The following is a 57671-nucleotide window of genomic DNA, read 5'->3' as shown; positions in this document are numbered from 1 at the left end:
AATGGGCGAGACACATCTTAGCAAGGCGGTACATTTTTCCGGGATAGTCAATCAATACATACAGGAATATAAGAGCAGCCGAAATCCTTTAAAAACAGTTCACGATGAGGTGAGCAATATTGGCATTGAGCTGCAACGGCTTGTTGATCTAAAGAATTCCGGCGCTCTTACTGAAGAGGAATATGAGAGATTGAAAAAAAAACTCATGGATTCTCCATTATAACATTTGCGACAGTGATCGCAGCGACATCCTTTTTCAAGGAAAAAGATACAGCGGAGAGCACGGGTGTCGTCCTGACAAAACATGGCCACAATAAATAACTCTCAATAATTACATCAACACTTAAGGACAAATCTGAAGCATCTGAAAAACTTAAGGAATACTCAAAAGATGTATCATCGATATCTTGAGTCTTAATTCCGCAATCTTCTGGGAAAAACCAATTACTTTCTATTAATTTGCTGGTTTAATTTTTGACGACTTATTACTATAATACAGCAAGACATAGAATGGACAACACAACTTATGAATTTTTTATCCGCAGGTGCTGGGACTGCGACCGGTTCAAACATGGTGCCAATACGGATACCTGGGAAGATTTACTGGTAAAGCACTACAATTTTAAACATGCCAATGTCGGCAATTTCATACTTACAAAAAAGGAATTTGAAAAGAAACTTGAACAGGTCAAAGCTTATCTGGACAAGGCTTACAATAAGCTAATCACAACGGCAACTAAAAAGAAAGTGAATCCGAAGACAATTGAGCAGTTAACAGAATCGCGGACCGCGGTGGCGGCATCGTCAGAGCCAAAGGAAATCTTTAATAGTCTCAAGGCCTCTTTTACACTGATGAATTCCAATGATCTTTAATAATTTTGTACTCACACTATAAAGTATCTGGTTTGTATAATTGTCTTACAATGCACTGTCATCCTTTTTCAATTCTTCAATAAAATATTTCGGCGTTATTTCGGTACAGCTAACAAAGGCCTTGACAAACCTTCGGGTACTGCTGAAGCCTGCTTCTTCGGCAAGGGCATCGTGGGTATAGTTCTGAAGCACTTTTTCATTTCTAATCCTCTGGGCAATATTATCTACCTTAAGACAATTGATGTATCCATTGAATTTTTTATTCTTGTGACGAAAAATAATCAGTGATAAGTACTTGGTGTTAGTATTGCAGTAAACTGCCAGTTTGGTTAGATTCAAATCCTTTTCAAGGTACTTTTTACTTTTTTCAAATTTCTTCAAGCTGTGTAAAACGGCCTCTTCGGCATCCTTGCTTATTGAAAAATCGGACTCATCTCCTTTGTAAACTTTAGCCTTATCAGCCACTTCAATTTTTTGCACTAATTCTTCATATTTTTTCCTTGCTTCCTTTTTATTCTTAAAATACTTTATTATCCCGTAGACAATAACGATGCACATGATACTGATTATGGACAAAAATATCTGATCATTATGTTTTCGAACATCAAGGGAACTCCTAAGATCCTTTTGCTCTTCCACAAGCTGTTGCGTATCATATTCTTTACGAATTTTTCCCTGAAGATAGGTATAGGTAAGGTGCAGCTTTTTATCTATCTCAAGTAATTTCTCAACATAGTAAAGCTGTGTTTTGATCATTTTTTTGTCTTTGTAATAGGTAATCAAAAACTCATACGCTACCCTGAGATCTGGACGCATGTAATCTCTTTTTAGATACATTGCGTCCACTTTTTTAAAGTATGCCACTGCCTTTTCCTTATCATTCAGACCCCAGTAAGCCTTTCCTAAATAGAAGTATCCAACCATTTCATTAGAGAAATCCTTATTGGCGCGAATAGCGGGCAGTGAAGATTGTATTTTTTCTACGCCTAGCGTGTAGTTATGGATCATGCATTGATTTACTCCTTCACAAAATATGAAGTTTGGTTCCATATCAATGTTTCCAGTCCTGATTCCTTCTTCTATTCCTGTCCGATTAATCGTTGTGCACAGGCCGTGATTGCCTACCATCTTATAGCAGGAGCCCAATGCGTGCAGCGAGTTTAAGTATGCCCTGACGTTGGTGTGCTTAAAGTAACCGATACACTCCTTAAAAAGTGCGGTTGCTTCCTTGTAATATCCCAGATAAAATTTTATCTGCCCAATTTGATATTTGGTTTTGTGGATGAGGTATGGATCATTTGTTTTTTTAACATAATGGTCAGCGACCAAATAAATATCCATTGCCTCTTTAAGGCGTTTCTGTCTATAATACGAGATGCCTTTGGACAGGTATGCTGATCCTATAACTTCATCGATGTTTGATTTTTTGGCTGCCCAAACCATACTATCGGCGTAGACCAGCTTAAGCTGGTCCGGGGCATAATGGACATAATTCTTATAAGCATTGGAAAGTTCTTCCCAATTTTCCTCCGTCCTGGCCTTTATCAGAAATGAGATCAGGTATACTGAACGAGAACCATCACTTATACGATCATCTTCGATACGGTCAAAGAGATAATCAAAATCCTTACCATTTAACGAATCAGGAATTTGAATCATATGCTTTTGTGCATGTATACAATGACTAAAGCATAAAGATATTGTAAGGAAATATCTTTTAATCATAGGTTAAGTTTAAGCTATTTCCATTGGTAGAAACTCCCATTTTATACCATAAGTATCATAGCGAGAGTTGGGGCAGATGAAATAGAGATGAATATATCAAATATAATATAAAAACAGGAAAAACCTACAAAGCGTACGCAAAAAAAGCTGTGTCGATTTTCAGAAAAATGCTAGTAAAAATGCTGTAAATGTCCAGACAACCATTTGTCAGTCGCGCATTTAGCACATAGTTTTGCTCTGAATTCAAAAGCAAAGCCTGGCTTAAACCAGCATCGTTCTGCTTTCCCTCGAGGTGAAAAATGAACTGACGAAAAAAAGTAATCAGTAACATTTAACACTAGTACACATGAAAAATTTAAAAATATTGCTGGCAATCCTGCCACTATTCACTATTGCCTGTTCAAATGATTATACAGGTGAAACTTCTGAAACTGCGCATCTAACTGAAAGCGCAAAAAAATCAGGCATCGGGCCTGTGAATCCAGCGAATCCAGCGAATCCATTCGACATCGCCGGAAGTATGCATAATGAAATCCTGGAGATTATCGACGAAACCGACTATAATTCACAGTCTATTGAAGAGATCGCTAGTTTAGTTGATTCGGTTTCAGCTGCCCACCCCGAGGTGATGCCTTTATCCAGCCATTATAATTTGTCCGGAAGACTGCCGGAGATCACATTGCTAGCAAACAACGAAAATGCTATTACTGATGTGTTGACAGCATGTACAATGGGGGCAAGTGCCAAGGCAAATTTCATAATATTTGTAAACAACCTTCCTTTAGTTGCCGCTGGTTCCTATGAAGATATCCAGTCGGCTATTGTTTCTTATGAGGCGAGTGTTCTCGCCAATACTGGATTCTCTGCTGAGGATAAACGTATAATCCTAACTGCTACTTCAGTTGCCCGATATGCAGCCTATGAGAAGAAAAGAAAGGATAAAGACTGGGAAACCAACGTTACCAGTATTGCAGCGACGGTTTGTGGTGCAGAGCAAAATCTGGTTCTGGGGTTAAAAATGGCAATAACCGTCGAACTATTTCAAGGCAACAACCCCACGCAGTGAACTGGATAAATATTCTGCTGGAACGTTATGAGAGAGCTTTTGCTATAACTGCAAGTTTTCTGCTCATAACAGTGAATGTAGGTAGCCTTTATTTCATCATAGATCTTCTGAACTATGATGAAATGGTGGGTTATCTCGCTGACGGGGGGCTTAAGAGCTCCGATCCACACGACTTTGTTTATGTTTTACTAATTCCTGTGCTATTCAATATCCTATTTGTCTTTACAGCCCTATGCTCCTGCTATACAAAAAATAGCTGACCAAGCACAGACGCTTTCAGTGCATTTTATTAATAAAAAATAATAACATTTTGGACACCTTAAAAAATGGACGCTGGCAAAAGGAATTAAAAGTCCTGCATCTTGCCGGTTTTAAATCTGTGAAGGCCTGCAGAACCCGGCTGAATCCAGACTGGTTTTCTTTGATTATAGTACTCTCCGGCACTATATACTTTATGGACGGAACTTCAACTGTTTCACTTTACCGAGGAGATATGTATGCAGTTCCCAGAACGGCTGAGGTCATTAAGCTGACATCTTCCGTGAGGGTCTGCTTTATGTCCTGTAAAAGGGATTTTGCCATCACCAACAGGTTTTCACGATCCGGTATCGGATATATAGAAGTTCTAGCCGGCTATCTGCCTTCTGTAATATCACTTACGCAGACTGAAATGAGCTACCTGATACAGGTCTTTGGATTTCTTAAGAAAAAGATTTCCAGTAGGGACAGCATTTTTCAGGAAGAAATGGTGCTGCTCTATGTCAACCTTATACTCTATGAATTTAGCGCGTTATGCTATAAGCACAGCGAAAATATAACTGCAGTCCACTACCGCAGGGAAAAAATCGTTATGGGCTTCATGACACTGGTCCGGCAGCACTGCAGAGTACACCATGAGGTAAGTTTTTATGCTAATTCTTTATATATCAGCAGGGGCTACCTGGGCAAGGCTGTCCGTCAAATAATCGGCATGCCTCTCAAACAATATATTGAGATGGCTATCGTATCAGAAGCATATGTATTGCTTGAAGACAAAACTCTAGCCATTAATAAGATCGGCGAGCATTTGAATTTTAGAAATCCTCAATCTTTCAGCAATTTTTTTAAAAAACACACCAAATTAACCCCAACCCAATATCGCCATAACCTAAAATTTTAATCCGTTCTTACAATACAACTGTAAATCTACTGAACCGTAATATCATTTCATAATTGATTTGCTTGTGAATAGCCCCATCTTAATCGTATAGCATGTATTTGTCAGTAAGCACAGTAATGTTTATATAGTCCATAAGTTTTTTTGAAAGGTATTACATTAAAACCATATGAGCTATGAAATCACTGAATGCAATTATTTCCGAAATCCGTATTAAAGAAGATCAAGTTTCGCGGGAAACTTCCCATCTCATCGATGAGGCTTACCAAATGACACTCTATCTCAAAGAACTGCTCAATACCACCCGGGACTACATTCTAAAGGAAGGATTTAAAACCCCAGCAGAGGAAATAGAATTTTTCCGCGATATCAAGCCTCAGATTTTAGGACAATTGATTTATTATAACAAAATATTTCGAATCGAGACAGTCTGCCCTGTAAAGGACGGCAAGATGTACCAGAAATTTTTCGCTAGCCAGCTTGGGCAGCTCAAGCAGGAATTTAAAGAACATATCTGCGGATCTCATTTTTATCGCTATTATAGGTCGGGAAGAAGCGACCGTGATGAGGAATATTTCACGAGGGGAAAGATTAATTACAGGGACGGGCTCAACAGTTATGTTTTTGAGATAGACAACCAGTTTTCTACCTATTATGATTCTAAAGTTGCCAGGATTATGGCCAATGAATTAATTTATACTTATCTGCTAACGAAAATAAACCCGGAAGAGCATTCAGGCTCTTTATTAAATAACCCTGAGTCCACAAAGGATATTTTCTGGACAGATTCTAAAAATGCGCTTATCGAACTCATATATGCGCTCTACGCTTCGGGAGTGATATCGAATGGAAAAATTGGTATCCGCAAAATTACGCTTGTCTTTCAAATACTTTTTCGCGTACCGCTCGGCGATGTGCATCATTCCTTTCACCGGATGAAAGACAGGGCTGGGACAAGAACATCATTTCTTGATCATCTTAAGTTGTCATTGGAACAATATATGGATAAAGAACTGTAGGTTTGACAATAGATCGCTTTACTTAAAGCAGTGCCAAAGGCACTGCTTTTTTATTGCCCATATCTGCCAATTGGCAGAAGCTAAAATCCCTTGTCTAGTGTCCAATTAATCTACTCTAAAATTTGTTTTCCAGCACAAATAGTGCTTTTGTTGGTTAAAAAATCGTCTCTGCCAATGGGCAGGACTTGGCAGAAAATACTTTTTTCATGTCTCAATTTTGTGGTGTTAAATCAAAAAAAGGGACTATGAATATAGATAGAATTGAATTCACGGCGTGGATGGACCGGATCATGGAGCGGTTCGACATCCTTATGGAAGCTGTAAGCAGAAGTAAGAATCAGCATACTGCTGTTGATGGAGAAGAGTTTCTGGACAATCAGGATGTTCTTCAAATGCTCAAGATAAGTTTACGATCACTGCAAAGATACCGCTCGAAAGGCCGGCTGCCCTATTATACAATCAGCGGGAAAATTTACTATAAGCTCTCAGATATTCACGAGTTCGTCAGGGAAAGTTTTACCGCTCCTGTGCCCAAAGCAAAAGCCAGCAAGTGACAAATAATGCCAGCGTAAGCCATTTAACACTAGAAAGATAATTCCTATTCTAATTTCGACAGTAAACTTTAAATTTTTAGATTATGAGCGAAGAAAAAACAAATAAACCGGAAATGCCCGAACAGCTATCGGACATATTATTAGTACTGGACAAGGAAAAAATGAAAATTATGGCTGTAAAGGGCATTGACGAAAATGGAAAACTGGAAACTGTTGAACCTACAAAAAAAAACCAGAACCAGTTCATGCGGGTGGATAAGCAAGGGGATTTATTTTCCAACTTCTTTTCCAATTTTTTCAGCCAGCTGAAGAACCCTACCAATTTTTCCTTCTTCAAAATTCCCGCACCATTGACTATTAATCTTGCAAAAGAAATGCAAAAACAGGTAGATCACCCAACGCCTGAGGGGGATAAGCTATTGAAGCAGCACGAAGTGAAGACAGAAGTAAAAGAGAATCATAAACAAGAAAATAAAAATACTATGGAAACAACGCAGACCACCCCGGACAAAAATGAATATAAATACAAACCGGAACAGATTGATTGGGAAACCATGAACAACTTGGGATTAAGTAAAGAAAAACTTGAAAAAATGAACCTGCTCGACCCGCTGCTTAAAGGTTACAAGACAAATGAGCTTGTACCTGTAAGCCTAAATTTGGGAACCGCGGTTACAAGAATGGATGCCCGATTATCCCTGCAGTCGAATGACGACGGACAGGTAGTCGTTGCCATTCACGGAATCCGCAAAGAGCCCAACCTGAACTTTGAGTTTTTCGGGCATAGCTTCAGCCAGGCAGACAAGAACAACCTGCTCGAAACAGGCAATATGGGGCGTGTGGTCAATCTGGCCAATTCCAAAAATCCAGGAGAGACCATTCCCTCTATTATCAGTGTGGACAGGCTCACCAATGAGCTGGTGGCATTACGAACTGAGTTCATCAAAATCCCTGACGAGCTCAAAGGTGTAAAACTTAATAATGAGCAGAAGCAAACCTTAATGGAGGGCAAGCCGCTTTATTTAGAAGGAATGATTTCCAAGAAAGGAACTCAGTTCGATGCAACCGTACAATTTAATGCAGACAAACGCTTTGTAGAGTTCCAGTTCGACAGGAACAACCCCAACAAACAGTCGCAGGACAACCAGCAAAACCAATCGCACGAAGTTCCGAAAATCTTCAGGGACAAAGAGCTGGACAAGGAGCAATACCAAAAGTTCAAAGATGGCCAGACGGTTTATGTAAGCGGATTGGTTGATAAGAACGGAAAGGAATACAATGGCTATATCACTTTCAACAAGCAAACCAATAAAACGGATTTTTCTTTCCAAAATCCGGACAAGATTAAGGAACAGGCCAAACCTACAGAAGCACATAAAACGCAGACTGCCGTCAATTCAGAAGGCAAAACCAATGAGGCAACCAAGAATATCAAAGAGCCCCTGGAATCTGGCCAAACAAATGCCAACAACAGAAAGCAACAGGAACAACAGGAGGCATCCGACGCACCTGCCAAATCCAGAGGACGTAAAATGTAAGATGTATGAAAACAATAATTGCAGAAAAACCAAGCGTAGCAAGGGAAATAGCCGGACTTTTGGGAGCATCCGATAAAAAGGACGGCTACCTTACAGGTAACGGCTATTTTGTTACCTGGGCATTCGGTCATCTTATAGGATTGGGAATGCCAGAAGATTACGGAATATCAGGATTTGACAAAGCATCACTGCCGATACTTCCAAACCCATTTATATTGACTGTTCGTAAGGTAAAAAAGGATAAAACTTATACAGCTGATAGCGGAGCATTGAAACAACTCAAAGTAATCAAAGAGCTATTTAATAAAAGTGACAGCATTATCGTAGCTACCGATGCAGGACGAGAAGGGGAACTCATTTTTAGGTACATTTATGAATACCTCAGATGCAGCAAACCCTTTGAACGGCTTTGGATAAGCTCCCTTACCGAAAAAGCCATTAAACAAGGTTTTGATAATCTCAAAGACGGGAAAGAATTTGACGGATTGTATCAGGCGGCACAAGGCAGAAGCCGTGCCGATTGGCTGGTGGGCATCAATGCTACACAGGCGCTCTCCATTGCCGCAGGCAACGGAGTTTACTCGCTTGGCAGGGTACAAACGCCAACACTCGCCCTAATATGCAAACGATATTTAGAAAACAAAAATTTCCCGGTAAAAAACTATTGGCAGATCCAATTATTGCATAGCAAAGCAGGAACAGCTTTTAAAAGCCTTTCCAAAACCAAATGGGACGACCAAAAACTTGCCGGTGATACGCTGAAAGCCATTCAGCGAGGCGATATGGCAACGGTTATATTTGTAGAAACAAAAAGCATTACAGAGCCGCCGCCTTTATTGTTCGACCTCACAGGACTGCAAAAAGAAGCCAACAAAAAGCTGAATTTGTCCGCCGAAGAAACGCTCAATCTTGCCCAAAGCCTCTATGAAAAGAAATTTATTACCTATCCACGTACAGGAAGCAAATATATTCCTGAAGATATGTGGGCCGAAATTCCCAGCCTCGTAAGGACTTTACAAAATAAGGAAAACATTAAACAAACCTTATCCCAAGTGAAATGGGGCCGTTTTAATAAACGTATCGTGAACGATTTACGTGTAACTGACCATCATGGATTATTGATTACAGATAAAATCCCGTCAATGCTGAATGCTAAGGAAAATGCGGTGTATGACATGATTGCCTTTCGATTGCTCGAAGCCCTTTCACAATCCTGTATTAAGGAGATAACTGATGTTGCTTTACAGGCATTGCATTACGATTTTACCATAAAAGGCTGTAAGATAATTGAACCTGGTTGGCGTTCTATCAAAGGGAGCTTCTCCGATGAAGAAGTCGAACTTATGGAAGAACTGCCCGAACTGAAAAAGGGCGACGAACTCAAAATAAGGGAAGCCTCTGTTTTGGAAAAGAAAACCAAACCGCCTGTGCTTTATACCGAAGCAGGATTATTGTCTGCTATGGAAAGTGCCGGAAAGGAAATCGAAAATAAAGAAGAACGCAAAGCCTTGCAAAATATCGGTATCGGAACTCCGGCTACAAGGGCGGCGATTATTGAAACCCTGTTTGCCCGCACTTATATCCAACGAGAAAAAAAATCGTTAATCCCGACCGAAAAAGGTTTGCTGGTATATGAGCTGGTCAAAAACAGGAAAATTGCAGATGTGGCAATGACCGCCGAATGGGAACTTGCCTTGCAGAAAATAGAAAACAATGAAGGTGATGCCGGTGCATTTCAAAAGGAAATGGAAAACTATGCTTCATCTATTACTAATGAACTGCTGCAGACTTCCATTGCCATCGACAACCTGCCTAAACTCACTTGCCCCAAATGTAAAAGCCACGGGCTAATTATCCGTGATAAAATAGTGAAGTGTCCCGATGAAGTTTGCAGCTGGGTCCAGTTCCGGAATGTATGTGGCGTACAAATCGGCATAGCCGATATTGAAAGCCTAGTAAATAGAAGGAAAACCTCACTTATCAAAGGAATGGAAAGCAGGGCAGGAAAGAAATTCGATGCTTATATCGTGTTGAATGACGATTACAAAACATCTTTTGAGTTTGCCAAAAATAAAATCAATAAAAAGTAATGGAAAATAAGCCTACCATTAGCACAATGGAAATCAAAAGTCTGATTTATTCCGTACGTGCCAAACAAGTGATGCTGGACAGCCATCTGGCTTCCTTATACCAGGTGGAAACAAAGAACCTCAACAAGGCTGTAAAAAGAAACTTTGAAAGGTTTCCTGCTTCTTTTTGTTTTCAACTGACCGAAGAGGAAGCCGATAACTTGAGGTTCCAAATTGGAACCTCAAGTTTAAGTTACGGCGGAAGACGTTATTTGCCCTATGTGTTTACAGAACAAGGAATTGCAATGGCTTCTGCCATACTCCGTTCGGATATTGCCGTTAAAATAAGTGTTGAGATTATGGAAGCCTTTGTAGAAATGCGCAGGATGCTTATCAGCAATGCCACTCTATTTCATCGTCTGGATAGGATTGAACTGAAACAATTGGAAACCGATCGAAAATTTGAGGAGGTTTTTAAGGCTTTGGAAAGCGATAAGCTCCACAACGAAAAAGGTGTTTTCTACAATGGGCAGGTTTTCGATGCCCACACTTTTGTATCGGATATTATCCGAAGTGCTGGAAGTTCCATTATCCTCCTGGATAATTATGTGGATGACACAGTATTGACCTTAATGAACAAACGGAATAATAATGTTACTGCAAAAATCTATACCAAAAATATCAGCAATCAATTACGATTAGATTTGCAGCGTTACAACAGCCAATATCCTCCTATTGAGATTGAGATTTTATCAGATTCGCACGACCGCTTTTTAATTATTGACGATACCGAACTTTATCATATCGGAGCATCACTGAAAGACCTGGGCAAAAAATGGTTTGCCTTTTCGAGAATGGATATTGAGGTCGGCAGGATGCTTCAAATCTTAAATCACCCATAAACAGACCCTCTGATAATTCATAGGGTTTTGTTTTTTCTTCGGGATTTATAGAGGCATCTTTAGCGCCAAATCCTGCCGCACAAAGCCAAATCATTCAACTTCGTCAAAGGCTCTTATCTACTTCTATAATTTTAAGTTTCAGGTAAAATTATAAACAAAATTATAGTATGGATACACAGCAAAAAGACCTATCGTATTTTAGATTACGACTGCAAGAATTACTTAACAACAGCTTTCCCGAAAAGGCAAACGACCAAAAGTTTATTGAGCAACGTTCCTCGTGGGCTGCCAATGCTTATCAGGGCGCATTTAGTTCGGGAAACATTATTGAGCAATGCACTGAAATAGCAAATTATATCCTTTTTGAAGGCTTGTACTTCTCCAAATTCGATACGGTTTTTGAGGTGGTCTGCAATGAATTTGATACGATAATGGCAGACGAAGAACTACTACCATTCGCCTTGAAAATGTTCCCTGTTTGTGAGCCTGTTTTCTCCAGATATAAGCTAACTGATGACTTCGCATACGGTTATGAGTTTGACTTACTCTATACCGAAGTGACCGGGACCATCGCAATATGGATACAGGAAAATGAGCTTCAATAAAAAGCAGCATCTCCAACAGAACATTGATGCTCTGCGAATTGCTTTTAAACTGGAAAAGGAGGCACGACAAGCCACCGCAGGCGAAAGACTGCTAATGATGCAATACAGCGGATTTGGCGGTCTTAAATTCGTTCTGAACCCCATAGCAAATGAAATTGATATCAATAATTGGAGAAAGACCGAACATGACCTTTTTCCTATTACCCGCGAACTACACCAGCTGCTCAAGGAAAATTCGCAAGACGATAAGCAATACCACAGGTATGTGGATAGTATGAAAAGTTCAGTACTGACGGCTTTTTATACACCACCACAGGTCATAGATGCGATTTCCAAAACCTTTCGTGAGAATGGTCTGGACATCGATAAATTCCTTGAACCGTCCGCAGGTATCGGCTCATTTATACAATCCTTTTCAGAAAATCAAAAATTCAATATTACTGCGTATGAAAAGGATCTGCTGACGGGCAGGATTTTAAGACAGCTGTATCCCCAAAACGATATCCGAATCAGTGGTTTTGAGGAGATCCTCGAAAAGGAACAAAACAGCTATGATATAATCGCCAGCAACATCCCTTTCGGCGATACTTCCGTATTCGATCTTTCCTATTCCCGAAGCAAAGACACAGCAAAAATGCAGGCTGCACGAAGCATACATAATTATTTCTTTTTAAAAGGAGCTGATATGCTCCGTGAGGGCGGCTTGCTGGCTTATATTACCTCGCAGGGTATTCTCAACAGCCCAAAAAACGAACTAATACGCAGGGCTTTGATGCAGGATAACAATCTGGTTTCAGCTGTTCGGCTCCCCAATAACCTGTTTACCGAATATGCGGGTACGGAAGTTGGCAGCGACCTGATCATCCTGCAAAAGAATACGGCAAAACAAAGCCTGAGCGAAACAGAAGAGCTGTTTTGCCAAAGCAGGCAAACGGAAAACAACACTCCGGGCAATGCCTTGTTTCAGGACAGTACAAGGATTGTGCATACCGACCGTAAATTAGCTACTGACCCATATGGACAGCCAGCTTTAATTTACATCCACAAAGACGGCGTTAACGGAATTGCTAAAGATCTTAAACAAATGCTTTCCGAAGATTTTGTCAAGCACCTGAATTTGAATTTATACAATGGCAAGCGCAACGATGAGCCTGTTATCCAAATTCCCATAACGCCTCGGGTAATCGAACCTGTCAGCATCCATCGGGAAAATCCGCAGGAATTAAAGCAGTTGAGCATTTTTGACCTGTTTGAAAATATAAACGAGCCCGCAGCGGTTCTTCCTGAACCCAAAAGGGCTGCAACAACTAAAAAACAGAGCACTAATAAAATCAAGCGTGCGACAGGCCGCCAGCCTGACCTGTTTAGTAGTGCGATGCATCAATCCTACACACCTCCAGTTACCAATACGGCTTTCATTAGTCAAAAACAAGAAGCCGTAGGCGATTTGTTTTCGTTTTCTGGCGGGAATGACCAAGCTGCTCAGCCAGCCATTTACGAACCTGCTCCTTATAGTGGCGGACTGCAACCGTTCCATCGAAACGACTGCCTTGTGGCGGACAATGGCTGGGTGGGTCATCTGCAAGATGTCGATACTTTAGGCGGTACGGCTGTATTCCATCCGCTACAATTACCAATCTCTCAGAAAGCAAGAGCCGAAGCGTACATTGCTGTACGAGATAATTATCAGGAGCTTTATACCAAAGAGGCGAAGTTTCAGAGAGAGCACAAAGAAGGAAGGGAAAATCTTAACCGCCTATATGATGCCTTCACCAAAAGGTACGGCAATCTCAACAGTGCCGATAATATTAAGCTTATAAAGACAGACAGTGCGGGTAAGGAAATCCCTTATTTGGAACGTGTTGTTGGCGGCGTGGTACACAAGGCCGATATATTCAACCGTCCTGTAAGTTTCTCTACCCCAGCCATAGCAGCCGACAATCCTGAAGAAGCCTTAGCGGCATCCCTGAACAAATACGGAATCGTGGATCTAGGCTTTATGTCCGAAATCAGCGGAATGACTGACGATGCTTTGAAAGAAGCCCTGCACGGACGCATTTTCTACAATCCATTGCGAAAGGAATATGAAATAGCCGAACGCTGGATTGCAGGCAACGTAGTGGAGAAAGCCCAGGACGCAAGGACCTACATCGAAAACAATCCCGATGATGCCCAGGCCAAAGCAAGTCTTGCGGTACTAGAAGAAGCCCGTCCAAGACGAATTGAGTTTGAAGAACTGGATTTTAATCTTGGTGAACGATGGATACCTACAGGTATTTATGCCCGGTTTGCTTCGCACCTGTTCGATACGGATGTGAACATTAATTATTCTGAAAGTTCCGATGATTTTTCGGTAACCTGCAATCAGCAGAATGTACATATATGGGACAAATACGCTGTCAAGGCAGAAAGCCGGACCTTTGACGGAGTTGCCCTGCTCAAACATGCCCTTGTCAATACCACGCCGGATATTACCAAGAAAATTATGGTTGACGGCAATGAGGTCAAGGTGCGGGATATGGAAGCCGTGCAGATGGCGAATACCAAGATTGACGAAATCCGCACTGCCTTTACCGACTGGCTTCACGCCCAAAACGATGCGTTTAAAAACAGGCTTACTGACCAATATAATGATACTTTTAACTGCTTTGTGCGCCCGAACTATGAGGGAACGCATCAGGACTTTCCGGGATTAGACCGTAAGGCATTGGGCATTAAAGACCTATATTCAAGCCAAAAGGACACGGTTTGGATGATAAAGCTGAACAACGGTGCTATCTGCGACCACGAGGTAGGTGCAGGAAAAACGTTGGTAATGTGTACCGCAGCACAGGAGATGAAGCGTTTGGGATTGGCACACAAACCGATGATTATCGGGCTAAAAAGCAATGTTCATGAAATTGCCGAAGCTTATCGTACCGCTTACCCACACGCCAAAATCCTGTTTCCGGGCAAAGAAGATTTTACACCGCAAAAACGCCTGCGGATTTTCGGGGATATTAAAAATAACGATTGGGATTGTGTAATTCTCACCCACGACCAATTCGGAATGATACCGCAATCGCCTGAAATGCAAAAGGAAATCCTCAAAATAGAACTGGACAGCGTGGAGCGAAACCTCGATGCCCTTCAATCGCAAGGGAAAGAAGTGACCAGAGGGATGCTTGCCGGAGTAATAAAGCGGAAAGAAAATCTCGAAGTCAAGCTCAAAACCCTGCAACACGATATTGAAAACCGTAAAGATGATGTGGTAGACTTCAAGATGATGGGCATTGACCATTTGTTTGTGGATGAAAGCCACCAATTCAAAAACCTGATGTTCAATACAAGGCACTCGCGGGTTGCAGGATTGGGCAATGTAGACGGAAGCCAGAAAGCAATGAACCTGCTCTTTGCGATCCGTACCATTCAGGAACGCACCAATGCAGATATGGGAGCAACTTTTCTTTCGGGAACAACCATCAGCAACTCGTTAACGGAACTTTACCTGCTCTTCAAATACCTGCGCCCCAAGGCAATGGAAAAACAGGGCATCCATTCTTTTGATGCGTGGGCAGCAATCTATGCAAGGAAAACGACCGATTATGAATTTTCGGTGGCTAACAATATCGTGGCAAAAGAACGTTTCCGATACTTTATCAAAGTACCGGAACTTGCCCAGTTCTACTCCGAAATCACGGATTATAGAACCGCAAAAGATATAGGCATTGACCGTCCGGAAAAGAACGAGGTGCTATACAATATTCCGCCTACCCCAGACCAGCAGATGTTTATCCAGAAATTGATGGACTTTGCCAAAACAGGCAATGCGACTTTACTCGGCAGAGCGCCTCTATCTCAAAGCGAAGAAAAAGCAAAGATGCTCATCGCTACGGATTACGCCCGTAAAATGTCGCTCGATATGCGTATGATAAGTGGTGGGTACGATGATCACCCCGACAGCAAGGCTTCGCATTGTGCAGCAAATATTGCCAAGTATCATAACCAATATAATGCACAGAAAGGAACGCAGTTCGTTTTCTCCGATTTGGGAACCTACAAGCCCAATGAATGGAATGTCTATTCTGAAATCAAACGCAAACTTGTGGAAGACCACGGCATAGCATCACATGAAGTCCGCTTTATACAGGAAGCCAAAACCGACAACCAACGTAAAGAGCTTATCAAGGGAATGAATGAAGGGAAAATCCGTGTGCTGTTCGGCTCTACAGGTATGCTGGGTACAGGCGTAAACGCACAGAAAAGAGCTGTTGCCGTCCATCATCTGGATACACCTTGGCGACCAAGTGATCTTGCCCAGCGGGATGGCCGGGCAGTCCGAAAAGGAAATGATATTGCCAAGCACTTTGCCGATAATAAGGTAGATGTGATTATCTATGCGGTAGAAAAATCACTGGATAGCTATAAATTCAACCTGCTGTACAATAAGCAGCTTTTCATTGACCAGTTAAAAAATAACAGTCTCGGCAAGCGTACCATTGATGAGGGAAGTATGGACGAAAAATCCGGAATGAATTTTTCTGAATACGTAGCTATCCTTTCTGGGAATACCGACCTTTTAGACAAAGCCAAACTGGAAAAGCAGATTGCTGGACTGGAAAGCGAAAAACAGGCTTTCAACCGTTCCAAGTTCAGTGCCAAATACAAGCTGGAGGACTTTACGGAATTGCTGGATAATGCGCAGTCCCGTTTAAATAGGATGAGCCTTGACTGGGAAAATTTACAAGAGCGCATACAAAAGCATTCTGACGGCACCATTGCAAACCCTGTCCTGTTAGATGGTTTATCAACCGATGCCGATATACAACAGATTGGCACAAAACTAGGACAGCTTGCAGACAGAACCCGCACTGGAGGCCAATATGAAGAAATCGGTACATTGTACGGATTTACGCTTTTGGTAAAAACAGAAATGTCTGAAAAAGACGGAGTGGATTTAAGAGTAAACAGATTTTTGATACAAGGTGAAGGCAATATTAAATATACATACAACAACGGTTTAATCGCTAAGGATGAAAAGCTGGCTGCTATGAACTTTCTTAATGCACTGGAAAAATTACCAGGTTATATGGAACAGGAAAAAAAGAAAATTACTGAAATACAAAAAGACCTACCTGTTCTTCAGGAAGTGATAAACGTTACGTGGTCTAAGGAAAACCGACTGAGTGAGCTTAAAACGGAACTTGCTGCTGTTGAGAGGAAGATACAATTATCTATTACTCCCGAAAATACAGAGCAGAAAGAAACAATTGAACTCAATGGTGTTCAGGTGATGGAAAAGCCTGCTGCACGCTTAAAAACTTGATAACTAACAATTATAATCACGTGAAATGCTTAAGGCAATCGCTGATAAGCAATCGCGTCTTTAAAAAAAGCTGATTTGCTTAATGTGGTAGAAATAATAAACCGAGTTTAATATTTAATGCCACATGCAATCACACTTCCCTTTTTCTTTTTAATAGTCTCTAGCTTGTTGCTATTTGCATTTACATAAAACATATCAAGAGCGTATTTTGAAATGCCAAGTTTTTCAATTTCCAATTTCTCCTGGATGAGCCAGCAAAATGAATTTTTTTCGTCTAAATAAGCCAGTTCTATGAAATCCACTTTTTTGTTTTTAAACCGCTTTTTGTTTTCTACCAACTGTAAAGCGCTACATGGCTTTATAAAATTTTCAAAATCTTTATTTTTAGAATAATCAGGAAATTTGTCTTCAGAAATCATATTTCCATCTTTATTGAATTCTAAACCAAAAGCATATCGAAATTTATCTTTTTCATAGGTATAAATAATCCAGTAGGTAACTTCAAAATTAGAAAGTTCATATAAAGATTGATCGTCATAATTCTTTATTTTGTTCGATTCAGGATAATTTACCTCCACTCCATAAAGTTTCAATTTATTATAAAAACTTCTATTGGCGCGCGTCACGATATAATTTTCTGCTTTGGAAAGTATAAAATCTGAATATTTTTTAATTTTATACATATCATTTGGATAGCTGACACTATCATGATAAATACTGTCTTTATGTTTTACTTCGAACGGAATATAATTACTTGTTTTGGACATATATGTTCCACCTAATTTTAGTTTGTCGATATTATGGCATTGAGAGAATCCGCAATTCGATATGAATATTACAATAAATGTCCAATAATGTCTCATAATCTAAACAAATTACGTCTAAAGTTTTACTTGCATATTTCAGTTGCGGAAAAGAAGCTGAATTCTCTGCTAAGATATAACTTTCTTGGTTTGAACAATTGTTCAAGGCACACAAGACCAGCCCTATAATTAGTATCGGTAAGTGGCTAATTTAATTAAAGTATTTAATTTCTCGTTTAGAAATTTCCACGAGTTTTAAATCCTTTTGATTTTTGCCTTCGTAAGTTTCCATATTTATCCAATTACCTTTCTTATCATAATCGTAAACTTTCTTTACTGTTTTGATATATGAACCGTCTGAAGCTATGAATACATCTAAAGTCATATTTTGAAAATTATCATATTGAGTAATTTGTGTTTTATATTTTTCAAATCTGATACTTCTATAATTTCCTGTAATTTCCTGCTCTTTTACTTTGTTACCAAACCTGTCATATTCAGATTTATAATTATAACCTACAAATGGTTCTTTATCGGGGTAAATGTAAATGCCCTTAACTTCAACTTCGTTTCCTTTATCGTCGTAAAAATAATATTCGTCAGTATTATTCGGAGAGAACTTTGCTAATTGATATTTTCTAGCGAGTAGATTCTTAGAATTATACTCATATGCAAACAATGGTTTGATTGTACAATTAGGATCTCCATAGCTTAAACAGTTAGCTTCTTCTATCAAATTGTCATGTTCATCATATTTATATTGAGTCATCTCAACTGTTTTGTTTTCCCAGAATTTATAAGAAAGTTTTAAAACTACTTTGTCACGATTGTTATATTCATATTTCTCAATTCCGCGCAGGTAGTTTGATTTTCCTTCTTGAGTTTTGGGATTATAATCACTGAATCCTCCAAAAAGATATTCTGTTTTTTCAGTCACTCTATTTTTATCATCATACTTGAAAGAAGTTTCTTTAACTAGAATATTTGTATAATATTCTTTTAATAAGGTCAGATTCCAGTTTTCATTATATTCATAAACGTCGCCGTCATTGCCAAAGCTAAGTTTATTCAGCTTTGAAAGTAATTTTCCTTCTTTAAAGGTGTAATGAACTTCTTCATTTACGAGTTTTTTTGCCAAAACTACATCTAAGCCCAAACCATAATAGATAATTTTGTCTGGGATTCCTTTTTCATTAAAAAAATAGGTCAATGAATCAGAGAACTTGCCGACTAAAGTTTCATTTTTTACTTTAGCACTTCTACATTACCATTTAAAGTTATTGTTAATCTATCATCATCGTCTAATTGAAACTTTGTATTTCTTGTTTGGCCCAAACAAGTAAAGTTTATTAAAAATAAAAACAGTATTAAGGTTGTTACGTCTTTCATTGATGGATTTTTATAAATAGCCACTAACGGTTTCGCTCCTGGCGAAGTTGCCAAATATCGCGTGGCTACTAATTTAATTATTGTAACTGTGCTAATCTTTGCTTGGCTTTTAAAAGTATTTCGTCAGTAAATAAAACTCTATATTTATCCTTTTGGATTATACTTTCAATTGTAAGATCGAGTCTGTTAATATGAAACATCTTTATTAATCCTGAATGTAATTTTTCGTTGCCTTCTTGTATTAGACGATTTGCGGCGCCGATGGCTCCATAATCGTAAATCTGATTTAGGATAATTGATCTATTAATTTTTGCACCGGCTTTTATTGATAAATCCACAGAAGCAATTAGTTCTTCATGCAATTCATTCTCTAAAATTAGAAATGAATCTTCTTTTGTTTCTGATAAAAGGGTGTCATGTGTACTTAAAATTAATTTATCGTAGTTAGTAACAATCTCTTTAAGATTTCGGAAACGAATAGAAAATTGATTTAAAAGTTGTAAATCATCGCTTTGAATAACAAATTCATGATTATAATGCTCCGCAGAATATGTCCAATTATAAGAGCCTGCAATTAATTTGGCCCCATCAAAAACAGCAAATTTATCATGTAAAAATTTTCCACTTCGTGTTTGTAAAATAAAAACTTTACCGCCTTTTTTAATAAAATTTTCAAATGACAATCTTGTATTTTCAAAATGATCACTGATTATTATTTCAACTGAGCAGCCACTTTCGAGCTTGTCGCTTAATTGCCCTAAAAGATCTTTGTTAGTAAACCATGCAACAGAAACCACAATTGATTCTTTCGCCGAATAAATATTCGATTCAATGTTTTTTTTGATATTTTTAAAAAGTGCTGTTGTCATAAAGTTGTAGTTAGCGTTTGGCTTAACCGAAGTCGGCGAAGCAAGTGGACTGAATTCTCCGACCAAGACGGAAGTTCTAAGTTTAAATGTAAGTTCCGATCACCAAAAATCAGCGATTTTGGTTAGCGATGTAGGATCGCCTATCGAAATTACATTCCTATTTTTTCAATTACTATAAGTAGCTGCTTAATTTTCTCTTTACAATCATCGAAGAAATAGTCGTCCTTAATAATGTCTTTTTCCCAAACGTCGAGAGTTAGATTTGTAAAGTAAGAATAAAAGGGCCACCAATTACTTTCTTTATAAGACCCAACATTTAAACTTTGTAACTCTTCATGAATTTTCTTTCTAGTTTCATCCGGAATCCTATAAACATTAGGGTTATTACATAGACCGTAGAAGCACCTGTTAGATTCAAAAGTAAATCCTATCCAAAATCTTCCTTGCCAACTCGACTTTGTTATATGAAATTTTATATATGATTCCTCGCTGTATTCAAAGTGGTATTCAAATCCTTTTTGCGATGCAAATTCTTCCATTTTAGGATTAAAATATTTTTCAGAAAGGTAATTGTAAGTTGCAGAGTAATTTTGTGAAATTACTTTAGCAGCACGTAAATTTTCTATTTTAGATAGAACTTCGGTAATCTCAGTTTGGTTTTTTATACTCATATCTTGGTGTGTTAGCTGCTTCAAATGATTTATATATTGAATTATTGTTTCTCTTACGATAGGATAACGCGAAGAAATTGCTACACATTCCTCTAGCCATTTAATTATATGATCTTTATATGAGATTGATAAATAAGATATTCCTTCTCCACTTTGCAAAGAAGCTTGATCCCCGAATAGTGTGAGATACAGTATTTGATAGCCATTTCGATATATCTTAGCATACTTGTCATATCTTTTTAATTGTTCAGGCTGATCTTTTGCATAAATTTTATTTTCTATGATTATCGCATTATACTGATTATCCTCTATTAGAATATCGATGCGTCCATGTCGTGTTGAGTGTTCGGTACGAATTCTTGCGCTTTCAACGTTAAAATTTTTGACTGCAAAAAAATCACCAAGTGATTCAATAAAGCACTTTAATAATTTCGATTTTAATCCATGTGTTCCAACTGGGTTTAAAAACTCAGAAATAATTGCAGAATGAGTATTTTCATAATGATTAACCCCACATATCCGAAACATATTAAATCGACCACCAGTTGCGTCTAAAATTTCTGTATTTTTTTTGTTTATAATCGTGACTTGATTAAGCAAGTTTACTATATCCATAGGATTATCTTTTTCATGTAAAATTTACTGTTGAATATAATACACTATCCAATTGGGCGTCGCCTAACTTGTAAATACTGTTCACAAAATGTCAGTAATTCATATCGGATTTGCTCAGTAAGTTTATATATTATTTTAGTGCTAAATATACCTTTTTATAAATAATTAAAAAAAAGAAATAGTATAAAAAAATTGATATGAAAGCTATCATGGTGTGGAGATATTTGCTTTATTTGTCTCCTTTAGGGCTATCCTTACGTGCCAGATGTTTTAAATTGGGATCATTCTTTATACGTTCCAGTTCGGTTTCTATAACCAGTACAATATCCGTTTTTATTTGCCTGTAATTGTCCTCGATTGCCTGCTTCATATTGTCTTTCCCTTTTTCGTCAATAAAAGATAAGATTTCCGGTATTTTTTGATACCTTTTAGTTTCGGAAGCAACCTTTTCATTATCCACGACAATTTCAGCATGAAAGATTTTCTGCTCGATACGTTCATCAAAATTGTCCGATACAGAACCAACAAAAAAACCTTGTGTCAGGGTGGATATTTTGGAAGCTGGTATAAGACTGTCCAATTGTGTGGATATTGAGGTAGATGTGTCATTGCGGTTGATGCTCATACTCTGCCTTTTCTGTAATACTTTCCCGAAGCGTTCTGAAAGGCTTTTGGCAGTTTCACCAACCACTTGGCCGCTAAAAAGATTACCCACAGTGTTCTGAATTACCTTGCTCTCTTTGTCGCCATAATCCCTTGTCAGCTGAGAATAATCCTGAAAGCCCAAACAAACAGCCACCTTATTGCTTCTAGCCGTTGCAATCAGGTTGTCCAAGCCCCTGAAATAAATTGTAGGCAGCTCATCTATGATAACAGAACTTTTCAATTGCCCTTTCTTATTAATTAGTTTTACAATGCGTGAATTATATAAACCTAATGCGGCAGAATAGATATTCTGACGATCAGGATTATTTCCTACACATAATATCTTAGGTTCGTTAGGATTGTTGATGTCCAATGAAAAATCATCACCTGTCATAACCCAATAGAGTTGTGGCGAAATCATTCTTGACAGTGGAATTTTTGCAGATGCAATCTGTCCCTGTAATTGGTCTTGTGCGCCTCCCTGCCAGGCATCCATAAAAGGCGACAAATAGTTTTCCAAATCGGGATAGGAGGTTAAGATGGTAAATACATCTGAATATTTTTTATTCAAGAGTTCAATAGCGTGTGGGAATGTACAATACTTGCCGTCATCATAAATTTTCAAATACCATATTATGGCTGCTAAAAGGATAATTGGGCTTTCGACAAAGAAATCGCCCTGCTTCTGTATCCAGCTGCGGTTCAGGTTCAGCATAATGGTATATGCAGCTTCGTAAGCATCCGAGATATCTGTCATGAAATCGGGATTAAGAGGGTTGCAACGGTGGCTCTTGCGCGGGTCGTCAAAGTTAATGACGTAGAATTTGGGCTGTACCTTATACTTATCATGGTGCTTCAATAAATGATTGTAAGCTATTGTAGAAAGATCGTCAAATTTGAAATCGTATATATACATTGAGAAACCTTTCTCGATCTGCTGCTTGATGTAATTGTTTACGATTGCATACGATTTACCGGAACCGGGAGTTCCCAAAACAATCGTTGCCCGAAAAGGATTGACGATGTTAATCCAGCCATTATTCCATTTTCCTTTGTAATAAAACTTCGTAGGAAGATTGACAGAATATTCGTTTTCCATCAATTTAGTTTCCTGCATAAAACTTTCATTCTCATTATTGAAAACATCGTCCATAAGATTGTTACGAAGTAAACGGCTCATCCAAACTCCGGCTACCATTAAAGCGATATAACCTAAACCCGTGGTAAGGATATAGAGGATGGTGGCGGTAGTTATTGACAGCTTTAATAATGGTGTGTTCAGAAAAAACAGAATGAACCCAATAGCTAAAGCAATATAAATTTTACTCCAGGTTATCTTCTGATGTTTAACTCCCTTTGAACCCAAACAGCTTAATGCCAATAATACCAAAGCAAATACTTTGGTAAATAAAGTATGTGAAAACAATCCCGCGGTACGCTGAAAATTACCTAATATTTTATTGATTATCTCTAATGTCCAGCCACGATCTATAAAGTAACCGTAGCAAAACCAATAAATGTGCATTAGTAACAAAATGATACTTACTGCCCGCATAAAAGCCATAATCTTGGCAAGCCCTCTTAAATCGTCTTCTCCCTGCATTTTTGTATATTTTTATGTTCGGGCGTGAATTTAATGGCAATAAAGCTCGACTGTATGAATGTGGAATTCAATGGCTGGCCGAGGCAGTGTTTTGCTGATTTCTACTTTTGGCCTCTTTGGCGGTTTCTTCTCCTTTTCATTCTATTTGCAAAATCCTGTTCTTCGTAATCTTCGCCCTTGGCTTCGGGCAATAAACCTCCCAACGCCTCGATCAAACCGTCTTCATGTTTTTCAGCAGTATTCAGGAAGTCGAACAAATGATGTGGCTCTTCCGCAGGAATATCTGTATCATTTGATATGGATACTTTCGGTTGTTTTACGATAGAGTCAATCTCCGGCTTGATGTTATTGTTCCAATAATCATTAAAGACATTGGCAGAAAGCTCCTTGCTTAACCGTGAACCATTCCAGACCGATTTAGAATTATGGTCTATAAAAGTCATTCCGTAAATACGTCCTTCATCATTTCTGCGTACCACTACGTTGATACCCTGCTCTCCCAACTGCTTTCTAAAAGCCTGCTCGTTACTTGTTGATTTCAGTGCACTGGTAAAAGCCGATTGCAATGTTTTTTGGATCGGATTGTCTTTCAGAGCAGTTTTGCATTTCGCAAAATGCAATTCCAACGCCGGAAGCCCCGCGTTTTTTCCGAACAAGGAAGCCTTGAAAGGATGGCCGGTTCTTTCGCCATTTTCATTTAAAGGAATGTATAATAGACCCCGCTGAATTTTTCCCTGCAATTCGACCTCCACTTTTTCGGTGGTAACATTGAACAGGGAAAGGAGGGCATTGTATTCTCCCACAGTTTGGTATTGATAATAGGTGGGCAGGTGGCGGACTACCGACGCGATCTGACTTTTTACATCCCCAGCCCGATAATCCACCGGACGGAAAATCTTGTCATTCTGCTTATGCTCTTTATTCGTTGCTGGTATCAGACCGTGTGTACTTTCGAGTTCACGGCATACATTCATAGACCGCATCTTCTCGAACTTGTCAGAAATCTTTTTGCCCTTTTCGTCCACGCAGACCGATACAATATGGATATGGCTGCGGTCAATATCGGTATGCTTGAATACAACAAAAGGCTGTTCGCCATAACCCATTTCCCGCATATATTCTTCCGCCATTTCCCTAAACTTGTCATCGCTTACCTTATCCTTTGGGTCGGGATTGAGCGAAATATGCAACGTATGCTTTTCCGTATTGCGGTTGGCGATCAGGTAAGGAGCAAAAGATTGGGCCAATTGTGCAATGGAATAATGACCGTTAGCGGTCTCAATTATCTTGTTTGCAAACAAAATCTGTCCGTTTTCATTCTCCACCTTGAGCTGATTGTAGGCCAATGCTCCGTATAAATTTCCGCTTCTGCCGATTTTCGCTATCATTCTAAGGCTGTTTTTTCATATGTTTTACTTTAAAATCTTCGGTGATCTGGATAATATTTTGGCATAGTACCGCCATCTCAGCTGTCTGTTTTTCCAGTTTGTAGAGAAAAGCTGCCGCCTTTTTCTCGGAAAAATGACGGTACAACAGCTTCACGATCTGATTATAATTCACGCCTACGGACCGAAACTGGCTGTGAAAAGAAGTCAGCCGCATATAAAAATCAACCGTTCCTTTGTCTATTTTAATTGATTTCATTTCCCTGTTGAACAGCAATGAAATGATAAACTTTGCTTTATTGGGCATTCCAGATGCTTCAAAAAGCGATAATAGCTTGGCGTTTTCTTCGTCTGTAAGACGAAAAACGTGGCGATGGATACTCGGGTCGTTTTTTGGTGTCCGTCCGCCCTTATTCTGTTTGTTGTTATTGTTCTGGTTCATCACTAATCCATTTTTAATCTACACAAAACCCTGACTTCGGAAGGTGTTTTTCAGCCCCCGGCATGGCAAGTTGTTTTGAGGCACGAACTCGGTTTCGAGTGCCTCAAAACACAACTTGCCATGTTCTTGAGAACATAAAAATCCGCCCTTCGGGACGGATTGAATGTAACAGAAAAAAACGGCTTGATGCCGTTGCTGTTAGGGTCCCTTTTGTCAATCTGATTTTGCATAAACTTGTTAATAAAATTCTATTTACAAAGTAAACCCATGTTTTACAGAGTGTTGCTATTCAATATCCGGACAAACACTGCCTTTGAGTGCCATACACTGCCACCCTTACACAACTGAAAGAATAAGATTGGTTCTTTGTATCAGAATGTTGGCAGGAAGTCTATCAGTCCGTCAATCAGGACCATCAGAATGATAACATCCAGTAGTGCAAACGCTCCTGCTTTCGTGATGTCCGGAATGCAAGAATGCAGGAACGTTTACAAGAGTGAGCACCTGTTGGCAGGCAATCGGAAAGGCTTTCACAACTGAATGTATGCAGGTTTGCAGAAACGCGTGAACGACGGCTATTCTGCCTGATGTCATACAAGAGCGAATGCAGTCCTGCCGTATCACAGAAAGGCAGGCAGACGCAAGTCCCGTCAAACAATACTGCTGGCTGTAATCCAAGAAAGCTTGGATAAAATCAGGAGTGCCTGATTGACCGTTCGCAGGATTGAATGCCTGCAAGAAAGTAGCAACTTTAAATTTTTTAGATATGGAAACAAAAAAGAAACCCCTGTTTATTGCCTTTTCTTCTCAAAAAGGCGGTGTCGGCAAAAGTACATTTACTGCACTTCTTGCAAGTCTGCTCCATTACCGGCTGGGCTACAATGTAGCCGTATTGGATTGTGATTATCCACAATACAGCTTGTTGAAAATGCGTGAAAGGGATTTGAAAGCCGTAATGGAAAACGAGAATTTTAAACGCATCGCCCAAAAGCAATTTATGACCATTAATAAAAAGGCCTATGCGATTGAGCAATGTAAAGTGGAAACAGCTCTAAGGGAAGCCGACGGTTTACTGCAATCCTCAACCATTGGGTTAGATGTGATTTTCTTTGACCTGCCGGGAACGGTCAATTCTGCTGGAATACTCAATACCCTTATGGGAATGGATTATATCTTTTCGCCTATAACGGCTGACAGGGTTGTCGTGGAAAGTACGCTGAGCTTTACGCAGGCACTTACGGATATAATTATGAAAAGCGGGGAAAGCACCATCAAGGGCATCCACCTGTTCTGGAACCAGGTAGACAGGCGTGAAAAATCAGACCTCTATGATTTGTACGGCAGATTCATATCAGATTTGGGTTTCTCCCTGCTGAAGACCTATGTAACGGATAGCAAGCGTTTCAGAAAAGAGAGCGAAGCGATGGAAAAAACGCCGTTCCGTTCTTCTTTGCTACCGCCCGACCAAAGGCTGATGACTGCCTGTCAGTTGGATTTATTTATGCAGGAATTTTTAAGAACCATTGAATTATAACGGTTATGGAAAAAGGAAATAAAAAGAGAAATGCTCCGGAAGTTGACGAAGAATATATAATGTCCTTAATGGCTGCCGGTGTCCGCAAAGAGGGAATGCAAAAGCCTCCTGCCGAAACTCCCAAATCTGCCAAAGAGGAAATTAAAGAAGAAACTATTAACGAAGAAACCAAGGAACAGGTTCAGGAGAAGCCTGTACAGAGGGAACGGACCAGGACAAGGAAAAATTCTGACAGTACCTACGGCGAACGCTTCCTGAACACGCACTCTATGGAAAAGCGTGGCGACAAGAGCATCTATATCCGGCAGGAATACCACGAACGGTTATCCCGTATAGTACAGGTTGTCGGGAAAGATAAGATACCACTGTATGCTTACCTCGACAATATTCTGGAACATCATTTTGAACTGTTCGAGAAAGCGATTACCGATGATTTTAATGAGATGTTTAAACCTATTTTTTAAAGTATTTGATTATGAAAAATTTAAAACAAAAAACAGACAAAGCCTTAAGGACGGCTCAATACAAATCCACATTTCTTACAACAACAGAATTTATGGCTCGGAAAGGAAAAACCGTATATATAAGCAAAGAGTTTCATCAGAAACTTAACCTGCTCGTATTTATGCTTGGTGGCGGTAAGGTAACCCTTGCCGATTATTTGCAGAATTTACTCCAGCATCATTTTGAGGATTTCGGAGCGGAAATGAAAGAGCTTTATGGCAAAACAGATAAACCAAATTTTTAAAAATTGTAATGATGAATAGAAATAGAAAAAATCAGAAATATAAAGAGAGAAAAAATCTTTGTCCCTCTTTATTCCTAATCAACCGCTTTCCGTCTGGCCGAAACGGAAAGGTCGTGTACATACGTCCTGAATATCACGAAAGGCTTTTGCGGATAGTTCAGCTGACCCGGGAAGAAAAGGCCACACTCTATTCTTACATCGACAATATTCTTGAATATCACTTTAGGGAGTTTGGCGATGATATTATTGATTATTTCAACGAACGTTTTAAACCCATTTTATAAGCTATGGAAATTATAATTGTAATATGTCTGCTGATTGTAATCGCCCTGCTTTTGCAGGACAGAATTGTCATTAAGAAAAGAGTGAAACAAGAACAGGCAAAGCAAAAGGTCAATCCGAACCTGCCCGATATTATGGGACAGCCCAAGCCTGTAAGAAGACTTTCAGTGCAAAACACCGCCACTGAACGCCAGATTGAGGAAAAAGAGATAAACCCTGATAATTTAGACGCAGAATACGACGAAAATGAAAACGCAGGTATTCAAATTCCGCAGGAAGAGCTGGACGAAGTTTTCAGCAATATGCCTGATCTGCAAGAAGAGGAAGAAGAATGGAACAGGTATGGAATATCCGGCGGCGGTAACGGTTTAGCCCAAGGAGTTACCTTTGAAGAACTACACTCCGTAGAGGCATTGCTCCAAAAAGAAAAGTTGGAGCCAGCCCAAAAGGAAGCAGCGATAGCTATAGTTCAAAAAATACAGGGAACCGAATTATTTGCCTTGCTGGAAAATTCTATAGAAGGTGCTTCCCGAAAAATTGCAGGGCTTTTAGACAGTACCCTTTCAACTGAAACGGAAGCCGGCCCTTCCACTTTGCGGAAAAATGATTTGGGGGATTTTGACATTGGGGAGTTTGTTTGAAAAGACAGCTTCCCATTGTCTTTTAATATCGAATAATTATGAAAAGAAAAAAGAACGTCGCCAACGAATAGATTTTCAACACTCAAGAATGTAATTCCGCGTTAACATCCACGCTATCGGGTTTCTACAGAAATTTATCAAATGTAAAGAATTTTTTATCTTAGGTGACCAACTAAAAAAATAGAAGTATGCTGATAATGTGTAATAAATTTACTTAATTTACCTTAAATAACTCTAAACAAATTAATTATGAGAAAATCTATTTTAATTTTAACAGTACTAATCACCACATTGTCTTGCAACGATACTAAAAATCCAACTAAGAAAGTTAATGATGAACAGATTTCCGATCAAGTCTTTACAAAATCATTTTCTAAGTTACCTGGTATTTCACTGCGTAAAGGTGAAGCAGTAAAATATAGCGCAATAACCGGACTTGAGTCTACCAATGCTGCAATAACACAACTTACGACTGAAAAGATTTCAAACTGTCCAGCGTTACTTACAGCAATCAGCCAAATGAACAGCGGATCTGGATATGAATATTACAAATTTACGAAAGATAATTCAGCGGAAGCTTCATTTATGGGATTTGGCGGTAGTATAGGAAAAAAAGAAATGCTACTTATACAAGACTATGTTCGTTATCAAGAAGTAATATGTAACGGGGTAACGAAAAGAGTAGGAATTGGTTTAAGGTGTTTTATACATGTAAAAGAGATTAAATCATCCTTTAAAGGGTCATATGCTGATATTGCTGCCAACGCACAACTAAATAATATGACTGCAAATTTTAGTTTAAAGTCTTTAGGATTTGCAATGGATGGAGACCTGATTGCAGATGGCCTTTCAGGTCAAAATGACTATAATGTAGATAATTTTGGCAGGTTAGCAGTAACTTTCACTAATGTACTTAAGACTCTGAAAAATAATAATACGGTATTGCAAATTAGTCCAGTAGAACTACCTATTGCAAAGCAAAATTAGAGTTATTAATTCAGTTAAATAATTATGTAAAAGATAAAACCGCAAAGCGAAGTTGCCGTTTTATTTTAGTCAAAATTTAACTTCGCTAAAATTCAGACATTCAGTTTTAATCACTTATTAGTCAAGAAAGTAAAATCTATATACATAATCAAATGAATCGCTAGTAGGGGGAGATAGAAGTTTTAATGCATCATATCTTGCCTTATTAGAAGCTATAGTTAAATCTTGTAATATCTCCTTTTTACCTTGATACTTAATACCTAAATTAAAGTTTAACAAGTCGTCAGAAAGTCCGCCCTTTCTTATTAGATAGGTTTCGGCTGTGTTAATTACCATTGCTTCTTCCACATCTACCTGAAATGATTGATCTTGTGAATCATTTCTTTTTCCAAATACAAATCCACCTTTCATATCAAAAAATTTAAAATTTGTAACATAGTGGTGAATGAATTCATGAGTAATTGATTCAATTAACCCTTCACGTAGGTAGAGCCAGTAATTTGATAATTCATCCTCTTTTTTATAGATTTCTTTTGGTCGTACGGTTTCATAATTAATCGATGTTAAACAGTTTAGTGTGTTTTCATAATTTTTAGTTCCCCGATAATCAAGCGTCGGTTTTGAAGCTAGTTTGAGATTCCATAAACTTCCTGCTATTTTAGTAGGAGATTTATCAAAGGAAATGATTGGATTCATTTTATTTAAAGGTGGTTTGCCCTGGCTAGAATCGAGTTTATCATATCCAAGTTTTACCTGGTCGGGCTTAAGAAGATATTCATATGCCTCAGGATATTTAAACTTCAAAATTTGGATTGCTCGGGCAGCAAAAAAAACATTGATAATATTTTTAAATTCCTGATTGTCGACAAAAATCCACACACCATCGAACGAGAAGATCTCTAAAGGCTTATTAACGAAAGACATGTCGTGGTCAAAACCAGCTTCAAAGAAAGTAATAATTTCTTTGGGATTTTTTTTACCGTGATACTTGAGTTTGGAATAATTAATCGGTATATCAAAATTACCAATTTTACTATCGGTCATGAACGATTTAATTTTGTCATCAATTTCCTTTTCGCTTAATTTTTTTTGATCAAAATCGTTTAAAGTTTTGATGCTTTTAATGTCGACGATATTTTTATCATTATAAAGATTTTTAAACGTATCAAAATTTTGACTATAGCTGTAGCTTAATACGAAGAATGCAATTAATAAGATAGTTTTTTTCATGATTTCGATGGTTTAAAAATTAACTAATAAAAAACAAACAAAAATGAGTTTACTAAGATAATATATTTATAGCGTATTGCTAATCAAATATTTAAATGTGACTTTATTTTATTTAAATTCCGTACTATCGGGAGTATACATATTATCGCCCAGGAGATAAAATTATCAAGTAAGCAAAGGGGATATTTGTTGACATAAATTGCAAATTTCAGCATTTAAGGATTTCAATATAATAGCAAGAATTACAAATCATAAGTGTTCGAAACCTATTCAGTATTTAAAATTTGATTTATTTTATCAGGATTACCTCCATATCTTTTGCTATATCTTTAATCATCAAAACCTTAACTCTTGATCAAACTTTAATTTCGGGATTTTGTATCCTTTGAGATCATTATGCTTTTTATTAAACAATCAATAAAACAGCTGTGATCAAGGTCATATACATTATAACTTTTACCCCGTTTAAATTACTACTTATTTTGGCTAAAATTCAGGTTCTGCTTGATGAATTTAAAGAATACTTTAATCTCCCATCGTTGCTTGCTTGTAAATATCTGCGATATCTTTTGTCGTAAAGGTTTTGTTATTGGTTAAAAAGTAAAAAGCCTCTCCGCTTTCTCAGTATAAATGATAACAGAGCGCAAAACATTTCCTTGTTTGACGCTTTTTTTTGTACATATCCTCTAGATGAAATGCCACTTTCAGCCAAAGAATTCCACAGAATGCCACTTTATTATACCGCTTCGATTTCCATAACATCTTTGTCATCAAGCCCGCAAAATTGGGGAATGAACAACAATCTAAAGTGTTTAATCATGGAAAAACAAAGAAAAAAAGTCCTGTTGGCAACAGTGGTAATGTTGACAGGTTTAAGTGTCATAGCACAGGGCAACGGCACAGCAGGTATCAACGAGGCTACCCAGATGGTAACCTCTTATTTCGATCCTGCAACACAGCTCATCTACGCCATCGGAGCCGTAGTTGGCCTAATCGGAGGAGTGAAAGTGTACAACAAATTCAGTTCGGGCGATCCTGATACAAGCAAGACTGCGGCAAGCTGGTTCGGTGCGTGTATCTTCTTAATCGTAGCAGCTACTGTCCTGCGTTCCTTCTTCCTCTAATCTTCTGCATTATGAATACTTACAACATCAACAAGGGCATTGGCAGGACCGTAGAGTTCAAGGGACTCAAAGCACAGTATCTTTTCATTTTTGCCGGCGGACTGCTGGGCACCCTTATCTTGGTCATGATACTTTACATGGCTGGAGTTAATTCTTTCATCTGCCTTTTCCTCGGGGCCGGCGGTGCTTCCCTTATCATATGGCAGACATTTTCCCTGAACAGAAAGTACGGCGAACACGGACTGATGAAGGTGGGTGCAAAAAAAAGGCATCCCCGCTACATTATCTGCCGCAAGTCTGTCCGCCGCTATTTGAAATTCACCACTAAACAGAATGCCGTATGAGAAATGCATCAAAGACCACCACGCTGGAAAACAAGTTTCCACTCCTGGCAGTAGAGAACAACTGCATTCTTTCCAAAGATGCGGATATTACCGCCTGCTTTGCGGTGCATCTGCCGGAACTCTTTACAGTAGCTTCTGCTGAATATGAAGCCATCCATTCCGCCTGGCATAAGGCGATAAAGACATTGCCGGATTTTACGGTCGTCCACAAGCAGGATTGGTACATCAAGGAAAATTATGCTCCCGATCTGGCAGAGGAAGACCAGAGTTTTTTGGCAAAATCCTACCAGCGCCACTTTAACGAACGCCCATTCCTGAACCATTACTGCTATCTGTTCCTTACCAAGACCAGTAAAGAGCGTATGAGGATGCAGAGCAATTTCTCATCACTATGCAAAGGCACACTGATACCAAAAGAAATCAGGGATAAGGAAACAATCCATCGTTTTATGGAAACCGTTGCGCAGTTTGAGCGTATCGTTAACGACAGCGGATTCATTAAACTGCAGCGCCTTACTGAAGAAGAAATCATCGGAACGGATTATAAACAGGGATTGCTGGAGCAGTACCTTACGCTTTTGAGAGAAGCCGGAACACCGATGCAGGACATCGCAATCGGAGGTGAAGAGGTGCGCATCGGCAACAAAAGGCTGTGCCTGCATACCTTGTCCGATACGGATGACCTGCCAGCAGCGGTATCGGCTGATACCCGTTTTGAAAAACTGTCCACCGACCGAAGCGACTGCCGTTTGTCTTTCGCCGCGCCTGTAGGCTTGCTCCTAAGCTGTAACCATATCTATAATCAATATTTGTTTTTGGATAACAGCGAAGAAAGCCTGCAAAAGTTTGAGAAGTCCGCAAGGAATATGCACTCCTTGGCTCGTTACAGCCGTGCCAACCAGATCAACAAGGAGTGGATAGAAAAGTACCTGAACGAAGCCCACAGCTTCGGACTGTCGGCTATCCGTGCGCACTTCAACATTATGGCCTGGTCGGAAGATCCGGCAGAACTCAAACAGTTGAAGAATGATTGCGGAAGTGCACTCGCACTGATGGAATGCAAGCCCCGCCACAACACTGCGGACGCAGCTACTTTGTATTGGGCAGGAATGCCGGGCAATGCAGGTGATTTCCCGAGCGAGGAAAGTTTTTACACATTCATTGAGCCTGCCCTGTGTTTCTTTACCGAAGAAACCAACTACCACAATTCGCCCTCGCCGTTCGGTATAAAAATGGCTGACAGGCTCACTGGAAAGCCAATCCACTTGGATATTTCCGATCTGCCAATGAAGCGCGGTATCATCACCAACCGGAACAAGTTCATCCTTGGACCGTCAGGTTCGGGTAAATCCTTCTTCACCAATCACATGGTACGGCAGTATTACGAGCAGGGCGCACACGTATTGCTCGTGGATACCGGTAACTCTTACCAGGGATTGTGCGAACTAATTAAAGGGAAGACCAAAGGCGAAGATGGTGTGTATTTTACCTATACCGAAGATAACCCGATTGCATTTAATCCATTCTATACCGATGATGGTGTTTTCGACATTGAAAAAAGGGAAAGTGTCAAGACTTTAATATTGACACTTTGGAAACGGGATGATGAACCGCCAACACGTTCTGAAGAAGTCGCATTATCCAATGCGGTAAGCGGTTATATCGAACACATCAGACAGGATGATGTTTTTCCATCTTTCAACGGCTTTTACGAGTATGTAAAAGGCGACTACCGTAAGGTACTGGAAGAAAAACAGGTCAGGGAAAAAGACTTTGACATTGCCAATTTCCTTAATGTACTGGAACCGTATTACAAAGGCGGTGAATACGATTACCTGCTCAATTCCGATAAGCAGTTAGACCTGTTGTCCAAACGTTTTATCGTGTTTGAAATTGATGCGATTAAAGACCACAAAATTTTATTTCCGATTGTGACCATTATCATTATGGAGGTCTTTATCAACAAGATGAGAAGGTTAAAAGGTATCCGAAAGCTGATCCTGATTGAAGAAGCGTGGAAGGCAATTGCCAAGGAAGGCATGGCGGAATATATAAAATATTTATTTAAAACTGTGAGAAAATTCTTCGGAGAAGCAATAGTGGTAACACAGGAAGTGGACGACATTATCCAGTCGCCCATTGTAAAGGAAAGCATCATCAACAATTCCGACTGCAAGATCCTATTGGACCAGCGCAAGTATATGAACAAATTCGATGATATACAGGCAATGCTGGGGCTTACCGATAAGGAAAAAGCCCAGGTGCTTTCTATCAATATGAACAACGAGCCCACACGTCTTTACAAGGAAGTTTGGATTGGACTTGGCGGAACACACTCTGCGGTATATGCTACAGAAGTTTCCGGAGAGGAATATCTCGCATACACCACCGAAGAAACCGAAAAAATGGAAGTGATGCAATTGGCTTCCGAACTGGACGGTAATGTAGAACTCGCTATCAAGCGTATCGCTATGCAGCGAAAAGAAAAAGCAGATCAATAGTCATTAACAATTTAAAAATCGAAGAACAATGAAAAAATTAATGTTCATGATGTGCGCAGTACTGATTCTGTCTGCCACACAATCCGCAAAAGCCCAATGGGTGGTTACAGACCCTACGAACCTGGCTTCGGGTATCCTCAACAGTGCCAATGAAATCATTCAGACCTCATCCACGGTATCCAATGTTATCAAGAATTTCAAGGAAGTGGAAAAGGTTTATAAACAGGGCAAGGAATATTACGACAAGCTTCAGGCTGTAAGCAATCTGGTAAAGGATGCCCGCAAGGTACAGCAGACTGTCTTATTGGTAGGTGATGTTTCCGAAATGTATGTTACCAATTTCGGCAAGATGATGAACGATCCCAATTTCTCTCCCCAGGAACTGACCGCCATCGGCAACGGCTATTCAGCACTGCTGAATGAAAGTACGGAACTGCTGAAAGAACTCAAGCAGATCGTAACGGCTACTAATCTTTCGCTGAATGACAAAGAGCGAATGGAAATCATCGACCGTGTCTACAAGGAGGTGAAAGAGTACCACAGCCTTGTACGCTATTATACCAACAAGAATATCTCGGTAAGCTACCTGAGGGCAAAAAAGAAAAGCGATGCCAAGCGTGTACTTGACCTCTACGGAACTCCCAACCAAAAATACTGGTAAGCTATGGAATGGAATAATCTTCACGAAGTCCTGCGTTCGCTGTACGATGACATGATGCCCCTTGCCGGTGATATGGCGGCTGTAGCAAAAGGCCTGGCTGGGCTGGGTGCCCTGTTCTATGTAGCCCTGAAGGTCTGGCAAGCTTTAAGCCGCGCCGAACCTATAGATATGTTTCCCCTCCTGCGTCCTTTTGCATTGGGACTGTGCATTATGTTTTTCCCCACAATCGTCCTGGGAACCGTAAATGCGGTGCTGAGCCCGATAGTGACCGGAACGCATGCCATACTGGAAGACCAGGTGCTCGACCTGAACAAATTACAGCAACAGAAAGACCAGTTGGAATACGAAGCAATGGTCAGGAATCCCGAGACTGCCTTTATGGTATCTGATGAGGAGTTCGACAAGAAACTCGATGAACTCGGCTGGTCGCCCTCCGACATCGGGACAATGGCGGGAATGTATATGGACAGGCAGGAATATAAGATTGAGAAAGCCCTCAAGGAATGGTTCCGTAATCTTTTGGAAGTACTGTTTCAGGCGGCGGCGTTGGTCATCGATACCATCCGTACATTCTTTCTGATCGTCCTTTCCATACTTGGGCCCATTGCCTTTGCAATTTCCGTCTGGGATGGCTTTCAGTCCACGCTCAATCAGTGGTTCACGCGGTATATAAGCGTCTACCTCTGGCTTCCCGTTTCTGATCTTTTCAGTTCCATGCTGGCAAGGATACAATCCCTGATACTGGAACGCGATATCGAAATGCTATCTGATCCGACTTTCATTCCCGATACTTCCAATACCGTGTACATCATATTTATGATTATAGGTATTGTAGGCTACTTCACTATTCCGACAGTTACAGGCTGGATTATTCAGGCCGGCGGAGCTGGGAACTTTACCCGCAATGTAAATCAGACAGCGATGAAAGCAGGAAATGTTACCGGAGCGGGAGCCGGTTCAGCAGCAGGAAATATTGGCGGCAGGCTGATGAGCAAATAAAACAACTAATTATTTAAGAAAATGGAATTTAAAACGCTAAGAAATATCGAAAACAGTTTCAGGCAGATAAGATTATATGCTATTGTGTTTGCCGTGCTCTGCACAGGCATTGCAGGATATGCCGTGTGGAAATCTTACAGTTTTGCTGAACAGCAGCGACAAAAAATATATGTGCTGGACAATGGCAAATCACTCATGCTGGCACTCGCGCAAGATGCGTCAATCAACCGTCCTGTGGAAGCAAGGGAACACGTAAGGCGCTTCCACGAACTGTTCTTTACGCTCGCTCCAGATAAAAATGCTATTGAGAGCAACATGAAAAGGGCATTTAATCTTGCCGATAAAAGTGCCTTTGATTATTACAAAGACCTTTCGGAAAAAGGATATTACAACCGTATCATATCGGGCAATGTACAGCAGCGTATCGAAATTGACAGCGTTGCCTGTAATTTTGAGAAGTATCCGTATGCAGCGCGCACCTATGCCAAACAGTTTATCATCCGTTCGAGCAATGTGACAAAACGTAACCTTGTTACGTCCTGTTTTCTGGTTAACTCCGTCCGCTCGGACAATAACCCGCAGGGCTTCAATATCGAAAAATTTTCCGTGGTGGAAAATAAGGACATAGAAGTCATTGAACGCTAAAAATTAAGGGATATGAAACTTTTACTTGATTTAGACGCACTGGTAAAAACCCTGACTGATAAGGGGTATGACGGTTATTTCCACACTGAGAGCTGTTGTCCAGGCAAACTAAAGGATAGCATTAGTGGATTTTTACAGACTTGGGAAAATGATACTAATGCTCCATTATCACCGAATTATCTGCATTTATCTACCTACCTCGAATGGAATGGCGAAGAAAGGCCAAAGGTTGAGTGCAATATGAGGGTAAGATACGAGAACGGGAAATTCGATTTAGGGGATACAGAAATGTATTTAAAAAGAACAGACCGCTACGGGCATTTAATGAAGGAATCTAAACTGACAAACCTTACAGCAAGTTCGGTTCCGACATTAAAGGAGGCTATTGCCCAAGTGTCAGAAAAACCTAAAGAAGAGATTGCTCCGCGAAAAAAAGGGTTTAGAATGTGATAACCCATAATCTTTAAAGTATGAAAACAATAAGAATAAATATAGACAAGTGGTTTGACAAGCAGGATAAAAGCTGGCGGGCCTTATCCTTAGACAGACAGCGAAGATATACGCTCTTCCTTTTTTTAGTGTACCTGCTACTTACCGCCGTGGTTATTTTAAAAGTGTGGTACGACATGGCAGGATCTGAGAACCGGATGGTCATCGGGCATATTGACAATCCTGTGCATAAAAAAGAAAGTCCTGCATCCCAAAGGGACACATTATCAACAATATTAAAAGAAAAGATTTATGAAAGAAAATGAAAAAAAGGTCAGCGTTCTGGTTGAAGAAGCTGGCCAATCAAAAACCTCCAATCTCCTCGATGATAAAAAGAGCAGCAAGGAAAGGCTTAAAAAGCCGGCAATATTCATACTGATGGGAATCGTGTTTCTCGGATGCATGTACCTGATATTTAAACCGTCCTCAGATAAGAAGGAGATCGAAAATATCGGACTGAATGATGCCGTCCCGCAGGCCAGCGAAGCCGGGATGCAGGCAGACAAGCAGAAAGCCTATGAGCAGGAAATGCTGGAGCAGAAAGATCAGGAAAAACGCAATGCCCTGACCACGCTGTCCGATTACTGGAATGAGGACAGCCCGCCTAAAAACAGGCAGGATTCGCTCGCTGGCCAGGAAGAGCAAAGCATGGGTTACGGCAATAGTCCGGCTGCTACAGCTAATCCAGCATTAAACAGTTATCGTAAAACCCAAACCACGCTTGGCTCGTTTTATAAGGATGACAGCAGTGAAACGCGCGAGCTGCGCAGACAGCTTGAGGAACTGAAGGAAGAGCTGGCTGATAAGGATGTTCCTAAAAGTGTGACAGTTGATGACCAGGTGGCCTTGATGGAGAAGTCCTACCAGATGGCGGCAAAATATCTCCCGACAGGCACAAATTCTCCCGACGCGTCCACGAGCGGCTCTGGCACTGCTTCTGCCAGCACGCAGAAGGAATATTTTGTGGCATTTACACCTGCAAGAAAAAAAGCGGTATCGGCATTGTACAGGGAGCCTTCGGACAGCACTTTCCTGGCAGATTGGAGCGCAAACAAAAACAGGAACTTTTATACTCCGGGATCTGTACAGCAGATTGCACAGCCTAAAAACAGTGTGAAAGCCTGCATACAGGAAACGCAGACCATTATTGGTGAAAGCGGGGTGCGCCTGCGTTTATTGGAACCTGCCCAAACCCCTAACCGCACCATCCCGAAGGGAACACTCTTAACGGCAATTGCTAAATTCCAGGGCGGCCGTTTACAGATGAAAATTACTTCCTTAGAACTCGATGGTAATATTATCCCGGTAGACATAACCATTTATGACCTTGACGGGCAGCAGGGTTTGTACGTCCCGTATTCTCCTGAAATGAATGCCCTTACTGAGATGGCCGGCAATATGAGCCAGACTTCAGGAACGAGCCTGATGCTCACCCAATCAGCAGGACAGCAGGTTGCGGCAGATTTGAGCAGAGGCGTTGTACAGGGCATTTCAGGGTATTTCTCCAAAAAAGTAAAAACGCCAAAAGTTACCCTGAAAGTTGGCTATCAGGTATTTCTTGTCTCTAAAAAATAATAGTAAACTAAAATAAATTAACAATGAAAAATTATTTAAAAACCTTTTGGGCAGCTGCCCTTATGATCGGCTTTGCCGCTGCCTCTTTTGCGCAGGAAACTACAAAAACTTCGCTTGCCTTGGGCAGTATAGAATCGTACGAAATGCAGGTTACTTACGACAAAACGTCTCATCTGATTTTCCCAAGCGCAATACGTTACGTGGATCTGGGAAGTGAGTACTTAATTGCAGGGAAAGCAGAAGACGCAGAAAATGTGCTGCGCGTAAAAGCGTCGGTAAAGGACTTTGAGCCTGAAACCAATTTTTCGGTGATTACCGACGACGGCCGTTTTTACAGCTTCGACGCCTATTATAGTGCCTGCCCATTTACATTGAGTTACAACCTTGTGGCAATGCAAAAGGCGGTGGATAGATCCGCCGGACAAGATGTGCTATTTGAAGAGCTGGGGAACAACTCGCCATCTCTGGCAGGTTTGATACTAAAAACAATCTATAAAAAGGATAAACGTTTTGTAAAACATATTGGGGCGAAAAGTTTCGGTATTCAGTTTATTCTCAAAGGAATTTACATCCACAACGGTAAATACTATTTCCATACGGAACTGGATAATCGCACGAATGTTCCTTTCCAGATTGAATTTATGAATTTCAAGGTGGTAGATAAGAAAATAGCCAAACGCACCGTGATACAAGAAAGACCGATGATACCGCTTCGCAGTTACAAGCCACTGGGTGTGATTGGCGGTAAAGAAGTCGAACAAAACGTATTCCTTTTGGACCAGTTTACCATTGCCGATGATAAGGTATTGCTGATTGAGATTTTTGAGAAGAACGGCGGAAGGCATCAGACGCTTCAGGTGGAAAATTCGGATTTGATAAAAGCCCGATTAATTAGCGACATGCATCTGAAGTTTTAGTAATCCATTAAGCAATAGAAAATGAAAAAGTATATCTATACAGTAATGCTCGTTTTGACGAGTATCACAATTGCACAGGCACAACGTATGCTGCCTAAACAAAAAGGACTGGAAGTAAATGCAGGTGTATTATCCAATGACAAAATCGGCTATGATTATTACATTAATGCGGCTATGACCTTAAATGGTAAAAACGGGAATTACCAGCTTTGGGCTTTAGAGTATGCACACCAATATTATCAATATAAAGACCTCCGCATTCCGCAGGAAACCTATACCGCAGAAGGCGGGTACAGTTTCTTCCTGCTGGGTGATGCCCGCAAGAACTTTACATTCAATGCAGCCATAACAGGTGTAGTCGGGTATGAAAGTATCAATAGAGGCGAAGAGCTTTTATTTGACGGGGCGAAAATAGTAAGTGAAGACAATTTCATTTACGGTGCTGGCGGACGGCTGTCTTTTGAAACATACCTGTCTGACCGATTTGTACTAGTTCTGCAAGGGCGTACAAAAGTTTTGTGGGGTACTGACCTGAAGCAGCTCCGCCCATCCGCAGGTGTGGGATTAAGATTTAATTTTTAAAACGAAAAAGGATGACAGCATTTTTTAATAAGTTGAGAATAGGTTTACTGCCGGTATTGCTGGCAGTCCTGCTAAGTTCTGCTACACTCTTATCCTGTGATAAGGAAGAACTGAAAATACAGCATGAGTTCCCGTTTGAGGTAAATGTCATGCCCGTACCCAAGGACATTGCTAATGGAGATACCGTAGAAATAAGGTTAACAATACAGCCTGCAGGTAATTATACGGGCACGCACTATTTTATTCGCTACTTTCAATTTGATGGACAGGGTACATTACGTTATTACAATGAACCGCCTTACCAGCCAAATGATTTATATTCGATACCAACAGAGCAGTTCAGACTGTATTACACTTCAAACTCCGCCGTTTCCCAATCTTTTGAAGTGTGGATTTCAGATAACTTTGGAAATGAAAAACAATTGAGTTTTGAGTTTAACAGTAGCGATTAACAGTATGATATTAGTTTAATATAAACAGTAAAATTTCGATTTTTTTAAGCACAACCCGGAGATCATCTTCGGGTTGTTTTATTGTCAGTTATGAACGGATACTGTTAAAGAAACATTGGATAACTTGATAAACGTTACTATCTTTGGACAAAATATAGAAAACTCATTTAGTGTTTTTGCTTAGGGCTCGGTAACTGAAAACTGGTAATTTTTAAAGACCGCGAGACAAATAAGTAAGGACGCTCATGCCATTGGCGTGGGCGCTCGCTTATTCGTGGTCGGGTATACCAGTGCCTCAGTTCCGATAAGTGTAGTGGTCTGCGCCATATTTTTTATAGAACCGCGATTACTGCTACAAAACTAAGCGGGAACATATTTGCGGTTATCGACAAGTAATTTATAAAGACCTTTTATTTTTACTCTGATGTATTAATAAAGTCTTTAACCAGTGCGTATAGGACGAAAGTCCTATGGCGACAAATTATCGGTAATTATTTTCTATAATTTGTTCAACATTAAATAAGGAATAATGGAAAAAGAGAATCAGATTACGATTGCCTTAATTGATGACCATGAAGGGCTTAGAATATCCCTTCAAAATTTTTTGGAATATAGTAATTTTAAAGTGGTACTTCAGGCTGCTAACGGTCAGGAAGCAATCGAGGGTTTGCAGATGCAGGAAGTACTGCCAGACATTTGTATTCTTGATATCAGCATGCCTGTTATGGATGGTTACCAGACAGCCAAACAGATGGCAGAAAGATACCCAGAGATCAAGATATTGGTTTTCAGCAGTCTTGACAATAAGAAAAGTATAATCGAAATGCTTAGCCTTGGCGTTCGGGGCTACGTACTGAAAGGTTCTGCTCCTGAAAAACTAAAAAAAGCTGTAATCACGCTGGATCGGGGAGAGTATTATTTCAGCGAGACAATAAGTAAAACTGCCTTAAGCTACTTAGCAGAAAACAACGATTTGACTTAATTTAGGAGCATGCTACAAATTTAATGTGCGGCACTATATATACTTTGTGACGACACTTAACTACAATCTTACGAATGATGTTAACTAATACACTGATAGACCGTACCAATAGATTTTATATCGAAATGTCCAGAAAGGTACTTTCTGAAAAGGAATATGATATACTCCAGAAACTTTTGATAGATAAAATGACCCTTAAGGAGGTGGGTGACAATTATGGGGTCACCGGCGAAAGTGTCCGTAGATTATATGAAAGGACATTTGAAAAAGTGAAGTGTGTTACTGAACTGCTTGACGATATAGACCACTATAAACAGAAATTAGAGCAGTTAAAAGAGGACTTTGAATACGAAACAGGGCGGATTAAAAAAAGAAGAAGCAAAGCTGAAACTGACCTGAATAAATTGCTGTATGATACTCATTTTCCTTTCAGCAAGAGAATGTTTACTATAATTGAGGCTTTAGGTATCACTACCATCGGAGAACTTGCAGCTATTCCCCTCAAGGATTTTCAGTGTTTCAGGGGGTTTAAAGGTAAGTGTAAAAATGAACTAATCGCTTTTATTGAGTTTGAAAACATTGAACATCTTTTCAAAGGCTTTTCTGTTTGGAAAACAGTTGCAGTTAAATAGCATAACAATTATAAAAAGCTGTCCGAAATTGCGGCGTTCTTTTGCTTCTCCTATGTTTGCATAATATAATTTAAGTGAAGAAGGTTAAGAGCAGATTTTGCTTTAAATAGCCTTATGGTATATTCAAGAAAAGAAACTGCCTCCTCTTCTTTAACCTTTTAGAATCTGAACAGAATATAAGGAATCCACCCCTATTTGAGGTCGTATAGCCACTATATCCATTCAGGAGAAAATATAAAAAAAGGTTATCACTTACCTAAACCAAATAAGATGAAGTACTATTAGACAGTACCTTTTTTTACCTATGAAAGCTTGATGTTCAACAATATAACTAAAGAGTTATACGATTAAAATTGACATAAGAGATAGCCTAGGAGTGCACCTCCAAAGACAATGAATGCACTGTTGATTGTTTTGAATTTAAAAACGACAACTGCACTAATCAGCGCTATGCTGATCGTCTTCCAATCGGTAATGGCTTCCTTGCCCATTGTAAAACAAACAGCAATAATAATGGCAACAGAGGCTATATTTACAGCATCCAGCGAAGCTGACAGCCCCTTAGAGTTTCGCATTTTTTTCATCAGGGGGTTAAGCAATGCTACCAATACAAACGATGGAAGAAAAATAGCTATTGTTGAAATAACAGCACCGGACAGCCCATTGATCTGATAACCAATAAATGTAACGGATGAAAAAACTGGCCCTGGCGTGAACTGCCCAACTGCAATAGCATCCATCAATTGCTGTCGGGTAAGTAAGCCGTTTGCTACCAATTCTGTATCTAAAAAAGCGAATAGCACATAACCGCTTCCGTAGAGAACTGCACCAATTTTTAAAAATATCCAAAACAATCTGGCATTCGTTTCTGAAAGTAATTGACTGTTTGCAATCTGAAAAAAAAGAACTGGAAAAAAACTTTGCAGAGCACTATTTTTTTGATTTTGAATATAAAATATACCCAATGCGAAGAAGCCTGCCCCAAACATTAAATAGATTTCGCTGATTCCCAGTAAAGACAAAACCAATACGGCGATGCCTATAAATGCTAAGAAAATTGACTTGATAGATTTTTTGGCTAGTGGAAAAATTGCGTCGATAATAATGGCTATAATGGCTGGCTTTATACCGTAAATAAACGGCTGTATTTCGGGTAACTCTCCGTATTGTTTGTACAGCCAGGCAAAAATACCAGTAATGAAAACCGCTGGTAAAATAAAACACATGCCAGCAACGAGCAACCCTTTCCAGCCCCCTTTGTCGTACCCAATGTGTATAGCCATTTCCGTACTATTGGGTCCTGGAATAAGATTGGTAGCTCCCAATAAATCTAAAAAATGCTGTTCGCTCATCCATTTTCTTTTGGCGACAACTTCCTGCTGCATCATTGCAATATGTGCTGCCGGGCCTCCAAAACCAATGAATCCCAGTTTGAGAAAGAGTTGGGCAATTTCTTTTATCGGTATTTTCGCCTCCATTACAACTATTTTATTTCAAGTTCATCTATAAGATTCAAGGTATCCGGATTATATACTTTCATCGTAATTCTCTTTCCGTTTACATAAAAAAGGCACAAAGCATTTTCCACACTGAAGGACTGGGTAAACTTGCTCCATGGCAATACCTCTTGTGCATAATAGGGTGCACCTGCTGCACCATTATTAATTTGATAGATTGATCGTGATACATTCAATTTTTTACTCGGATAACCTTCGGGATAAATAGGGACTTCATGTGTTAATGTCAACCAGTTGTAATTATGCTCATCACCGGTGAGTATCGCAACAGTTTTTTTACTTTCATTAATTAGAATATCTAAGTATTCGTCCCTTCTTTCAATAATTCCTTTTTCAACCGGTTTCCCTCCAATCCATGGACGTTTTGTATTATCACCGCTGTACCACATATCGTCTTTACTGTGCCCTCCATTAGGGAATGCAGGAGTATGCTGGGTAACAAAAATATGGTCTATGTCCTTGTCCTTTTCAAGTTTTTGAATGGTTTTCCTTAACCAATCAAGCTGATTGTCCATTATGTAACCATGCAGTCCCCCGCTAGTTGCAGTTTGTTTGCTTAGCGAAGGAGCATACCAATAATTACTATTGAGTACGACCATGGCTGTATTGCCATAAGTGTAGTAAAAAACACTTTCTGCATACGAAGGAAAATCTATCTGTTCTTTATTGGTGTCATATTTGTTATCATCTTCACTTATAAGCCCGCTAATAGGATTTACAAATGCTTCTGCAAAAACAGCCTCTGCTGACTCGGTTCCAAAAGGAAATCTATCTATGAAACCCTTGCTTTTTCCACTTTCATCTTCAAACACATATCCCAGTGCTTCGTGATTGCCCATGCCTACATTAAATGGCATATAATGCCAAAAAGGTTCAATAGATTTTTTCCAATTTGTGTATTGCAGATGCTGCTCCTCTTTACTGCTAAGATAGCCATTGATCATGTCGCCAGTAAACTGAACAAAAGCCGCATTTTCTTTATAAGCAAGGGCTGCTATTTTTTTCATAATATAAGCATTTGCCCCATAAACTTTTCGTTCACCACCACCAGTTGCATGACGGCTGTCGCTGGTATATCCGAAAATAAAACATTGCCTACTGCCTTTTTTCAAGGCTGTTGTAACGTGGTATGATTGGGAAAGCAGGCCGTAGGTTACTTTATACTCGTATTTTTGATTGGATTTCAAAGTATTTATTTGCCATTCATGATGAATTTTAGGAACATCATCCCGGTATATTTTACCGTCAATTTCTATTTGTGCCTGTACAGGCAATGTAGTTTTACACCAAACCACAACTCCTGTATCTGTAAGGTTACTTACAAATGGGCCTTCATAAATTGCCGGCAGCACTTGGAATGGGCCTGTTCCGCTTAAAGAAACAACCCCATCAAATAAAATCATCCCATTATTATCGGCAACCCTGTAGCCAAGGGTTAAAAATCCATTTTCTTTCCAACCTACAAAATCATAAGGATATTTGAATGCATCTACCATATTGATTTCAGCTTTTCCTTCTATGAGTGCTTGTGTAAAGCGGTATACCGGAAGTGGATGCGGTGCTTTTCCATAAGGTATTAACCCATAGGTGACAGATCCTTTCAAATTTCCGAAGTCCAAAACTACGCCGGAATTTGTACCACTTGGTTTGCCCAAGAGCTTTTGAATGCTATATTCTGTCTGTGCATTAGCGGCAAAATATTTTTTACCGTTGTCTTCGAAATACAGCTGATTGTCTTTATCATAATGAATATTGGAATAAGAAGCTGGTATTTCCGGCTGTTGTGCAAATATGGAAACTGACAAAAAAAGAAACGAAAGTATATACGTTGTTTTCATAAAAGTATATTTACAAATAAATTGGAACGGTTAAAATTATATTTATGACGATTTCTATAACTTAATATTTTTGTCAATAGACCAATTACCGCCACCTTTAATCAAAAGAAAAATACTTCCTAAAAGCATTGCCCAATCTGTTCTGCTGCCGTGAAGAAGCTCCCAGAAGCCCTCGTTGGCCAATACCTCAGCTTTGGTCGTAGCGAAAGCAACAAGCATTATTATGATTAACGGAATACTGGCTAAACGGGTCAGCAGACCGACTAAAAGTAAAATTCCACATAGGATTTCGAAAAAACCAACAAAACTTCCCAAAAACTCAGGTGACGGAAATCCGATTTTTTCAAAACGGCCGGCACCACGAATGGCTGGAAATAAAAATTTTTGAACTCCTTCGGAAAAGAAAACCGCACCAACAATCAAGCGGATTATAATTGTGGTTTTTGAGTTGTCAGTAGTAATGATTTTTTTGAACATAATTAAGCGAATTTTTTTATTATAATTGGATTATACAAATTGTAAATTCGGGCCACAAGCAAAGCAATAGGAATACTCAGGACGGCCGGAACAATAATATCTGTCGGATAATGCACTCCAAGATAAACCCTGCTTATACTGACAAATACCGCCCAGGGGATAAGGACAAAAGGCAGCCATTTCAGTTTGTCCCTGGCTACCAGCGTCAGGTAGAATGCCAACGAAAACACATTGGCTGCATGGGATGATATGAAACCAAACTTTCCTCCTCTGTAATTATTAACAATGTGAAGCTTGTCTATTAAATAAGGGTTGTGGCTTGGCCGCAATCTTTCAAATATTGGCTTGAATATTCCTGAAGCTAACTGGTCACTTATAGTAATCAGTAAAACTATCAGCAAGATCATAAAAATTGCATCTTTTCGATATTTCCATATCAACAGCAACAACAAAAATCCATAAAAAGGGAGCCATGTGTATTTTCCACTGGCAAACCACATTACATTATCCCAAAACTCACTATGGCTGCCATTTAGCCAAAGTAGGATATCTATATCTAATTGTTTTATAGCCTCTATCATTATCTTCTTATTGGTGATTGTCTTTCTGTTGGAGTTTTAACAGTAAAAAATGGAACTCTTTCCATTGCATGGCAGCTTATGCAGCTATTGGTAAGCACCTGAAAATTCTTGTTGAATACAGCGGTGTCTCTTTTTGCAAGAGCTTTTCCCATTTCTGGAAGGGTTACATCCAGAAAATGTTTTGCCGATTCCGAACGTTTAGGCCTTCGCTCCAATCCATTTTCGATAGCTTTTTGTATTTTCTCTAATTGATAATCCGCATATTCCCAATTTTCATCCTGTCCCGCCCAATACAATTCCTGGTAGCGATAGCCTATTTCGACCATTGTGTTATCAAAACCCCGAAACTGATTTTCTATGATTTGCAGTTTCTCCTGTTCCGTTCCTTTTATCCATTTGCCTTGTGCTGTTTCTGTTTTTTGGCTGCAGGCAGAAAAGAGCATTAACGATAGCAGAATTATAAAATATCTCATGACATCCCTATTTTTAGTTTGTCTTACAAACTTCATACAATGAATTGTATATTCACGGTATATTTGAAAATAATATGGTAGCCCTTAAAGACTGCGAAATACCTGCGGTGTGTAACCTGTATGGCGTTTGAAATATTTTATAAAGTGTGAAGTGTCATTAAAGTTTAAAGTATAAGCTACTTCTGAAACATTATTATCGGTATACAGCAATAATCTTTTTGCCTCACTGATCATGTATTCTGCTATAACATCTGCCGCTGGCTCATTGAGCTCTTTTCTACAGACAGCATTTAGATTTTGGGGTGTCGTGTTTAATTGCCTGGCATAGTGAGCAACATTATTTCTCAAATCATCTGTCTGATTGAGGAGCTCCCTAAATAGCAAGATAGTATCGCTGGCCTTATGCTTATTGACCGGAAAAGATGCAGGAATACTGATAATTTTTGCCAATAATGCCTTTAATATCCCTTCTGTCACACTGAAATCTTTCTCATCGATAAGCAGCTGAAATAATATTGATATGGCATTGTTCTGCTCCAGATGAAGGCAGCTCAATGCACTTACCTGAGACAAAATTCTTTTCAGCTCACTATCCAGCGATCTATCAATAAATCCTTTTTTCAGGAGCAATACATAACCTTCCGGTACTGAGTCAATATCCCAATGATGTACCTGTTCTTTTCGGACAAAAAATACAGTTGGCGGTATTATAGGAAATTGTGTATAATCAATAGTATGCGTACCGCTTCCCTGTGACAGATATATAATTTCAAAATAACTGTTATGTTTATGCGGTTCGGTTTTGCGGATGCCTTTTCTGAATGGTGAAACTTTTATCAGTTCCGTCATTTCAATTTTATTCTTTATTTGTATTGATTTTTTCAATCGTTCTTTCTTTTAAAACTGCAAAATACAAAATTCTGAACCGTGTCAAAAGGGGTTTTGTGATCGATAGTAAAACATTCTATTTTTTCGAAGTGTTCCTGAAAACGGCTTGCCAGTGTACTTTCGGAATATTGCCGGATCTCAATACCACTGCATTTTTTAGGACCTTGCTCTGAAAAAGTACCAATAACCATAATCCCATTTTTGGACACTGCATCGGCAGCAGTTTGTATATAATTGCCAATCTCTTTATCATCTGTCAGAAAATGGAATGCCGCCCTGTCGTGCCAAAAGTCGTATTGCTCCTTTGGTTGAAAATCCGAAGCATCTGCAACAATCCATTTTACATTTGGAGATTTATTTCCCAGCCTCTGTTTCGCTCTTTCAATAGCTGAAGCGGAGATGTCAAGAACGGTAATATTTCCGAAGCCTAAATCAAGCAGATGGTCAACAAGAAAACTGTCTCCTGCGCCAATATCTATAATTTTTGCAGTTTTAGGCAGATCAAATTCTTTGATAAGCGCTAGTGAAGTTTCGGGTGTGGGCTGATACCAGCTTACCTCTTCCAATGATTTGGTCTGGTATATATTCTCCCAGTGATTTTTTCTTTCTTGTAATGGCATCGCTTTTAATCTTTAATTCTTTATAGCATACAAATTTAACTTAACTTTTTTTCTCCATGTCTCTCTTTCATCCATAAACTTACCCTTGTAGTGCCGATGGGAAATAATTTAAAGCTTTGAGTTAATAGCCCTCCCTTAGCATGTGTGCATAACTGTCTGGCAGGTCGCTTTGCTCTATGGCTTGGGCGGCCTTTTCAATATCGTATTGGACTCTGATAAACTCGACCTTGATGCCTTCTTTTTTAGAGAAATCACTACTTTTGTTAATAGTAATTACTGCATAGCAGCATTTTGGATTTCCATCTTTAGGCTTTCCCACTGATCCTGCGTTAACAGCGTGGAAATAACATCCCTTTTTATTGGGATTTTCCAAAACACGATGATAGGGCTTGTGCGAATGTCCGCATATAAGTATATCAGTATCAGTGTCAAGAAAAATAGCAGTGAATTTTTTTTCGTCTTTATCTTCAAGCAAGTACTCCGTATTGCTATACGGGCTGCCGTGTACCATTAGTATCTTTATTGGTTTATCAGCTGTCTGATATTCCAATTTTATATGGGCTGGCAGAGCGGAAAGATAACTGATTTGTTCCTTGCCGACAATTTGATACGCATAACTCCCAGAATCTTTCGATCCATCATTATGTATATCGACAGCTTTTACGTCATGGTTTCCCGCCAGGGTAGGAATATGCCTTTTGCGGATTTCATTTATCACAGCATTGGGCCATACATTGTAACCTACCAGATCACCTAAACAATAAATAGCGTCAATTTTCTGCTCATCGATGCTTTTCAAGGTTTGTTCCAGTGCCGGAAAATTGGCGTGAATATCCGAAAGTATTGCAATTCTCATGTTTACTGTTATGAAAATTATAAGCTGTTAAATGCTTTTTGAATAATACTTTTTTCTGAACCAAAAGGCCACATTGACTAAGGCAATGAGTGCAGGGACTTCTACCAATGGACCAATAACGCCCGCAAATGCCTGACCGCTGTTGATTCCAAATACACCAATGGCTACCGCAATGGCAAGCTCAAAATTGTTGCCTGTAGCAGTAAAGGCTATTGCTGTTGCTTTTGAATAATCAGCTCCAAAATATTTGCCTACAAAAAAACTAATGATGAACATTAGAGTAAAGTAAATCACTAAAGGAATGGCAATACGCACTACATCCATAGGGATTTGAACAATCAGTTCTCCTTTAAGGCTGAACATAACAATGATTGTAAAAAGTAATGACAGGAGTGTAATGGGCGAAATAAAAGACACATATTTAGTTTCAAACCATTCAGTTCCTTTTAATGAAATAAGAGCATATCGGCTTATGATGCCAAGTGCGAAAGGAATTCCCAAATAGATACCAACACTTTCTGCAATCGGACCAATACTGATATTTACCTCAAATCCGTCATAACCAAAATACGGAGGAAGAACAGTTATAAAGATATAAGCGTATACGCTGTAAAGCAAAACCTGAAAGATACTATTTAGCGCAATAAGCCCGGCAGCATATTCCCTGTTTCCGTCTGCAAGGTCGTTCCAGACTACTACCATGGCTATACAGCGTGCCAGACCGATAAGGATGACACCTATCATATATTCAGGATAGCCATTTAAAAAAAGCAAAGCCAGGGAAAACATTAAAATTGGCCCGACAATCCAGTTTAAAAATAGCGATGCACCTAAAATCTTAGTGTTTTTGAAAACCTGTCCCATTTGCTCATATTTCACTTTTGCCGAAGGCGGATACATCATAAGAATAAGCCCTACAGCCAAAGGAATATTGGTTGTTCCGCTGGAAAAAGAATTGATGAAATTACCGCTTGAGGGGATAAAATAGCCTATTGCTACACCAAGTGCCATAGCCAGAAAAATCCACAGCGTTAAAAATCTGTCTAAAAAACTTAATTTCTTGCGCCCAGAAACGGGTGCACAGTTATTTGCTGACATTTTTATTGTTTGATTTTTGAGAATACATAAAACATTTCAGTTCCGATCTGCAGGCTGCGCTCCTGATATATTTGCTTTTGCTGTGGCGTACCATCAGATATTTTTGGGTCTTCAAAAGTAATAGGGATACGCTTTTCGGCACCTGCAATAAATGGACAGCCGCCATCGGCCTGAGAACAGGTCATTATAGCTGCGAACTCACTTTCAGGGTTAAAATCATCATCATAGGTTTTAGAAAACCCAATGACAGGAAGTTTATTCGCAGAAAACTTAATGGTGTAAACAGGGTTTTTGCCATCTGAAAGCGTTTTAACTTTAAAGCCTGAAAGCTCCAGTGTTTCTGCTGCCATCGGGAATAAGGCTGTAGCTTCAGTACCTCCTGAATAGCAGGAAACATTTTTTATAGTATAATATGCAGCTGCAGTCTGTGCCCAGACCTGAGACAAATGGCTTCTTCTCGAATTATGTGTGCAGATTAGGTTCAATCTGATTTCCTGCCTGCTATTTGCCTTATTTTGAATAAAGTCAACCAGAGGCTGAAGAACACCTTTACGTTCTTCAGAAATCTGTTTAAAGTCAAATGATTGAATGGTATTTTCTATTTCAGTATATAACATTATCTTAATTGGTATGATGGTTTATTTAATATTAAAAAATTAACAGCAGCCTCCGCCGGGTGTGCATGAATTGGTATTGTCAACATTTAGCTGTGATGCGTTTACCTTCGATGTATCGGACGGGATTCCACATTGGTCCTGAGCCAGACACGCAGTTTGCTTGTTTAACAAAATGAAATTTTTACCATTAAATCCCAAGTCATATTTACCTATAGTAATGTCCTGATATTCCACTTCAATATCATGATCTTCAATGCCTAGTTTTTCTTCAGACAATTTGATAATGTTCAATAACTTTCCCGGTTTTAGACGGTGCTGATAATCGTCAGCATTCCATAATTGAAAATTGACAACTTTCTCATTTCGGATTACGCCGCCACAGTCAATGAAGTTCTTAATAATCTGACCTACTTCTGTAACATGGAAGTGTTCGGGAACCAATGCTCCATTTTCTAGCTGAAATTCAACATTTTCTAATGTTGGTAAAATTTCTTTAATTTCTGATAGTTTCATAATAAGTAAATTTTAAATGTGAATATAATGGACAATTTAATAATTAATGTTATATAGCGATATTACGATATTAATGAATAAAAAAATGCTTTCAACAGCATTTTTTTACTTCTACGTTCTGGTTGAAGAATTCATTAAATTGTTCTTGAAACTGTTTCCAAACCTTTTCTTCGATACAATAACAGACAGATTTTCCATCTATAGAACCTTGAATGATTCCGATACTTTTTAATTCTTTTAGATGCTGTGAGATCGTAGCCTGTGCCAATCCCAGCTCATCGACCAAATCGTTGCAAATACAAGTTTTTTGGTTGATAATATGCTGAAGGATTGCTATCCTGGCAGGATGACCCAAAACTTTAAGAAGTGATGCCAACTTGTTTTGTTCATCAGTATACATGTCTGTTTTAGTAATTCCCATCTCTTTTATTTTTACATCGCAATATTACGATATTAATTTCAAAGACAAAAGGATTTAACTCTTATATTTTATATGAGGTTAAAAAATGCTTATTTATTTCAACAAAAAAGGGTTCAAAAAAATTTGGAGTATAACACAGAATCTTTTCTTTGGCCGCTTTTACGGAAAGAAAAGAAGTCCTCTAAAATAACAAAAGGGATACTGCATATCCCTTATAAAATTTTCGCAGTCTGTTTGATAAAATGGCGCATTGTGCATTTTTATTAAAATGACTGCACCGCTTAAACGCAAAAAGACTGTCCCGACCTTTTGGGAGGGAGTGTCTTTTTGCCGCCCGATTTTGGATCAGGCGACTTTTAGGGGTTGTGACTGAAAATTTCCAAGATTAAGGAAAAATCCCCTGTACTCGGTCATGCCATAACGGAACAAACTCCACAACAGCGAACATCCCATTTGTGCCAAGGCAGAATTGATAAATAATTCCTGTTTTTCCAAGGCTTCTGCTAAGGAACAGCTTGGTGTGTCGTCCTGTTCTTCGGACTGTAGTAGCAATTCTCCAAATTCTTCGGTAACAAATGGCAAGCTTGCCACCGTTTCATACTTTTCAGAATTGGGTTGCTTAATTTCTCCAATAGTGGATAATATGACCTGTCCTGTATGTTGGCTGTTGCCAAAGTCTAACCAATATTTAGGTGTATCTCTATGATTTCTGCGGTTGCATAATTCTTTAAGTATTTCAGCAACGCCAAACCTCGCCTGTACATTGTCCACACAAGTAATATAGATAGTTGCCTGTGCATTTTGGGGCAGTCTTCCCAAACTATCTTTCTCAAATTTCACCGTTTCCGCTTTCCAATAAGTTCCCATAAAACGATTTGCCCGATTAATAAGGGCAACGGATTTAAATAAGCCAACCTCGGACTCGGCAAAACGCTGTCTGCCCAAATTGGCAGTCGTGATAACATCATCATCCCAAAGGCGAACGGATAATCCTGCGTGTCCAAGTTCAATTAAGCTGTGGTTCATTTCCATTAAGGCGGTCAGTACTTTAGAACCCGTGCCTCCTGCACCGATTACGTTTACAGTGATAGGGTTAGTCGGATTTATAAGGTAGTTATCCGTAAAATGTATTTTTGTTTTCTCAGTATTCATCACAATAGATTTTTAAGGGTTTTGTTATTTTTTTTCAGTACCTCTTTAGGAAAGGACTTATCTGAATTGATTAGGTCTTTCCAAAGGTTTACACAATTGCCTTTTATTGGGCTGTTTCTTCCCAATAAATGGCTGAAATAGGAATTAAAAAAGTAGTCTTCCCAACCGTTGGTAAATTCCTCAACCGAAGCCGAGTTTTTAATATTGATATTGACTGAACCCATACATACTTTCCCATCTTCATAGATGTTGAAAAATGGTGCGCAATACAAAGGTGTTTTTTCTGTCGGTCGTCGCTCGCTTGCCAATGCAAATACCGTAAGACTATTTTTGTTGGCATACCAAATCATTGGCGGTGCATAAGCCATTCCGTTGGGTATTGCCAAACCGTCCACAAAATACATTTGTCGTCTTTGTGCTTTGGTGTACCACAATACCGAACCTTTATCTGTATTATGACTAATATGCAGTATGTTTGTCGGCAATATTCCATTGGATTTTAAAAATGCTTTATCCCTGTCCTTTTCTGTTACTAATGCCCTCGCCAATACTTTTGCTTCCCTTTCTGTGAGTGGGTGGGCATTAATAGGAGTTCCGTTATTGTCCATGTCAAAATACTCCACATACACATCGCTGTCTGTTCCTCTGGTTTCATAGAAAACGAGTGCGGTTTTAGGATGGTACAGCGTACCAAAGCTTTCTGTTATATCGGTTGTATTTTTCATTTTCTTGTGGTTTTATAATTATAAAGCAAACTGCACATATCGTCCAAGAGAGCAAATAATCTGTTCTCAAAATCAAGGCTGTTTTCCGTTATCCCTTTTTTGTCAAAACTTTTACAGATGGTCGGTTCCTGCATTTCTGCATACTCGTTAAACTCGTTGTTGATGCTCTCGGCAAGGTTCTCATACAGCCATCCTTTTGTATGCGATATAAAGGAAATATACTTTTCCATACCAATGGTTTCATTGTCGTCGTCATCGTTATCAGGGTCTTGTTCCCGCATTGGAGCATTTCGGTAAATACTTGCTTTTGGATATTCCGTATATAGTACAAAGGCATTGCACGCAATCTGCCAACATTCGTGGTCAAATGCATCACTTCTTTTAAAAGTGTCTAAACGCTGACCGAATACCTGTAAACTCATAGGGTTAAAAATCTTTTGCTCGATACAATCCCCAATGAATTTCGCTTTTTCAAACTCAAGTTTATACGCTTCATTTTCGTCTGTTTCGTCGTCCTGTTCCACCCATTCTTTATGCATTTCATACATCCAATACAGATAACTGTTTTCCTGTCTGAAATAAGGAATGTCCGCAATGTGATATAAGTAAGAGCAGACAGAAATAAGCAGTTGGGCGTTTCTTTTGCGCTTGGGGTCGTGTAGCATCTGATACAGCGGTTCAATCGGTATATAATACAGGGTTGTGCCTGTGCTGTATTTTTCCTCACTGATGAAATAGGTTTTCTTACTATCCTGTACCAAACGTATTTCCTGCCAATTCAGAACACTTTGCGTTAGCTTTTCTTCCATATCCCACATAGCCAAAGCTATATTGTACGGATATTGAAACTGACAGGTCTGCATTGGTTCTATCTTGTAATGCTCGGCAAGTTTGGAAAGGGACTGATAAAAATCACTTTCTGTTTTTACTCTTTCTGTGCAAGCTTGCACAGTTTGCGTTTCTCTCAGTCTGGGCAGAAACGCAGTCTTTAGAAAACCATTGGCAACATTTCCACAGGGACTGACCTGCGTTTGTCTTTTTGAACCTCGCCCGCATCTTTTGGTTTTTGCATCCATTGGGCGAACTCGCTGAGCTGTTGGTACAACTGCCTTTGTCTTTTTTGTTCGGGTGGCTTGATTGTTTCCGATATGATATGTGTGTGCATAGTTCATTGTTTTAAATTTAGATTTAACCTTTAGTGCCCATTACGCTCTCAAATCGGTATTCTACTGCATCATCCTTGATCGCGGGTGCGGATATTTTGGCGGTTGTCAAAATGGGATACCTGCTAGCATAAAAATTTAGTACTGCTTCCACGCTCCAGCGTGGTTCGGGATCGGTTAGTTTTATGTCGTGTCCTTTATCTCTAAGAATGAACACTCTTTCCAATTGCGTTGCTAATAACATGATGATGAATTTTAAGTTATTACATTTAGTTTTCCTCCGCAGTTTCTGCTGAGTACTCGGCAGTTACTTCTTCCGCTTTTGCGGGTTCGGCTTTTTCTTCCTCGACAGCTCCGAAAAGACTTGGCGCAGAAAACTTGTCGGACAGTTCTCTTTTACGTCTGCGTATCTCGTCAGCCTTTTCAGGGAACTCTGTTATTTCGGGTACTTTTAACCACGCCTCACGGAATTTGCCTTCTTTTTCCAGTTCATCCGCCTTTGCCATTGCGTCTTTGAACTTCTTATCTCTGGCTTCCTGTTCTTTCTTCTGCCTGTCGGCTTTGTCTTTCTCCATAGCCGACTGTTTTTTGGTTTCTTCCAACTGCTTCATAAAGCTATCCATATCGACCATCAAGCCCGAAGCGGTTTGTATGGGTGTGGTTATCTTCTCGAAAAAACCGTTGTCGAGTTCTTCGGCTGTTCCCCGAAGATTTAGGGGCGGTATGATATTCTTTGCGTTATCTCCGCATTGTTCGTTTTGGAGCATAACCGATACGATTAGGTTGTTTTCTGCTCCTTTTGCTATGGTAAGTTGCAAATCACCTGCAATCTGCAACTGTGCTATCTTATGGAAAAAATTTGCATTCATCGTTCTAAAATTTTAATTGTCGTCTAATTGTTTTTTAATGGCTCTGAGTTTCTCGTACATATGTGTCCAATAGGTTTTCTGCCTTTTATCGAACTCGGAGAAATTTTTATCCTCATGGCGGTATTTTTTGTACTGTCCTGCAATTTTAATGGCTTCTTTCAGGTTGGTTACCTCAATAGGGCAACCGTTCAAATCTGTTATCTGCATAATTTAATTATTCAGTTTTCATCGGTATAAACTCCGTTTTCGTAACAGCCTGTAAGCTGTTCCCAAGTCCTTAAAAGGCTATTGGTATCTATATAGAAATACTCGGTTCTATTGCAGTAAATGATATATATAGCTTCGTTTTTATATTTCTTTTCAAGGCTTAGTGATTTAGCCATACTTTTAGCTTCGTCTATTGATTTTGCTTTCATACCAGTTATTTTTATATCAAGGCTACCACCGATTAAGGCGGTAGCCTTTGGCTATCTAATTAAAGTTTAGGATTTCAGCGCCATCTAAGGCAAAGCCTGTACACAAGTCAAATGCTTTTTGTGATTTGAGTTGGGCAGTACCACCCAACACAATGCTCTGTAGCTTCGCTTCGCTATCCTTGTAATTGCGTACATTCTGATAGTAGCCTGTAACAGCGTTATATGCCCCGAACAATGTGCCTTTGGTTGTTTCCATCTGCTGAGTATCACTTACCATAGCGTAGGCAAACGCATCTTCCACAGTATTTTTGAAGAGAGTGGAAACTTCATTTTCCGTACCTTTTTTAAGCAAATCATACGTTTCCTTATTAGGACAAAGTGCCAATTGGATTAGTTTTCTTACTTCTTGGTCTGTTACCTTTACTTTTGCCCATTCATTGAATATGTTCTCTAACTGACTGCTCAAGGTGTTCGCCAATCCCATAATCTTGTGAGCGTTCTCAATACGCTGTTTTGCTCCCGATGTGTGTTTTATACGCACTACATTTGTCATATTTCGCAATGAAGCATTAAGGGTGTTTTGGCAAACGATACGGATAGGCGTAAAAGCGGCTGTGATACTTCCGCTACCATCGTGCGAAGTGGTCAGGAAAATGTATTTTTCGGTTACATCATCACCATTTCCAACTCGAATATAGTCGGGAAGTTTGGCTGTGATAAATATGCGTTCCCCTTTGTTATGTAAAGCTTTACATAACAATGGTTATGGAAAGTAAAAGATTATGTAAAATAGTCTGTGTCAATCTGTTCTTTTAGCTGTAGCTACACAATGTGTATTCTATTTTACTTTACATTATTTTGTTGTCGGCAATTATGCCTTAACAACTA

Annotated in this window: 59 protein-coding genes and 1 pseudogene (1 of these 60 running past the window's edge); 31 read left to right on the top strand and 29 right to left on the bottom strand. The window is 39.4% G+C overall.

The genetic code is table 11. The features are described 5' to 3' along the window. Positions 1 to 223, top strand: partial view of an SHOCT domain-containing protein gene (locus tag D0817_RS10465; protein ID WP_127338350.1) — the end only. The gene continues 374 nt to the left of window position 1, outside the view; the window shows 223 of its 597 coding nt (coding positions 375-597); the start codon falls outside the window, past its left edge; it ends in the stop codon at positions 221 to 223. 287 nt (positions 224 to 510) lie between these two features. Further along, entirely contained in the window at positions 511 to 873 is a 363-nt protein-coding gene (locus D0817_RS10460) for a hypothetical protein (RefSeq protein ID WP_127338349.1), read from the top strand. A gap of 45 nt (positions 874 to 918) precedes the next feature. Here the strand turns inward: D0817_RS10460 and D0817_RS10455 are convergent, their stop codons facing one another. Next, entirely contained in the window at positions 919 to 2532 is a 1614-nt protein-coding gene (locus D0817_RS10455) for a helix-turn-helix transcriptional regulator (protein ID WP_127338348.1), read from the bottom strand. A 412-nt stretch (positions 2533 to 2944) separates the two neighbouring features. Here D0817_RS10455 and D0817_RS10450 point away from each other — a divergent pair, with 412 nt between their 5' ends. The 9 genes from D0817_RS10450 (at position 2945) to D0817_RS10410 (ending at position 16812) form a co-directional block, all read left to right on the top strand. Beyond that, positions 2945 to 3664, top strand: coding sequence for a hypothetical protein (locus D0817_RS10450; RefSeq protein WP_127338347.1), 720 nt, complete (start codon positions 2945 to 2947; stop codon positions 3662 to 3664). A gap of 310 nt (positions 3665 to 3974) precedes the next feature. Beyond that, complete coding sequence (locus tag D0817_RS10445) at positions 3975 to 4823, top strand: helix-turn-helix domain-containing protein (RefSeq protein ID WP_127338346.1); 849 nt, start codon at positions 3975 to 3977, stop codon at positions 4821 to 4823. A gap of 173 nt (positions 4824 to 4996) precedes the next feature. Further along, positions 4997 to 5839 (top strand): RteC domain-containing protein, encoded by an 843-nt coding sequence (locus tag D0817_RS10440; protein WP_127338345.1) that lies wholly within the window; start codon positions 4997 to 4999, stop codon positions 5837 to 5839. Between the two features lie 245 nt (positions 5840 to 6084). Further along, a complete protein-coding gene (locus tag D0817_RS10435) occupies positions 6085 to 6393 on the top strand; it encodes a helix-turn-helix domain-containing protein (RefSeq protein WP_127338344.1) in 309 nt (102 codons plus the stop codon). Positions 6394 to 6476: 83 nt separating this feature from the next. Further along, a complete protein-coding gene (locus D0817_RS10430; RefSeq protein ID WP_127338343.1) occupies positions 6477 to 7931 on the top strand; it encodes a DUF3945 domain-containing protein in 1455 nt (484 codons plus the stop codon). Positions 7932 to 7936: 5 nt separating this feature from the next. Next, on the top strand, positions 7937 to 10021 hold the full coding sequence (locus tag D0817_RS10425) for a type IA DNA topoisomerase (protein ID WP_127338342.1): 2085 nt from the start codon (positions 7937 to 7939) through the stop codon (positions 10019 to 10021). After that, positions 10021 to 10902: an ORF6N domain-containing protein gene (locus D0817_RS10420; protein WP_127338341.1), complete on the top strand. Its 882-nt coding sequence runs from the start codon at positions 10021 to 10023 to the stop codon at positions 10900 to 10902. The genes D0817_RS10425 and D0817_RS10420 overlap by 1 nt, the downstream gene beginning before the upstream one ends. Before the next feature lie 167 nt (positions 10903 to 11069). Next, positions 11070 to 11507, top strand: coding sequence for a DUF1896 domain-containing protein (locus D0817_RS10415; protein WP_127338340.1), 438 nt, complete (start codon positions 11070 to 11072; stop codon positions 11505 to 11507). Then, a complete protein-coding gene (locus D0817_RS10410) occupies positions 11494 to 16812 on the top strand; it encodes a helicase-like domain-containing protein (RefSeq protein ID WP_127338339.1) in 5319 nt (1772 codons plus the stop codon). The genes D0817_RS10415 and D0817_RS10410 overlap by 14 nt, the downstream gene beginning before the upstream one ends. A gap of 107 nt (positions 16813 to 16919) precedes the next feature. Here the strand turns inward: D0817_RS10410 and D0817_RS10405 are convergent, their stop codons facing one another. The 7 genes from D0817_RS10405 to mobA all read right to left on the bottom strand — a co-directional run bounded on the left by D0817_RS10405 (position 16920) and on the right by mobA (position 25234). Then, on the bottom strand, positions 16920 to 17675 hold the full coding sequence (locus D0817_RS10405; RefSeq protein WP_127338338.1) for a hypothetical protein: 756 nt from the start codon (positions 17673 to 17675) through the stop codon (positions 16920 to 16922). Positions 17676 to 17826: 151 nt separating this feature from the next. After that, positions 17827 to 18771 (bottom strand): hypothetical protein, encoded by a 945-nt coding sequence (locus D0817_RS10400; RefSeq protein ID WP_127338337.1) that lies wholly within the window; start codon positions 18769 to 18771, stop codon positions 17827 to 17829. Between the two features lie 310 nt (positions 18772 to 19081). Continuing rightward, complete coding sequence (locus D0817_RS10395) at positions 19082 to 19939, bottom strand: phospholipase D-like domain-containing protein (RefSeq protein WP_127338336.1); 858 nt, start codon at positions 19937 to 19939, stop codon at positions 19082 to 19084. 83 nt (positions 19940 to 20022) lie between these two features. Beyond that, positions 20023 to 21159, bottom strand: coding sequence for a PDDEXK-like family protein (locus tag D0817_RS10390; protein WP_127338335.1), 1137 nt, complete (start codon positions 21157 to 21159; stop codon positions 20023 to 20025). A 229-nt stretch (positions 21160 to 21388) separates the two neighbouring features. Then, positions 21389 to 23407 (bottom strand): conjugal transfer protein MobC, encoded by a 2019-nt coding sequence (mobC, locus tag D0817_RS10385; RefSeq protein WP_127338334.1) that lies wholly within the window; start codon positions 23405 to 23407, stop codon positions 21389 to 21391. A gap of 101 nt (positions 23408 to 23508) precedes the next feature. Next, a complete protein-coding gene (mobB, locus tag D0817_RS10380) occupies positions 23509 to 24795 on the bottom strand; it encodes a conjugal transfer protein MobB (RefSeq protein WP_127338333.1) in 1287 nt (428 codons plus the stop codon). A gap of 1 nt (position 24796) precedes the next feature. Further along, entirely contained in the window at positions 24797 to 25234 is a 438-nt protein-coding gene (mobA, locus tag D0817_RS10375) for a conjugal transfer protein MobA (protein WP_127338332.1), read from the bottom strand. 766 nt (positions 25235 to 26000) lie between these two features. On the opposite strand from mobA, the gene D0817_RS10370 reads away from it, so the two are divergent. From D0817_RS10370 to D0817_RS10345, 6 genes are all read left to right on the top strand, one after another. After that, positions 26001 to 26768 carry a ParA family protein gene (locus D0817_RS10370; protein WP_127338331.1) on the top strand — a complete coding sequence of 256 codons (768 nt, stop codon included), beginning with the start codon at positions 26001 to 26003 and terminating at the stop codon, positions 26766 to 26768. A gap of 5 nt (positions 26769 to 26773) precedes the next feature. Beyond that, on the top strand, positions 26774 to 27232 hold the full coding sequence (locus tag D0817_RS10365) for a DUF3408 domain-containing protein (RefSeq protein WP_127338330.1): 459 nt from the start codon (positions 26774 to 26776) through the stop codon (positions 27230 to 27232). 11 nt (positions 27233 to 27243) lie between these two features. Further along, positions 27244 to 27516, top strand: coding sequence for a DUF3408 domain-containing protein (locus D0817_RS10360; RefSeq protein WP_193555358.1), 273 nt, complete (start codon positions 27244 to 27246; stop codon positions 27514 to 27516). An 11-nt stretch (positions 27517 to 27527) separates the two neighbouring features. Beyond that, positions 27528 to 27800 (top strand): DUF3408 domain-containing protein, encoded by a 273-nt coding sequence (locus D0817_RS10355; protein ID WP_127338329.1) that lies wholly within the window; start codon positions 27528 to 27530, stop codon positions 27798 to 27800. 3 nt (positions 27801 to 27803) lie between these two features. Next, the gene (locus tag D0817_RS10350) at positions 27804 to 28439 is read left to right on the top strand and encodes a conjugal transfer protein TraD (RefSeq protein WP_127338328.1); all 636 of its coding nucleotides are present in this window, start codon (positions 27804 to 27806) and stop codon (positions 28437 to 28439) included. Positions 28440 to 28688: 249 nt separating this feature from the next. Then, positions 28689 to 29426, top strand: coding sequence for a hypothetical protein (locus tag D0817_RS10345; RefSeq protein WP_127338327.1), 738 nt, complete (start codon positions 28689 to 28691; stop codon positions 29424 to 29426). 117 nt (positions 29427 to 29543) lie between these two features. Here D0817_RS10345 and D0817_RS10340 read toward each other — a convergent pair whose 3' ends face one another. Then, complete coding sequence (locus tag D0817_RS10340) at positions 29544 to 30656, bottom strand: hypothetical protein (protein WP_127338326.1); 1113 nt, start codon at positions 30654 to 30656, stop codon at positions 29544 to 29546. Positions 30657 to 31474: 818 nt separating this feature from the next. Between D0817_RS10340 and D0817_RS10335 the strand changes: the two genes are divergently transcribed. The 14 genes from D0817_RS10335 to D0817_RS10270 all read left to right on the top strand — a co-directional run bounded on the left by D0817_RS10335 (position 31475) and on the right by D0817_RS10270 (position 42559). Next, a complete protein-coding gene (locus D0817_RS10335; protein WP_127338583.1) occupies positions 31475 to 31780 on the top strand; it encodes a DUF4134 domain-containing protein in 306 nt (101 codons plus the stop codon). 11 nt (positions 31781 to 31791) lie between these two features. Next, positions 31792 to 32124, top strand: a complete 333-nt coding sequence (locus tag D0817_RS10330; protein ID WP_127338325.1) for a DUF4133 domain-containing protein — start codon at positions 31792 to 31794, stop codon at positions 32122 to 32124. Next, positions 32121 to 34625, top strand: a complete 2505-nt coding sequence (locus D0817_RS10325; protein WP_127338324.1) for a TraG family conjugative transposon ATPase — start codon at positions 32121 to 32123, stop codon at positions 34623 to 34625. Before D0817_RS10330 ends, D0817_RS10325 begins: the two co-directional genes overlap by 4 nt. 28 nt (positions 34626 to 34653) lie before the next feature. Beyond that, positions 34654 to 35286 (top strand): DUF4141 domain-containing protein, encoded by a 633-nt coding sequence (locus tag D0817_RS10320; protein WP_127338323.1) that lies wholly within the window; start codon positions 34654 to 34656, stop codon positions 35284 to 35286. Positions 35287 to 35289: 3 nt separating this feature from the next. Then, entirely contained in the window at positions 35290 to 36285 is a 996-nt protein-coding gene (gene traJ / locus D0817_RS10315; protein WP_127338322.1) for a conjugative transposon protein TraJ, read from the top strand. 21 nt (positions 36286 to 36306) lie between these two features. Beyond that, a complete protein-coding gene (gene traK / locus D0817_RS10310) occupies positions 36307 to 36930 on the top strand; it encodes a conjugative transposon protein TraK (protein WP_127338321.1) in 624 nt (207 codons plus the stop codon). A gap of 12 nt (positions 36931 to 36942) precedes the next feature. Further along, complete coding sequence (locus D0817_RS10305; RefSeq protein WP_127338320.1) at positions 36943 to 37380, top strand: hypothetical protein; 438 nt, start codon at positions 36943 to 36945, stop codon at positions 37378 to 37380. Between the two features lie 20 nt (positions 37381 to 37400). Continuing rightward, the gene (locus tag D0817_RS10300) at positions 37401 to 37685 is read left to right on the top strand and encodes a nitrogen regulatory IIA protein (protein WP_127338319.1); all 285 of its coding nucleotides are present in this window, start codon (positions 37401 to 37403) and stop codon (positions 37683 to 37685) included. Next, positions 37672 to 38994 (top strand): conjugative transposon protein TraM, encoded by a 1323-nt coding sequence (gene traM / locus D0817_RS10295; RefSeq protein WP_127338318.1) that lies wholly within the window; start codon positions 37672 to 37674, stop codon positions 38992 to 38994. Before D0817_RS10300 ends, traM begins: the two co-directional genes overlap by 14 nt. Before the next feature lie 23 nt (positions 38995 to 39017). Continuing rightward, entirely contained in the window at positions 39018 to 39911 is an 894-nt protein-coding gene (gene traN, locus D0817_RS10290) for a conjugative transposon protein TraN (protein WP_127338317.1), read from the top strand. A gap of 21 nt (positions 39912 to 39932) precedes the next feature. Then, positions 39933 to 40493, top strand: coding sequence for a conjugal transfer protein TraO (locus D0817_RS10285; protein ID WP_127338316.1), 561 nt, complete (start codon positions 39933 to 39935; stop codon positions 40491 to 40493). A gap of 11 nt (positions 40494 to 40504) precedes the next feature. Further along, positions 40505 to 40945, top strand: coding sequence for a DUF3872 domain-containing protein (locus tag D0817_RS10280; RefSeq protein ID WP_127338315.1), 441 nt, complete (start codon positions 40505 to 40507; stop codon positions 40943 to 40945). A gap of 529 nt (positions 40946 to 41474) precedes the next feature. Continuing rightward, positions 41475 to 41927: a response regulator gene (locus tag D0817_RS10275; RefSeq protein WP_127338314.1), complete on the top strand. Its 453-nt coding sequence runs from the start codon at positions 41475 to 41477 to the stop codon at positions 41925 to 41927. A 125-nt stretch (positions 41928 to 42052) separates the two neighbouring features. After that, positions 42053 to 42559: a sigma factor-like helix-turn-helix DNA-binding protein gene (locus tag D0817_RS10270; protein ID WP_161568425.1), complete on the top strand. Its 507-nt coding sequence runs from the start codon at positions 42053 to 42055 to the stop codon at positions 42557 to 42559. A gap of 347 nt (positions 42560 to 42906) precedes the next feature. On the opposite strand, the gene chrA is transcribed toward D0817_RS10270, so the two are convergent. From chrA to D0817_RS10170, 20 genes and pseudogenes are all read right to left on the bottom strand, one after another. Next, on the bottom strand, positions 42907 to 44037 hold the full coding sequence (gene chrA / locus D0817_RS10265) for a chromate efflux transporter (protein ID WP_127338312.1): 1131 nt from the start codon (positions 44035 to 44037) through the stop codon (positions 42907 to 42909). Between the two features lie 5 nt (positions 44038 to 44042). Continuing rightward, positions 44043 to 45914, bottom strand: a complete 1872-nt coding sequence (locus D0817_RS10260; protein WP_127338311.1) for a metallophosphoesterase family protein — start codon at positions 45912 to 45914, stop codon at positions 44043 to 44045. Positions 45915 to 45968: 54 nt separating this feature from the next. Next, a complete protein-coding gene (locus tag D0817_RS10255) occupies positions 45969 to 46391 on the bottom strand; it encodes a DoxX family protein (protein WP_127338310.1) in 423 nt (140 codons plus the stop codon). A 2-nt stretch (positions 46392 to 46393) separates the two neighbouring features. Continuing rightward, the gene (locus D0817_RS10250) at positions 46394 to 46972 is read right to left on the bottom strand and encodes a phosphatase PAP2 family protein (RefSeq protein WP_127338309.1); all 579 of its coding nucleotides are present in this window, start codon (positions 46970 to 46972) and stop codon (positions 46394 to 46396) included. Then, the gene (locus D0817_RS10245) at positions 46972 to 47445 is read right to left on the bottom strand and encodes a hypothetical protein (protein ID WP_127338308.1); all 474 of its coding nucleotides are present in this window, start codon (positions 47443 to 47445) and stop codon (positions 46972 to 46974) included. Before D0817_RS10245 ends, D0817_RS10250 begins: the two co-directional genes overlap by 1 nt. Before the next feature lie 84 nt (positions 47446 to 47529). Continuing rightward, positions 47530 to 48330, bottom strand: coding sequence for a helix-turn-helix domain-containing protein (locus D0817_RS10240; protein ID WP_127338307.1), 801 nt, complete (start codon positions 48328 to 48330; stop codon positions 47530 to 47532). After that, positions 48327 to 48953, bottom strand: a complete 627-nt coding sequence (locus D0817_RS10235; protein ID WP_127338306.1) for a class I SAM-dependent methyltransferase — start codon at positions 48951 to 48953, stop codon at positions 48327 to 48329. The genes D0817_RS10240 and D0817_RS10235 overlap by 4 nt, the downstream gene beginning before the upstream one ends. 121 nt (positions 48954 to 49074) lie before the next feature. Further along, positions 49075 to 49809, bottom strand: coding sequence for a metallophosphoesterase family protein (locus D0817_RS10230; protein WP_127338305.1), 735 nt, complete (start codon positions 49807 to 49809; stop codon positions 49075 to 49077). A gap of 27 nt (positions 49810 to 49836) precedes the next feature. Beyond that, positions 49837 to 50907, bottom strand: coding sequence for an ACR3 family arsenite efflux transporter (arsB, locus tag D0817_RS10225; protein WP_127338304.1), 1071 nt, complete (start codon positions 50905 to 50907; stop codon positions 49837 to 49839). 2 nt (positions 50908 to 50909) lie between these two features. Further along, a complete protein-coding gene (locus D0817_RS10220; protein WP_127338303.1) occupies positions 50910 to 51524 on the bottom strand; it encodes an arsenate-mycothiol transferase ArsC in 615 nt (204 codons plus the stop codon). A gap of 39 nt (positions 51525 to 51563) precedes the next feature. Then, positions 51564 to 52037 (bottom strand): DUF6428 family protein, encoded by a 474-nt coding sequence (locus D0817_RS10215; RefSeq protein ID WP_127338302.1) that lies wholly within the window; start codon positions 52035 to 52037, stop codon positions 51564 to 51566. A gap of 91 nt (positions 52038 to 52128) precedes the next feature. Further along, positions 52129 to 52458: an ArsR/SmtB family transcription factor gene (locus tag D0817_RS10210; RefSeq protein WP_127338301.1), complete on the bottom strand. Its 330-nt coding sequence runs from the start codon at positions 52456 to 52458 to the stop codon at positions 52129 to 52131. A 345-nt stretch (positions 52459 to 52803) separates the two neighbouring features. Further along, a complete protein-coding gene (locus D0817_RS10205) occupies positions 52804 to 53610 on the bottom strand; it encodes a PRTRC system ThiF family protein (protein ID WP_127338300.1) in 807 nt (268 codons plus the stop codon). Continuing rightward, positions 53610 to 54335, bottom strand: coding sequence for a PRTRC system protein B (locus D0817_RS10200; RefSeq protein ID WP_127338299.1), 726 nt, complete (start codon positions 54333 to 54335; stop codon positions 53610 to 53612). Before D0817_RS10200 ends, D0817_RS10205 begins: the two co-directional genes overlap by 1 nt. Next, entirely contained in the window at positions 54332 to 55507 is a 1176-nt protein-coding gene (locus tag D0817_RS10195; protein WP_127338298.1) for a hypothetical protein, read from the bottom strand. Before D0817_RS10195 ends, D0817_RS10200 begins: the two co-directional genes overlap by 4 nt. A 16-nt stretch (positions 55508 to 55523) precedes the next feature. Further along, on the bottom strand, positions 55524 to 55742 hold the full coding sequence (locus D0817_RS10190; RefSeq protein WP_127338297.1) for a PRTRC system protein C: 219 nt from the start codon (positions 55740 to 55742) through the stop codon (positions 55524 to 55526). Between the two features lie 25 nt (positions 55743 to 55767). Then, the gene (locus D0817_RS10185; protein WP_127338296.1) at positions 55768 to 56367 is read right to left on the bottom strand and encodes a PRTRC system protein E; all 600 of its coding nucleotides are present in this window, start codon (positions 56365 to 56367) and stop codon (positions 55768 to 55770) included. A gap of 12 nt (positions 56368 to 56379) precedes the next feature. Further along, the gene (locus tag D0817_RS10180; RefSeq protein WP_127338295.1) at positions 56380 to 56574 is read right to left on the bottom strand and encodes a hypothetical protein; all 195 of its coding nucleotides are present in this window, start codon (positions 56572 to 56574) and stop codon (positions 56380 to 56382) included. A gap of 11 nt (positions 56575 to 56585) precedes the next feature. Then, on the bottom strand, positions 56586 to 56783 hold the full coding sequence (locus D0817_RS10175) for a DNA-binding protein (protein ID WP_127338294.1): 198 nt from the start codon (positions 56781 to 56783) through the stop codon (positions 56586 to 56588). A gap of 55 nt (positions 56784 to 56838) precedes the next feature. Beyond that, positions 56839 to 57519: pseudogene (locus tag D0817_RS10170) on the bottom strand (DUF932 domain-containing protein); the annotation flags it as partial. Between the last annotated feature and the right edge of the window lie 152 nt (positions 57520 to 57671).

The organism is Flavobacterium cupreum, assembly GCF_003996965.1.
GTDB lineage: Bacteria > Bacteroidota > Bacteroidia > Flavobacteriales > Flavobacteriaceae > Flavobacterium > Flavobacterium cupreum.
Note: the sequence above shows the minus strand (reverse complement) of the source record. Positions and strands in the feature narration are given on the sequence as shown.

Excerpts from the sequence above, each read along its gene's own strand:
- D0817_RS10460 (WP_127338349.1), top strand. The coding sequence starts at position 511 with ATGGACAACACAACTTATGAATTTTTTATCCGCAGGTGCTGGGACTGC.
- D0817_RS10455 (WP_127338348.1), bottom strand. The coding sequence starts at position 2,532 with ATGATTCAAATTCCTGATTCGTTAAATGGTAAGGATTTTGATTATCTC.
- D0817_RS10450 (WP_127338347.1), top strand. The coding sequence starts at position 2,945 with ATGAAAAATTTAAAAATATTGCTGGCAATCCTGCCACTATTCACTATT.
- D0817_RS10440 (WP_127338345.1), top strand. The coding sequence starts at position 4,997 with ATGAAATCACTGAATGCAATTATTTCCGAAATCCGTATTAAAGAAGAT.
- D0817_RS10435 (WP_127338344.1), top strand. The coding sequence starts at position 6,085 with ATGAATATAGATAGAATTGAATTCACGGCGTGGATGGACCGGATCATG.
- D0817_RS10430 (WP_127338343.1), top strand. The coding sequence starts at position 6,477 with ATGAGCGAAGAAAAAACAAATAAACCGGAAATGCCCGAACAGCTATCG.
- D0817_RS10425 (WP_127338342.1), top strand. The coding sequence starts at position 7,937 with ATGAAAACAATAATTGCAGAAAAACCAAGCGTAGCAAGGGAAATAGCC.
- D0817_RS10420 (WP_127338341.1), top strand. The coding sequence starts at position 10,021 with ATGGAAAATAAGCCTACCATTAGCACAATGGAAATCAAAAGTCTGATT.
- D0817_RS10415 (WP_127338340.1), top strand. The coding sequence starts at position 11,070 with ATGGATACACAGCAAAAAGACCTATCGTATTTTAGATTACGACTGCAA.
- D0817_RS10410 (WP_127338339.1), top strand. The coding sequence starts at position 11,494 with ATGAGCTTCAATAAAAAGCAGCATCTCCAACAGAACATTGATGCTCTG.
- D0817_RS10405 (WP_127338338.1), bottom strand. The coding sequence starts at position 17,675 with ATGAGACATTATTGGACATTTATTGTAATATTCATATCGAATTGCGGA.
- D0817_RS10390 (WP_127338335.1), bottom strand. The coding sequence starts at position 21,159 with ATGGATATAGTAAACTTGCTTAATCAAGTCACGATTATAAACAAAAAA.
- mobC (WP_127338334.1), bottom strand. The coding sequence starts at position 23,407 with ATGCAGGGAGAAGACGATTTAAGAGGGCTTGCCAAGATTATGGCTTTT.
- mobB (WP_127338333.1), bottom strand. The coding sequence starts at position 24,795 with ATGATAGCGAAAATCGGCAGAAGCGGAAATTTATACGGAGCATTGGCC.
- mobA (WP_127338332.1), bottom strand. The coding sequence starts at position 25,234 with ATGAACCAGAACAATAACAACAAACAGAATAAGGGCGGACGGACACCA.
- D0817_RS10370 (WP_127338331.1), top strand. The coding sequence starts at position 26,001 with ATGGAAACAAAAAAGAAACCCCTGTTTATTGCCTTTTCTTCTCAAAAA.
- D0817_RS10365 (WP_127338330.1), top strand. The coding sequence starts at position 26,774 with ATGGAAAAAGGAAATAAAAAGAGAAATGCTCCGGAAGTTGACGAAGAA.
- D0817_RS10360 (WP_193555358.1), top strand. The coding sequence starts at position 27,244 with ATGAAAAATTTAAAACAAAAAACAGACAAAGCCTTAAGGACGGCTCAA.
- D0817_RS10355 (WP_127338329.1), top strand. The coding sequence starts at position 27,528 with ATGAATAGAAATAGAAAAAATCAGAAATATAAAGAGAGAAAAAATCTT.
- D0817_RS10350 (WP_127338328.1), top strand. The coding sequence starts at position 27,804 with ATGGAAATTATAATTGTAATATGTCTGCTGATTGTAATCGCCCTGCTT.
- D0817_RS10345 (WP_127338327.1), top strand. The coding sequence starts at position 28,689 with ATGAGAAAATCTATTTTAATTTTAACAGTACTAATCACCACATTGTCT.
- D0817_RS10340 (WP_127338326.1), bottom strand. The coding sequence starts at position 30,656 with ATGAAAAAAACTATCTTATTAATTGCATTCTTCGTATTAAGCTACAGC.
- D0817_RS10335 (WP_127338583.1), top strand. The coding sequence starts at position 31,475 with ATGGAAAAACAAAGAAAAAAAGTCCTGTTGGCAACAGTGGTAATGTTG.
- D0817_RS10330 (WP_127338325.1), top strand. The coding sequence starts at position 31,792 with ATGAATACTTACAACATCAACAAGGGCATTGGCAGGACCGTAGAGTTC.
- D0817_RS10325 (WP_127338324.1), top strand. The coding sequence starts at position 32,121 with ATGAGAAATGCATCAAAGACCACCACGCTGGAAAACAAGTTTCCACTC.
- D0817_RS10320 (WP_127338323.1), top strand. The coding sequence starts at position 34,654 with ATGAAAAAATTAATGTTCATGATGTGCGCAGTACTGATTCTGTCTGCC.
- traJ (WP_127338322.1), top strand. The coding sequence starts at position 35,290 with ATGGAATGGAATAATCTTCACGAAGTCCTGCGTTCGCTGTACGATGAC.
- traK (WP_127338321.1), top strand. The coding sequence starts at position 36,307 with ATGGAATTTAAAACGCTAAGAAATATCGAAAACAGTTTCAGGCAGATA.
- D0817_RS10305 (WP_127338320.1), top strand. The coding sequence starts at position 36,943 with ATGAAACTTTTACTTGATTTAGACGCACTGGTAAAAACCCTGACTGAT.
- D0817_RS10300 (WP_127338319.1), top strand. The coding sequence starts at position 37,401 with ATGAAAACAATAAGAATAAATATAGACAAGTGGTTTGACAAGCAGGAT.
- traM (WP_127338318.1), top strand. The coding sequence starts at position 37,672 with ATGAAAGAAAATGAAAAAAAGGTCAGCGTTCTGGTTGAAGAAGCTGGC.
- traN (WP_127338317.1), top strand. The coding sequence starts at position 39,018 with ATGAAAAATTATTTAAAAACCTTTTGGGCAGCTGCCCTTATGATCGGC.
- D0817_RS10285 (WP_127338316.1), top strand. The coding sequence starts at position 39,933 with ATGAAAAAGTATATCTATACAGTAATGCTCGTTTTGACGAGTATCACA.
- D0817_RS10280 (WP_127338315.1), top strand. The coding sequence starts at position 40,505 with ATGACAGCATTTTTTAATAAGTTGAGAATAGGTTTACTGCCGGTATTG.
- D0817_RS10275 (WP_127338314.1), top strand. The coding sequence starts at position 41,475 with ATGGAAAAAGAGAATCAGATTACGATTGCCTTAATTGATGACCATGAA.
- D0817_RS10270 (WP_161568425.1), top strand. The coding sequence starts at position 42,053 with ATGTCCAGAAAGGTACTTTCTGAAAAGGAATATGATATACTCCAGAAA.
- chrA (WP_127338312.1), bottom strand. The coding sequence starts at position 44,037 with ATGGAGGCGAAAATACCGATAAAAGAAATTGCCCAACTCTTTCTCAAA.
- D0817_RS10260 (WP_127338311.1), bottom strand. The coding sequence starts at position 45,914 with ATGAAAACAACGTATATACTTTCGTTTCTTTTTTTGTCAGTTTCCATA.
- D0817_RS10255 (WP_127338310.1), bottom strand. The coding sequence starts at position 46,391 with ATGTTCAAAAAAATCATTACTACTGACAACTCAAAAACCACAATTATA.
- D0817_RS10250 (WP_127338309.1), bottom strand. The coding sequence starts at position 46,972 with ATGATAGAGGCTATAAAACAATTAGATATAGATATCCTACTTTGGCTA.
- D0817_RS10245 (WP_127338308.1), bottom strand. The coding sequence starts at position 47,445 with ATGAGATATTTTATAATTCTGCTATCGTTAATGCTCTTTTCTGCCTGC.
- D0817_RS10235 (WP_127338306.1), bottom strand. The coding sequence starts at position 48,953 with ATGCCATTACAAGAAAGAAAAAATCACTGGGAGAATATATACCAGACC.
- D0817_RS10230 (WP_127338305.1), bottom strand. The coding sequence starts at position 49,809 with ATGAGAATTGCAATACTTTCGGATATTCACGCCAATTTTCCGGCACTG.
- arsB (WP_127338304.1), bottom strand. The coding sequence starts at position 50,907 with ATGTCAGCAAATAACTGTGCACCCGTTTCTGGGCGCAAGAAATTAAGT.
- D0817_RS10220 (WP_127338303.1), bottom strand. The coding sequence starts at position 51,524 with ATGTTATATACTGAAATAGAAAATACCATTCAATCATTTGACTTTAAA.
- D0817_RS10215 (WP_127338302.1), bottom strand. The coding sequence starts at position 52,037 with ATGAAACTATCAGAAATTAAAGAAATTTTACCAACATTAGAAAATGTT.
- D0817_RS10210 (WP_127338301.1), bottom strand. The coding sequence starts at position 52,458 with ATGGGAATTACTAAAACAGACATGTATACTGATGAACAAAACAAGTTG.
- D0817_RS10205 (WP_127338300.1), bottom strand. The coding sequence starts at position 53,610 with ATGAATACTGAGAAAACAAAAATACATTTTACGGATAACTACCTTATA.
- D0817_RS10200 (WP_127338299.1), bottom strand. The coding sequence starts at position 54,335 with ATGAAAAATACAACCGATATAACAGAAAGCTTTGGTACGCTGTACCAT.
- D0817_RS10195 (WP_127338298.1), bottom strand. The coding sequence starts at position 55,507 with ATGAACTATGCACACACATATCATATCGGAAACAATCAAGCCACCCGA.
- D0817_RS10190 (WP_127338297.1), bottom strand. The coding sequence starts at position 55,742 with ATGTTATTAGCAACGCAATTGGAAAGAGTGTTCATTCTTAGAGATAAA.
- D0817_RS10185 (WP_127338296.1), bottom strand. The coding sequence starts at position 56,367 with ATGAATGCAAATTTTTTCCATAAGATAGCACAGTTGCAGATTGCAGGT.
- D0817_RS10180 (WP_127338295.1), bottom strand. The coding sequence starts at position 56,574 with ATGCAGATAACAGATTTGAACGGTTGCCCTATTGAGGTAACCAACCTG.
- D0817_RS10175 (WP_127338294.1), bottom strand. The coding sequence starts at position 56,783 with ATGAAAGCAAAATCAATAGACGAAGCTAAAAGTATGGCTAAATCACTA.